Source organism: Pseudomonas sp. PSPC2-3 (assembly GCF_049898265.1).
Lineage (GTDB): Bacteria > Pseudomonadota > Gammaproteobacteria > Pseudomonadales > Pseudomonadaceae > Aquipseudomonas > Aquipseudomonas veronii.
This window is the reverse complement of the sequence record NZ_JAFCXJ010000006.1, coordinates 171,757-227,862: the sequence shown is the minus strand read 5'-3', so window position 1 is coordinate 227,862 and position 56,106 is coordinate 171,757. Positions and strand designations below refer to the sequence as shown.

The following is a 56,106-nucleotide window of genomic DNA, read 5'->3' as shown; positions in this document are numbered from 1 at the left end:
TACAGCGTGGCCTGGGCCGACGATGAAATCGAAGAGATGCTGGAAAACTGCGACAAGATCATCTTCAACTCCATCAGCCAACTGCAGCGTTTTGCCGAACGTAGCGAAGGCAAGACCCGCGGCCTGCGCGTCAACCCGCAGGTGAGCAGTTCGGATTACCTGCTGGCCGACCCGGCGCGTCCGTTCAGCCGCCTGGGCGAATGGGACCCGGTGAAGATCGAAGGCGTGATCGAGCAGATCTCCGGCTTCATGTTCCACAACAACTGCGAAAACGACGACTTCAGCCTGTTCGACAAGATGCTCGGCACCATCGAAGAACGCTTCGGCGCGCTGCTGCACAAGGTCGAGTGGGTCAGCCTCGGCGGCGGTATCCATTTCACCGGTGAAGACTATGCTGTGGACGCATTCTGTGCGCGCTTGAAGGCGTTCTCCGAGAAGTACGGCGTGCAGGTGTACCTGGAACCCGGCGAAGCGGCGATCACCAACAGCGCCTCGCTGGAAGTCACCGTGCTCGACACGCTGTACAACGGCAAACACCTGGCCGTGGTCGACAGTTCCATCGAAGCCCACCTGCTGGACCTGCTGATCTACCGCCTCAATGCCAAGCTGGCGCCGAGCACGGGCGAACACACCTACATGGTGTGCGGCAAATCCTGCCTGGCCGGGGACATTTTCGGCGAGTATCAATTTGATCGTCCGTTGGCCATCGGCGATCGGCTGTCGTTCATCGACACCGCGGGCTACACCATGGTCAAGAAAAACTGGTTCAACGGCCTGAAAATGCCGTCCATCGTAGTGAAACAACTCGACGGTACAGTCGAGGTGGTTCGTGAATTTGGTTACGACGACTACCTGTCCAGCCTTTCGTAAGCTGGCGGATAAAGGAGAGATAAAGCAATTGAAAAAGAACGTTCTTATCATTGGTGCAGGAGGTGTCGCCAAGGTGGTGGCCCACAAGTGTGCGCAGCACAACGACGAACTCGGTCGTATTGCTATTGCGTCGCGCAACATCTCCAAATGCCAGGCCATCATCGACAGCGTCAAGGCCAAGGGTAGCCTCAAAGTACCCGCCGACATCCAAGCCTTCGCGCTGAACGCCCTGGACGTGGAAGCGACCAAGGCCCTGATCCGCGAGACACAATCGCAGATCGTCATCAACGTCGGCTCCGCCTTCCTCAACATGTCGGTGCTGCGTGCCTGCATCGATACCGGCGTGGCTTACCTCGACACCGCCATCCACGAAGAGCCGGGCAAGATCTGCGAGACCCCGCCGTGGTACGGCAACTACGAATGGAACCACCTGGAAGAGTGCAAACAGAAGAACATCACCGCCATCCTTGGCGTGGGCTTCGACCCGGGTGTCGTCAACGCGTATGCCGCGCTGGCGCAGCAACAGCATTTCGACCGCATTGATTCGATCGACATTCTCGACGTCAATGCCGGCTCCCATGGCAAATACTTCGCCACCAATTTCGACCCGGAAATCAACTTCCGCGAATTCACCGGACAGGTGTGGAGCTGGCAGAACAGCCAGTGGACCAGCAACACCATGTTCGAAGTCAAACGCACCGACGACCTGCCTGTGGTCGGTTCGCAGAACCTGTACCTGACCGGCCACGATGAAGTTCACTCGCTGTCGAAAAACCTCGACGTGCCCAACGTGCGTTTCTGGATGAGCTTCGGCGAGCATTACATCAACGTGTTCACCGTGCTGAACAGCCTCGGCCTGCTCTCCGAAAAGCCGGTCACCACCGCCGAAGGCCTGCAAGTGGTGCCGTTGAAAGTGGTCAAGGCCGTGCTGCCCGACCCGTCTTCGCTCGCCCCCGGCTACACCGGCAAGACCTGCATCGGCGACCTGGTCAAAGGCACCAAGGATGGCCAGCCGCGCGAGGTGTTCATCTACAACGTGGCCGATCATGAAGAAGCCTACGCCGAGACCGACAGCCAGGGCATCTCCTACACCGCCGGCGTGCCGCCGGTCGCCGCTGCGCTACTGGTAGCGCGTGGTGAGTGGGATGTGAAGCGCATGGCCAACGTCGAGGAACTGCCGGCTGAGCCGTTCCTGAAAGCGCTGGACGTGATGGGCTTGCCGACTCGGATCAAAGACGAGCACGGCGATCGGGCCTGGGATGCGATTGCCTGACAGGCGATAGCAGACCGAACCAAAATGTGGGAGGGGGCTTGCCCCCGATAGCGGTAGATCAGTCACAGCTGTATTGACTGACACACTGTAATCGGGGGCAAGCCCCCTCCCACATTTGGATTCGTGATGCTTCCTGCACACACGGGAGCGGCTTCAAAACACCGACCACCCAATCCGCTCACTCAACAATTCCAACGCCTTGATCCCCGCCAGCGAATTCCCCGCCGCGTTCAACTCCGGCGACCACACGCACACCGTGAACTGCCCCGGCACCACCGCGACAATACCGCCGCCGACCCCGCTCTTGCCCGGCAAACCCACGCGATAGGCAAAGTTCCCCGCCTCGTCATATAGCCCGCTGGTGGCCATGATCGAGTTGACCTGCTTGGTCTGGCGCGCAGTCAGGATCTGCTCGCCGTTGTGGGCACTCACCCCCTCGTTGGCCAGGAAACTGAACGCCCTGGCCAGGTCCAGGCAGCTCATCTGCAACGCGCAGTAGTTGAAGTAGCTGTGGAGCACCGCGTCGACGTCGTTATGGAAGTTGCCGAACGACTTCATCAGGTAGGCCATGGCCGCGTTGCGCGCGCCGTGTTGCGCTTCCGATTCGGCGACGACGCTGTTGACCAGGATCTGCGGGTTGCCCGACAGGCGCCGCACAAAGTCGCGCATCGACAGAATCGGCACGGCAAAGCGTGACTGGTTGATATCGCAGATCACCAGCGCGCCGGCATTGATAAAGGGGTTGCGCGGGCGGCCGCGTTCGAATTCCAGCTGCACCAGGGAGTTGAACGGTTGCCCCGAGGGCTCGTGGCCGAGGCGCTCCCAGATGGTTTCGCCGCCGTGGTCGATGGCTTGCACCAGGCTGAACACCTTGGAAATACTCTGCACCGAGAACAGGGTATCGGCATCTCCGGCGCAGTAGGCTGCGCCGTCGTTGCCGTACACGGCGATCCCCAGTTGATCGGCGGGCACGTCGGCCAGCGCGGGAATGTAGTCGGCGACGTTGCCGAGGCCGATCAGTGGACGAACTTCGTCGAGAATCGACTCCAACAGCGCCTGCATGTCTTGTCCTGTCATCGTTCTTTGAATCAGTGGTAAGCGGGGCGCGGAGGATACTTCAATGCGCTCGGTAGTCCCACTGGCGGGAGGCGGTGTATGGCTTAGAAATACGTCACATCCGACACCTGCTCATCCAGCACATCCCGCGCCAGCGCCCACGCCTGGTCATTGGACGCCACCATCAGCAGCGGATAACCCCAGGCATTGCCAAACGTCGCGGCGAACGGCTTGAGTGCCCGGCGCTTGGCCGCGCAGGGCTCCACCTGGATCATGCCTTTGACATACGCACGCAGGGCCTGCCGGTGTGTCTTCATCCAGTGCGAGGCGTGCTCGCGCTCTTCGTAGGAGTGCGCGTGATTCAGTTCGTCCAAGGCTTTTTCATACAGCAACACAAAAGATTGCTGACGTGCCAGCAGGCCTTCGAACATCACGAAGCTGTCCTGCGACCCGCCTTCATTCGGCGCATCAAAAACGATCTTCACCACGGGAAATGCTGAACTGTCGAGTCGCATGGCAGAGTTCCTTAATGAGAGGGAGTCTCACTATAAGGCTGACGAAGCTGGACGGCATTGCACAGAATAGCCAGAATGTTTCGCAATTCAGCCAAGCTGCGAGCTCACCATGAAACGCCATCGCCTGGACCTGCATGATCCGTTGTTAGCCAAGGATGCCGATCTGGTCCAGCGTGCGGTGGTGGCCGTGAGCGCGACCAGTACGTCCGAGCGTTGGGAGCACGTTCAGCACACCCACCGCAAAGGCCAGTTGATGTACACACTGCGCGGGGTGATTCATTGCGAAATCGAGGCCGGCATCTGGATTGTGCCGCGCCAGTGTGCGCTGTGGATTCCCGGCGGCATGCCCCACGCCGCGCGTGGCGCCGGCGAAGCTGAGTTGTATTGCCTGCTGATCGACCCGGAGGCTGCCGGCGGCCTGCCCTCGCAATGCTGCACCCTGTCGGTATCCGGCCTGTTGCATGAGTTGATCAGCAAGGCGGTGAGCTTCCCGCAGTTGTACGACGTGAACAGTGCGCAGGGGCGTTTGATCGACACGCTTTTGGACGAGCTGGCCCAGGCGCCCATCGAAGGCCTGCACCTGCCGATGCCCCAGGACCCGAGGCTGCGTCGCCTGGCCGACAGCCTGCTGGCCAACCCCGGCGACAAGGCCACGCTCGGCCAGTGGGCGGCGCGCATCGGCATGAGCGAGCGCAGCATGACGCGCTTGTTGCTGGAGGAGTCAGGCCTGAGCTTCGGCCGCTGGCGTCGGCAGTTGCATGTGATCCTGTCGTTGCAACGACTGGCCAGGGGCGAAAGTGTGCAGCGGGTCGCCCTGGACTTGGGCTATGAAAATGCCAGCGGTTTTATCACCATGTTCCGCAAGGCCGTGGGCCAGCCGCCAGCGCGTTACCTGGCGGGCCGCGTCGGGGTGTCGACGTCAACCGAGGCCCCGGCGGCCATCGCATTGCACTCGCTCCAGGCGCCCGATCAGCGCTGAACCGGAATGCGGATATCACCGTCCCGGCACTGGGTTTTCACGCTCTTGGGGCAGCCGGCAAAACGCAGTTCCTTGCTCAGGCACACGCGCACTTCGGACAGCACCTTGCCCTTGCAGATCACCGCCACGCCATGGTTGCCCATGGCCGGGTTACTCTCGCGAAAGAGCGCCTCGATCTCCCGTGCCTCCAGGTAACCCGGCACGTTGAACGGCTGCAATTGCTGCGGGATCTGCACCGTGGCCAAGGCCGCATCGGTGGCTTGCAGGTAACGCGTGGCTTCCAGGCCGCTGCAGGTGCCATGTTTGGACCATTCATGCTTGAGCAATGCCTGCGTGGGGAATATCAACGCGCCTTTGGCCAACTCATCCGCCGACAGCCGCGACTGCGTATCGCACGACGCCGGCCAGCCACCCCGCGCGTATTGCGGCCATAGCCCATGCAATACAAACCCGTAGCCTTTGCCGCTGCATTGCTCGTTGTTCGGGTGCGCCAGGCAGAACGTCGGCGACCACGACAGCGACAGCACATAAAAATCAAAGTCCCCCGCCGGCCGTTGCTCACGTGGCGCCGCCTGCGTCGCCATGCTTGCCAGTACCCACCCCACGGCCAGCCAGGCTGCCTTGTATTTCATCCGTCTGTTCCTTGAAAAAAATAAGCCCGCATTGTGAGTGCAGGCCAGGGTCCGGCGAAAGTGGTGAATGCAACGCCGGCGCCAGGAAAACTACTCAGGATGATAGGGATTGCGTTGCAGCACCTTGTCCAGAATCCGGTCGGTCTTCAATGCCTCGATCGCCAGCGAGGGGTGCTCGGCTTCGCCGCGAATATGGGCGTTCATGCCCAGCACATGGTGCCACTGGATATGCGTGTGGCAAGGCACCTCCAGCACTTCGTCGACCGCCCCTTCAAGCCGCAACGGCTGGTCGTCGAACACCGCAAACGTGATCCGCCCCAGGGTGCCGATCAGCTCGACGCGATCTTCACGGCGGTCCGCGACAAAGTTCCAGCAGCCCATGCCCAGCGCGCCGGAGCTGAAAGTCCAGCAGGCGGTCACCGCGTCTTCCGCCGCATACTGTCCGGCCTGTCGCGCGGTAAACCCGGCAACCTCGACAATGTCGCCGGCCAGGTACTGGAACAGATCAAAGCCGTGGCTGGCCAGGTCGGCAAAGTAGCCGCCGCCGGCAATGGCCGGGTCGGTGCGCCAATTGGCGGCACTGGTGTCTTCGACGGCTGGCGGCTTGCACAGGGACCAGGTCAGGTGACGCAGTTGGCCGATGCGTCCATCGCGCAACCAGTCGCGCACTTGCTGGAAGCGCGGCAGCGAGCGGCGATAGTAGGACACAAACAAATGCAGCCCGGCACGTTCGAAAGTGCGCTGCATCAATGCGCCCTGCTCGGCATTCAGCGCCATGGGTTTTTCGACACAACAGTGCTTGCCGGCGGCCGCGACCATCAGGCTGTATTCGAGGTGGCTGTCGGGCGGTGTAGCGATGTACACCGCGTCCACCTCAGGGTCGTTGATCAGTGCCTGGGCGTCGGTATAGAAACGACCAATGCCGTGGCGTGCCGCATAATCGCGCACAGCCTCTTCGCGGCGCCCCATCACGGCCACCAGGGCCGAACCTGGCGCTTTGTAGAAAGCAGGTCCACTCTTTAACTCAGTGACGCTGCCACAGCCGATCATGCCCCAACGTACCGTCTTCATCTGCTCCCCTCGTGCGTTGTCGTCAATCGACCAGTATCTATATCCTCACGCAGATGCGCCACCACCACCCAGCATGACATTTGCATTACACTTTTATGACAGACATCTCGCTGCGGGGCACAGACGATGAAAATACGCGCAACGGTGATTTGCGAACACGAGGGGCATATCCTCTTCGTGCGCAAAGCCAGATCTAAATGGGCGTTGCCGGGCGGTAAGGTCGAACGCGACGAGCGCCCGGTAGGCGCCGCCGAACGGGAGCTGGAAGAAGAAACCGGGTTGAACGTCGACGGACTGCTGTACCTGCAGGAATTGAAGGCGCGCGACACGCTGCACCATGTGTTCGAGGCGTCGGTGGTGAACATCGCGCAAGCACGGCCGTGCAACGAAATCATCGATTGCCGCTGGCACGCCTACAGTGCGATGGACGAGCTGGACACTACCGATACCACCCGGCACATCGTCAAATCCTTTCTGCGACGCCTGTAGTTCCGCGCTCTGTCCGGCGGCCTGTGCAGATTCTGCGTCGGGGCGCTTCACTCGAATGTGCTCAGGCAGGTTATCGACTTGCTCGCCACCGAAATCGGTAATCTCATCCAGCGAGTTGGATGGAACAGTGTGATGCTCGAGTTTGCCGAGAACATCGACGAGTTGCTGTACCAAGCCAAGCACAATGGTCGGATGCGCGCGGAGCTTGTTGATGCCGACAACAAATCCCAGGCAAAAAAAATCCCAAGTAGCTGATGGAAACTTGGGATTTAAAAAATGCATAAACCGTGGGAGGTGAACGCCCGGCTATAGTACCGATTGCCTAATCCCGTAACAAGATGGTTTTAATCCTTTCGTCGGAATAAAACAATCGTAAGTCCTTCAATAACCACACATTTATCAAGGTAGGGAGGTATATAAGTGCCACTTTTTGGTGCAAATACCATCGCGACTTTGAAGTACTATTCCCCTTTATAAAGAAGGGTTATCAATCGATCTCGGCGTCAGACTTTTCGATGACTGTCCGCTCAACTGTTTGCACGTATTGCTAAGTTCAATCCTGTTTGCCGACGCGGCACTGGCCACGCGCTCCACTTGCCTGCAGAGAGCCAGGTACTCGACGGTCTGTTCACGCTGGCGGTCGACTTTGGCATTGAGTTGTACGAAATAGATCCCCAGCAACACCGCAACGCACAACACCGCGACTGCGAAGTAGCGCAAGCTGTCGGGCGACCGGGGCTCCGGAGGGGTCATCATTTTAGTGCGCCCTGCTCTTCCGGCAGCGAACGTCGGCGATCAGGAACAGCGCGGCGACATCATCCGACGTCGCCCCGGGAAAAAGCGTTTGCATACCAGCCTCCTCAATGACGGGGGCAATTGTATGCAAATAGAAACACTGAGATTGTCGTGGATTTGTAAACCGCGCTGCTCGACCAGCAAGAAGCGCCTTATTTGCGCGCCACTTTGTAGCGCACGCAATCCTGATAGAAACTCTGGCGAATCGCCTCGGGCTTGAGCCGTGAACGGCTGTCATAGGTCTGCTCGGTGATGCCCATGGCCATCATCCGCATCCATGACTTGTTGAACTTGATGGTCTGGATCTTCTGCCGCGCGGCATACAGTGAAACGCCCGACAGCTTGAGTTCCTGTGCCCTGGCGGCCGTGCCCGCGCCCCAACTGCACATGTACTTGTCGCCCTCGCGCAACTCCCGCGCCTGTACGGCAGCCGCGCCGCCGGCCAGGGAACAGGCGATCAGCATGATTCCTACATTGCGCATTTGCTTCCTCACCTAACCAGCTGAAAATAAAAGCGATTCTGGCGAGAATTTTGTTACAAAGGGGCCACTAAATTGCCTTATCGCACGGATTGAAGGATCGCCACAACGCGGGCTCAACTCGCCGGCCGATATCTGGAAACCGGGCGGCAAGACGAGTGGTTTTATTTGCGCGAACGATGACGGGCGGTCTCGCAATCGGTCGGATCGACTTTTTGGGTAGCCCTTTCAATTGCTTTTTCGCGGGATTTTCCCTGGGTGTGTCAGCCCCTTCTGATTTTTCCAGCCGTTCGTCCAGCGTCTTTTTTCCGCGGCAGACTCCGACGTCTTACCCTTTGCCGAGACGTCACGGATGACTAACGCTTCCCACATTGCCTTTATCACACCTGAGCTGGATGGCATGCATCAACGCCGGGCCGAGTATCCCCAGCAGGTCAACGCCGGGTATGGCGCACTGGATTCGCTGAGGCTGACCGATGCCGCACTGGACGGGCTCCTGCCGTTCGAATGGACGCGGTGCTATCACCCCCGTGCGGTGGATGTGGACTGCGGATTGGGGGTTTGCTGGAGCCACTCGCTGGCGCATCGGCTGACGCTGACAGACGCCTCGGCGGTGTGGATCGACCATGAGCACCGATCGACCGCCCTGCCCTTACCGACCGAGGCGCGACCGACAACCGGCAATCGCCAGGCCGACGCCGCGATCTACCTGGGGGCGCCGCCGGATGAGCTGGTGCTGTGCCAGGCATCGCGCTTCTACCACTTCTGCCACGGTGTGCTGACCGCGATCAGCGATGCCTACGGCAACCGGCTGCGAATTGTCCGCGATGTGTTGGGGAACATTGAACGCCTGGATAACAGTGTCGGTCGCTCGCTGTTTTTCCGTTATGAGCGCGGCCACTTGGTGGCCCTCGATTACCAGGTTCAGCGGCCCGCGGGCGGTGCGGCAGGGGATTGGATGACCGAACAGACCGTGGTTTCCTACACCTATGACGACATTGGAAGACTGGTTTCGGCGACCAATGCCGTAGGGGAAAGCGAGACCTATCGGTACGACGAGCAACACTTGATCCTTGAACGCCAGTTAGCCGGCGGCGCGCGCTTCTTTTGGGCTTGGGAACGAGCTGGCAAGGCGGCGCGATGTGTCCGGCATTGGGCGAGTTTCTTGCAGATGGACACGCGGTATGCCTGGGGGGACGACGGTAGCGTGACCCTTCACAACGCCGATGGGAGTCAGGAAACCTATGTTCATGCCCCGCAGGCACGGCGGGTGCAGCGGGTGGGTCCGGATGGCGCCAAGCATTTCAGATCCTATGACGACAAGGGCCGTCTCACAGTCGAGCAAGACCCCCTCGGCGCGGTAACGGCGTATCAGTACGACGACGCTGGATGCTTGGTCGCTTTTTTTCCGGGGGAAGATGAGCCAATGTCCTACGAGTATGACAATGGACTCTTAAGAGTTGTACGTCGTGGCCAGGCAGTTTGGAACTACGCACATAACGACCAAGGCAATGTCATTCGTCAGACCGACCCCGATGGCAACGTTACCGACTATAGCTACAACCAGTATGGCCAACTGATCGGGGTATGGTTTCCCGACCATAGCTGCCTGCGGCGGTGGTGGAATGAGCGTGGGCAGTTGCTTGAAGAACACTGGCCAAACGGCAGTGTGAAGCGCTATCGCTATGACGATCTCGGTCGGAGGGTGGCGCAGGAGGACAAGCATGGGGTGGCGACCCAGTACCAGTGGGACGGTGTCGGACGATTGGTTCGTGTGGTCATGCCCGGCGGTAGCACGCGGGAATACAGCTACAACCCCTACGGAAGAATCACCGCCGAACGCGATGAACTGGGGCACGTCACTCGCTACGAATACACCGACGGTCTGCCCCTGATCAGCCGCCGCATCAATGCGGACGGCACCCAGGTCAACTACCGCTACGACCACGTGCGATTGTTGCTCGCCGAAATCGAAAACGAAGTCGGCGAAATCTACCGCTTCGACTATCACCCCAACGGCCGGCTCCAGCAGGAAATCGACTTCGACGGCCGACGCACCGCCTATGCCTACGACCTCAACGGTCACCTGCTGGAAAAAACCGCACACGGCACCGACGGCAGTCAGCTCGTCAGCCGTTACCGGCGAGACCACGCCGGCCGGTTGGTCAGGAAAACCCTGCCCGATGGCGGCATTGTTGAATATACCTACGACCGCCAGGGCAACCTCCTCAGCGTCGACGACGGCTACCGCCCGCTTACCTACGAATACGACCCGCAAAACCGCCTGATCGCCGAACACCAGGGCTGGGGCACACTCCGTTATGGCTACGACGCCTGCGGCCGACTCAAATACCTGCGCCTGCCGGACAACAACCAGCTAGGGTTCAACCATGACAAGGGCGGCCACCTTGCGACCGTTGAACTCAATGGCGCGCTGTTGACGTCTCACCTGTTCGACGCCGGCCGAGAACACCAACGCGCCCAAGGCAAACTGCTCAGCAGTTACCAATACGATGAGCATGCACGCCTGTTCAACCATGGCATCTGCGATATCGAAGGCACTCGCTACCGCCGCCAGTACAGCTACGACAAAGCCGGCAACCTCAGGTACTTGCTCGACACCCGCAAAGGCGAGCACCGCTACCACTACGACACGCTAAACCGTCTGGTCCGAGCTGATCATTCCCAGGCCCCACAGGAACGCTTCGCCTACACGCCGGCGGGTAACCGTCTGACGCTCCAGGATGACCGCCACTACGACTACGACGCCTTTGGCAATCTCATCCGCGAACGGCGTGGCCAGGCCCACTCTGTCGTTACCGAATACCGCTACGACTGCCAGCAGCGCCTGATCGGCCTCACCCGCCCCAACGGCCAAACTGTCCACTACCGCTACGACCCGTTTGGTCGCCGCATCAGCAAAACCGTCGCCGGCACGACCACCGAGTTTTTCTGGCAAGGCGACAGACTGATCGCCGAGCACCACGCGCAACGGCATCGCAGCTACGTCTACGAACCCGACAGTGTCCGCCCACTGGCCCTGCTGGAAGGCTTCGGCCCACAGCACACCACGCCTTTCCACTACCAACTGGATCACCTTGGCACCGCGCAGGAACTCACCACGCCCGACGGCGAAATCGTGTGGTCCGCGCACTACCGCGCCGATGGCCGGATCACGCGATTGGACGTCGAAAAAATCGAAAACCCGCTGCGCTTCCAAGGTCAATACTTCGACCGGGAAAGCGGGCTGCACTACCATCGCCACCGCTACTACGATCCGGATAACGGTCGCTGCCTGACGGGTGGGCAGGATCAACGCCTATCGGTAAGCGCCCAAATCCACGGGGCGGGTCTGCAGGCGGGTGAACGCTCGCGGCGCGATCAGGCGATCAACTCCACGCCACCACCAACAACCCGGCGCCCAACAACAGGCACAACGGCGAATAAAAATACGTATCCCACCGTGCAAACCGCGAACCACCGACCTTTTTGAAAAAACCCACCAGCTCCGAATCGCCGATTGCCCTGGCAAACATGATCACGGCAATCGCGCTGATGCCCCATTGCAATGCGCCATGGGACACCGGCGAAAAATACAGCCCGGCCCGCAGGCAAACGAGCAAGGCAATTGCCACCAGGCCCATCGCCACCAGCAAGGTGCCCAATGCCGAAGGCTTGAACGCCAGGCGGGGGCCGCTGGCGAATTCGCCGGGAAGTTGAGGAATGGCGGCGAGGCTGCCGAGCTTGCCACCGGCGGCCCAGTACAAATGCACCATGCTGACAAAGGTGAAAATACCGACGATCCATCGTGCGACGATAAAGCTCATGGCGGCCTCTCCCGGAATTTGTGCGAAGTAGGATAGTCCCCCTGAGATTTTTTGCAGGCATTTCGTCGGCGGCCGATGGTAAAGTGCCACCCCATGAAAATCACCCGTGCCGACCGCTCGCTCATTGCCTGGATGCTCTACTGCAGCGTCCTGTTCAATGTGTTCGCGTGCAGCATTGGTCATGGGCAGATGGTGGGCATGCAGCTCAACGGCATCGGCGGGCAGTTCTGTACCGTCGACCCACGCACCCAGGCGCCCAAGCCGTCCACCCCCGCCGATGAAAGCCTGCCGACGCTGTCCAAGGCGTTTGGTTGCCCGCTGTGCTCGACCGGCGGCATGGGCCCGGCGCTGAACTCCAGCCTCAACGTCGCGGTGTTGCCGCAACCCCACGCACCGCCGCCGGCTATCGTACTGGCGGCTGACATTCCTGCCCGCTTCACCTGGCCCACGGCCCACCCACGGGCGCCTCCCGCCCTCGCCTGATCCTCGCGCTTTCTGATCTGCACTGACACCGTTTCCGTAAGGAAGTACGGGCGACTGTGCGTTGTTTTCAAGCAGGTTTTTCAGGATTCAAGCATGAAACATTTACCTCTGTTGGCAGGCCTGTTCGGCTGCCTGCCAGTCTGTGCCTGGGCGCTCGAACTGGCCCCGACCACCATCGATGGCGAACCCTCCCACGAACCCGGCCTGGCCCTGGACCAGTCCAGCGGCGTGGCATCGCGACTGGGGTTGAGCGTGCGCGAAACGCCCGCCTCGGTGGCGATCGCCAACCGCAATGACATCGAGCGCCATGGCGCCAAGACGTTCCGGGATGCAGCCAATACCTTGCCCGGTGTCAACGCCAGCGCACCGCCGGGGTTTGGGGGTTTTGTCTCGTATCGTGGGTTTACCAGCAGCCAGATCACCCAGATGTTCAACGGCATCAACGTCGCCACCGGCCTGGCCCGGCCGGTGGATGCGTGGATCTATGATCGGGTGGAACTGGTCGGCGGCCCCTCGTCCTTGATCAACGGCGCTGGCTCCGTGGGCGGTTCGCTGAACTACGTGACCAAGCTGGCCACCCGCGAAGAACAGGCCGCCGAAGGCCAACTGACCTACGGCAGCTACGACACCGCCGGCATGGCATTCGGCCTGAACCACGCGCTGACCGACCCCAGCGCCGACGTGCAGCATTACGCACGCCTGGACGTCAGCCGCAACACCAACCACAGCTACATCGACCGCGACCAGCGCGACGCCTGGAGCGTAGCGTTTTCCCTGCTCAGCGACCTTACCCCCAACCTGTCCCATACCCTGGCCCTGGAATACCAGGACGAACATGAAGACAGCCCGTACTGGGGCACGCCGGTGCTGAACCCCAAGGCCGGCGAGCTGAAGATCGATAAACACAACCGTTTCAACAATTACAACGTCGCCGACGGTCGTTACGAACAGCGCACGCTCTGGGCGCGTTCGATCATCGACTACCGGATCAACGACAGCACCACGCTGAAAAACACCCTGTATCACCTGGACAGCCAGCGCGATTACCGCAACCTGGAGACCTACCAGTACAACGCCGACAACAGCGCGGTGAACCGCTCGACCGCGTACCAGGTGCGTCATCAGGGTGAGCAGAATGGCAACCAGTTCGAGCTGCGCCACGACGACCGCATCTTCGGTCTCGCCACCACCTGGTCCGGCGGCTTCGAATACAAGGTCAACAGCACGACCAACAGCCCGCTGAGAGCCGCAGGCAACAGCACGGTCGATCCTGACCATTACGACCCGGGGTACTTTTACGACATCCCAGGCACCCGACCGGGCTTTATCAGCGACAAGACCAACGAGGTCACCACCAAAGCGCTGTTCGTGGAAAATCGCCTGGGCCTGACCGATAAACTGACATTGCTGACGGGCCTGCGCTACGACGCCATCGACCTGGATGTCACCAACCATGGCGCGATAACCGCCAGCAGTCCACGGCACTTCACGCGCAGTTGGGAGCCGGTGACCGGGCGCGCGGGCCTGACCTACCAGTTCATCCCGACGGCCAACGTGTACGTGCAATACAGCACGGCCGCCGAACAGCCGAGTACCACCACCCAGGTATTCGACGTATCGACCGGCAAACAGTGGGAGGTGGGCAGTAAATTCGATTACCTGGACGGTCGCGGTTCGGCCACCGTCGCGGCTTACAAAATCGAGCGCAAGGACTTTGCCGTCACCGACCCGCTGGACCCCACCAACAGCATCCCGGTAGGCGCACAGTCGTCCAAGGGCATTGAGTTGGCCAGTTCGTTGCGCATCACGCCGCGACTACTCGCCGAAGGCAACTTCGCCTGGGTGGACGCCGAGTACGACGAGTTCAACGAAAAAATCGCCAGCGGCGCGGTGGTCTCACGCAAGGGCAATACGCCGACCAATGTGCCCAAGCGCGTCGGCAACCTGTGGCTGACCTATGATTTTTCCGAGGATTGGCAAGGCGGCGTGGATGCGCGGTATGTGGCCCAGGTGTATGCGGATAACGCCAACACTCAGACAGTGCCGGCCTACACCCTGTTCGGCACATTCCTGCGCTACAAGGTGGACGCCCACACCTCGGTGACCGGCCGCGTGCGCAACCTGACCAACGAGGTGTATGCCGAATTTGCCCATGTGTCGCCGGCGTATTACCTGGGGTCGCCGCGCACGTTTGAAGTGGCGGTGCAAACCCGCTTCTGAGGCTGGAATGCTAGCCAATGTGAAAGCGGGCACACGCTGACAAGCCCGCTTCCACATTCTTGCCCCGCGTTCTACCGCAGGATGGGACGCTATTTCAGGCTGGCTTCAACCTTCTGTGCCACATCCTCCGTCAACCAGGCCTTCCACACATCAGGATGCGCCTTGAGAAACGCCAGCGCGACGTCCCGTGGCGCGGTGTGATTCTCGCTCATGGTCGCCAAGGCTTTGTTCAGCGGCTCGATCGGGAACTCGACTTTCTCGAAGAACCCGACAATCTGCGGATGTTCTTTCTGGAACGGCGTGGACACGCCGATACTCAACTTGGACGCCAAAGACCGTGTCGGCTTCGGATCGGGATTGTCCGCATCCGTCAGCGTCTTCCACGCCTCGGCATCGAACGCCGGCTCTTCCAGCTGGATCAATTTGTAGCGCCCCATCAAGGGCGTCGGCGACCAGTAATAGAACAGCACTGGCTTACCGCGACGAATCGAGGAAGTTATCTCGGCATCCAACGCCGCCCCCGAGCCACTGCGGAAGTTCACATAGCTGTCGTCCAGGCCGTAGGCCTTGAGTTTCTGTTTGTTGACCACTTCCGAGGTCCAGCCAATGGGACTGTTGAGAAAGCGCCCTTTGCCTGGGGATTCGGGGTCCTTGAACACGTCCTTGTAACGCGCCAGGTCCGCGACACTTTTGAGGTCTGGTGCCAGGGGCTTAAGGCCTTTGGCGGGGTCGCCCTTGACCACGTACTCCGGCACCCACCAGCCTTCGGTGGCGCCCTTGACCGTATCGCCCACCCCGGCCACCTTGCCTTCGGCCTCGGCCTTGACCCACACCGGACTGCGGCCTGCCCATTCTTCGCCGATCACCTGGATGTCATTCTTCGCCAGGGCGGTTTCCAGGGTGATGGTGGTGCCGGGCAAGGTGTCGGTGGGCAGGTCATAGCCCTTCTCGACGATATAGCGCAGCACTTCGGTGATCAGACTGCCGCTTTCCCAGTTCAGGTCGGCGAAATGCACAGGCGCCTGTGCAGCCGAAACCGGCAACGAAGCCACCGACAGACTCAGGCTCGCCAGGGACGCCGCCAACAGGGATCTCAATCCTTTCATGCCTTTGCACCTCACGTGTTCGCTGCAATAACGGACGGCTTGGCCGCCACTGCGCGAAGCCTCTGAATAGTTAAGTCAACTCAACTGTAGTAGAGGTTCCGGGAGATAAAGGCTGTTTGCTGTACGAGCGGGTTATTCGCTGGCCTTGAAGGTCACCAGTTCACCCTTGCGCCACTTGGCGGCCTTGCCGGTCACGGCCTTGAGGGTTTTGGTCAAGCCTTCCTGCAATTGTTCGTTGGCGGCAAACACCAGCATCACGCTGTGACCTTCCTTGAACACAATGCCCTGGCCTTCGGCCGAGGAAACAAAGGCATAGTCGCCCAAGCCATACACCGTCAACTTGATATCGCGGAACTTCAATTCAAACTTGCCACCTTCGCGACTGGGCAATACCGCGGCACGAAAATGATCACCGACCTTGAGTTCAAGGCGTTGTTTGTCATCCACGACCAATGCCGATTCAGTATCGATCTCGGCGATATAGATACCTTCCGGTGTCTGTTCAGTGATGTAAACAAAACGGGATTGAAACTGCTTGACCAACTTTGCGCGCAAATCACCCAGCACGAATAACGCGTGCATATCCAGATTACTGACTGCCAAGGAAACGCCCCCAGATCAAAAAAAGCACCGTCCGCCGGAACGGGCAGCACAAAAAAGCGGCCATACCGGCACGCTGACACAACGCATTGATTAAAAACCCTGAAAAAAGCCCCTGCGGTGCCGTAAGACTAATACAGGCATACACGACGAGCCTTATGCAGGCCATCGATCTTCACAGCAAATCACAGGTTTAACAGCCCGAGAAGACGGGTCGACCAGCTTCAGAGAATAACCCAATTAAAAAGCGCAGTTTCCGACAACCTGCACAAAACAAAACATCTGGAATGGAACCGAGTACCGATCGCCGACGACAATATTAAAACAGCAACACGGGTCAAAACCACCCGTTCCGCTGCTGGCGGGCCAACCAGATCGATCGACAGGAGCTGACCATGCAACGACGTCAACACAACGCTACGTCTTCCAGCACTCACTCATCCTATCAAGACGAGCGCCAATACTACTGCTTGCACAGCCATGATGGGTACTCAAACTCCGTGCTTTATCAAGTTGTACCAGCCGGACGCAACTTCTTTCATATTCTGGAAGTCACCAGCGGCAGGATCAAAGGCTTTCGCAGCAACCATATCCGCGCCTGCGAACTGGCAAAAACCCTCGAGGCCGCCCTGCACGCCCCGCACGGCGGGATCGTTTCGTCACCTGGATGACTTTACCGCGCCGTCGCCCCTCAACAACTGCCATACTGGCCCGTCCATTGAAGTTTGCCCCGTGCGGGTCAGGTTTCATCAGTGCAGTTACCTTGAAGGGAAGGTTATACGTGACGGAATTTGATATTGGCGAATTTTTTATCCATGGCGAAGCCAAGGAAGTAGACGGAGAATTCCAAGCAGTTATCGTAATGCGTGCCAAGCCTCCCTTGACCACGATCACAATGCACCAAGTGGAAAAAGATCGTTGGTTCAAGACCGCGGACGCCGCCGCCGTCGCGGCAAAAGAAGCCGCCAGGGCCCTCAAGACAGCGGTGGACTCAGGGGCGTTGACCTCCTGAGAATCCGATAGAACTCTACTGCGCGACAAGCCTCCGATGCATACCCCCCCAAAAACCGGCATGGAGAACGATATGGATGCGCCAGTACCAACCCTTGAAACCCTGTTTGATCAACTGGGCCTGGATTCCACCCCGAAGGACATCGACGCGTTTATCGCTGCCCATCCTTTGGCCGACGACGTCAAGCTGATCGACGCGCCCTTCTGGACGCCCCAGCAGGCTCAGTTTCTCAAGGAAGAACTTCGGGAAGACGCTGAATGGGCGATGGCCGTGGATGAACTGAACCAGCGTCTGCACCAAGCGCAATAACGCCCCTCAATGCAAGCTGTCTGACTGTTCCATGCGCAACAGCGCTTGCCAGGCGGCCCTGCACTCCTCGGCTTCATCACGGCTGGCGAAGACGGTGCCACGCTGCTCACCGTTGAGCAGCACGACCCAACAAGCCTTCTGACCCAGCGCACGCAGGGTTTCGGGTACGCCACTGCCAATCATCACAGCGACATCGACTTTGTTTTGCATGGAGCTTCTCCGCAACAATCGTTAGCTAACTAACAACGGCGGCCATGCTACGTTTTTCCTACCCTCAGAAAAAGCTATCCCCTGGATAGCTCTATTGCGCAAACAGCAACAATCTCTAGTGCCTGGCCTTCGTGCCTTCGGGTTTATAACCCAGGCGCAACCCGCCCCAATGCCTGCCCTTGACCATGATCGGCACCGACAAGTCGTGCATCAACTCACCGGTATCGCGGGTGTAGGTCTGCAACAGTACCGCTTGCTGATGGCTGCCACAGCGAATCCCGGTACGGTCATCGAACTTGCGCTTGGTGCGATTCTGTAACGCATCCACCTGTACATCGCCGGTCAAGGGTTGGGAAAACGCCTTGTTGTGTGTCGGCACATACCCCTGTTGCGTACAGGCGATGGCAAATACCAAACCTTCGTGTCGCGGCAGCAGCGCCTCTTGAATCGCCGGCAAAACCTGATCGGTGTAGCTGTCAAAACGCGTGTGGTACTTGCTGGGGTGGGTGTTGGGGATCGCCGCGTAGTTGCGGTCGAACAGATCCTCCAGGCTGACGCGGTTTTGCAGTACATCAGCCTCGAACTGTTCGGCGATGCGGCTCGCGCCTTCGCGGGCGAGGTCGTAGACGCGCTGGTGATAGTCATCCAGCCCGACGGCGGCCAAGCGTTCGCTGATGGTTTCGGCCTGCCCTTCCATTTGCACGGCGGCATCGGCCAGTTGACGGGTTTGCTCGTCGCTCACCGTCAGGTCGCTGCGCATTTGCTCCACGGCATGGAACAGGCTGTCGAGTTGCGCCCGATTGGTCTCGGTGCCTTGGGCGATTTCGTTGACCTGCCCTTCGACATCCGCGGCCAGGCTGGCGATGTTCTGTAACTGCTCACCGGCGTGTTCCACCTGCTCCACGCCGGTGTGCAGGTCCGCCGACAGTTGGCGAATCTGCTCCACCACCTGGCCGGTACGTTGCTGGATATCGGCCACCATCACCCCGACTTCCTCGGTAGCGGTAGCGGTACGGCCGGCCAGCCCGCGGACTTCATCGGCCACCACGGCAAACCCGCGCCCATGCTCGCCAGCACGCGCGGCTTCGATGGCGGCGTTCAAGGCCAGCAGGTTGGTCTGGCTGGCGATGGACTGGATCACCAGGGTCACCCGCTGGATTTCCTCGCTGCGCTGGCTCAGGGCTTCAATCATCTCGCGGCTGGCATTCGCGCGCTGGCTGAGTTGGTGCATGCGGGTGATCGACTGGGCCAGCACTTCGCGGCCCTCGGTACTGCGCTGATGCGCCTGGCTGGCGGCGCCCAGCGCCTGGTGACTGAGTTGGGAGGTAACTTGTTCGGTGCCGATCATCACTTCGGCGCTGTTGACGATCTGCTGGGCAGCGCTCAACTGCGACTGCAGGCGCGCAGCCAGTTGCTTGACCGAATAGGCCACGCCGGCCGCCGACAATGCGTTATGGCTGGTGGTATAGGACAGGTCGCGGGTCAGGTCGCCAATCGCATCGACCGCTTCGGACGGCGCCGCGCTGGGCGTGCGTTTTTTCAGACGGGGCAGCCAGATCACCAGCAAGGCCAGTGTCAGGCAGAGATAAATCGGCAGGCTGGCAAACGCAAGGCCGAGCAGGACCAGCACCACGGCGGTGCTCTGCAAAAGCGGCGTCAGCCAGCCGGGCAACCCGCGCACCACCGCGTGCGGTGGCACTGCTGCGCCCATCAGAGATCCGTCTCCAGCCATCTTCGTCACCCCACTGCTTGTCATTATTGTCTCTGCATTAAACGCCACTATCAGGCCATTATCTATGGGCCTTTAGTGGGGGAGCTTGCAACAGATCAATATAGCGGGCGTAACGGATATTTTCCCTGGGGAGCGCAGTACTCGCCCCCCAGCTTCAGCGCATCAGGCTTGACGCTGGTGCTTGTCGATCTGCTCGTGGCGCTCTTGCGCTTCGATGCAGTACTTGGTGGTCGGGCTGATCAGCAGGCGCTTGAGGCCGATAGGCTCGCCGCTGTCATCGCACCAGCCAAAGGAATCTTCCTTGATGCGCTCCAGTGCGCGCTCCAGTTGCGGCAGCATGCGCTGGTCGCGATCAATGGCATTCACCAACCAGGTGCGCTCTTCTTCCACGGAGGCGGCATCCGCCGGGTCGGCCGGGGTGTCCAGGCTCTCAATGGCGATGCGGTTCTGTTCAATGCGCTCGTGGTGTTCCACTTTCATGTCTTGCAGCAACTGCTCGAAAAAAGCGTGCTGTTCGGCATTCATGTAGTCATCCGCCGGCATGGCCAGCAACTTTTCCTTTGTCATTGATTTCTCTATAAAAAATACGTGCATTAAGGCGAATAAGGGAGCGTTCCGGTCAACCTCTGCAGGTCTCGGAAAGGCGCCATCCATTCCAAGCGCCACCCGGCACTCAATTTACGAGGGGCGGCAGTCTAAGGCCGACTTGAGGGCGCAGCAACTGAAAAGACAGGCATTTTTTCCAAGATAACCCCCAAAGGCACCAGGACGGGCTTGGCGAATGGTCATCGGAGTGCGTTTATAGCAAGAAATTCAGTGTTGTGGAGCTATATAGAAGACAAACGGTTGGATCTGACGAATACAGGCCTGAATGTGGGAGGGGGCAGGCCCCTCCCACATTTTGCACTGCGTCAGCGTTTTAGCTTGCGCTTGTTGCGATATTGGTCGATCACCACCGCCGCCACGATAATCAGGCCCTTGATGATGTCCTGGATATACGCGTCGACCCCGACAAAGGTAAACCCGCTGGCCATCACCCCAAGGATCAGCGCGCCGATCACGGTGCCGGTGATGCGCCCTACTCCGCCGGCCAGGCTGGTGCCGCCGATCACCGCGGCGGCAATCGCATCCAGTTCGTAGGACATGCCCATGCCGGCCTGGCCGGTGGCGGCACGCGCCGAGGCCACCACACCGGCCAGGCCCGCCAGGAGCCCGGCGATGCTGTAGACGATGATCAGGTGGCGCTTGACGTTGATCCCCGAGGTGCGCGCCGCCTGCATATTGCCGCCGATGGCGTAGGTGTACTTACCGTACTTGGTGTAGCGCAGGGCGATATGGAAGATCACCGCCACCACCAGAAAGATGATCACCGGCATCGCGCCATGCCCGATGGCCGTGTAGGAATCCGAGAGCATGCTCACTGGCTGGCCTTCGGTGTAGTAACGCGCCAGGCCACGGGCCGACACCATCATCCCCAGCGTTGCGATAAACGGCGGGATACCGGTCACCGCGATAATGCTGCCGTTGATCGCGCCCGCCAGCAGCCCCACGCCGAGCCCCGCCACCACCGGAATCCACACCGGCAGGTCGGTCAGGGACGGAAACACCGCACGGGAAAAATCAGATGTTTGCGCAAGACTGGCAGCGATCATCGCCGATAATGCCAAGACCGAGCCGGAAGACAAGTCGATCCCGGTGGTGATGATCACCTGGGTCACACCGATGGCCAGCAGGCCGATGATCGACACTTGCAGGATCATCAGCACCAGGCGCTGGGAGTTCATCAGGAAGCTCTGGTCTCGCACGATCCAGCCAAACAGCTCAAACACCAGGCCGATGCCGATCAACACCAGGAAGATGCTCAGCTCGGTGGGCAAGCGCCGACGGTGCTTGACCGCTGCCGTGGCAGGCTTGTTGTCTGTTATTGCGTTCATAGCCAATCACCTTTTTATTCTATGGCGCGGGCCAACCGCAGGCCCGCACGGCTGTTCGTCAGTGGACCGCGGTCATGCCGGAGGCCAGCTGCATGACTTTTTCCTGGGTCGCGTCTGCACGGTCCAGGGTGCCCATCAGTTCGCCTTCATGCATCACCATCACCCGGTCGCTCATACCCAGCACTTCAGGCAGCTCCGAGGAAATCATGATCACCGCCATGCCCTCGCTGGCGAGGAACGCAATCAAACGGTAGATCTCGGCCTTGGCGCCGACATCGATGCCACGGGTCGGTTCGTCGAGGATCAGCAGGCGCGGGTTGGTCATCAGCCAGCGCGCCAGCAGGGCTTTCTGCTGATTGCCGCCGGACAAGGTGTCGATGCATTGCTCCAGGGACGGGGTTTTCACCCGCAGCTTCTTGCACATGTCTTCGCACAGCGCACGCAGGGCTTTCTGCTGGATAAACCCGTTGCCCGAGTAATGCGGCAACACCGCCATTTCCATGTTTTCCAGGACCGACAGGCACGGGAACAGCCCGCTGAGCTTGCGGTCTTCGGTCAACAGCGCAAAGCCTTTGTCGATGGCCATGTGTGGGTCGGTGATACGCAGCGCCTTGCCATCGAGGGTTATCTGCCCGCAAGTGCTTGGGCTGATGCCGAAAAGGGTTTCCGCCACGTTGGTGCGGCCCGAGCCCATCAGCCCGGCGATGCCGAGGATCTCGCCGGCATGCAGGTCGAACGAGACGTTGTTGAACACGCCGTCCAGGCCCAGGTCGCGCACCGACAGCAGCAACTCGCCGATGGGCGTTTCGCGCACCGGGAACAACTGGCTCAGTTCACGGCCGACCATCATCGAGATCAGGCTGTCGCTGTTCATGCTGTCGGCGCGCTGCAGGCCGATGTACTGGCCGTCGCGAAACACCGCCACTTCATCGGCGATGGCGAACACTTCATTCATCTTGTGCGTGATGTAGACGATGCCTTTGCCCTGGGCCTTGAGGTCGGCAATGATCGAAAACAGGTGGGCAACTTCCTTCTCGGTGATGGCGGACGTCGGCTCATCCATGATCAGGATGTCGGAATCGTAGGACACCGCCTTGGCAATCTCGACCATCTGCCGCTCGGCGATGCTCAGGTTGCCCACCTGCTCCTCGGGGTCGAGGTTGATGCGCAGGCGGGCGAGCAATTGGGCGGTGCAGCGGTGCATTTCGCGGTGGTTGACCATGCGCAGGCTGTTGAGCTGCTCGCGGCCGATCCAGATATTCTCGGCGATGCTCATGTGCGGCATCAGGTTGAGTTCCTGGTGGATCATCGCGATCCCGGCCTTTTGCGCGGCCAGCGGCGTCTCAAACACAATCGGCTTGCCGCGCAGGCGGATTTCCCCGGCGTCGGGCTGGTAGATGCCGGCGATGATTTTCATCAGGGTCGACTTGCCCGCGCCGTTCTCGCCCATCAGCGCCAGCACCGAGCCTGGGCGCACACGCAGTTGTACATCGGCCAGGGCCACCACACCGGGAAAGCCTTTGCTGATGTTGAGGATTTCCAGCAGATACGGTTCTTCCAGCAGCGACGGCTGGATACCGGGCGGCTGCGAGACAGTGGCTTGAGCAAGCATAGGGCGGTACTCCATCGACAGGGCGGGCACGACCGCCCTGCCGGCTTATTGTTGTGATGTAAGGGCTACTTGAAGTCTTTGACGTTGTCCGGGGTGATCAGCTTGAACGGGATGACAATGTTCTGCTCGATCGCTTCCTTCTTCGCCATCTTGCGCGCCGCCTCCACCGAGCCGACTGCCTGGCCCTTGGCATCCTGGAACACCGACACGGTCATTTCGCCCTTGGTGATCGCATTCAAGCCGTCCGGCGTGCCGTCGACCCCTGCAATCAAGACGCTGCCCGGCTTGGTGCCGGCCGACTTCAACGCCATGGCCGCGCCAATCGCCATTTCGTCGTTGTTGGCCAGCACGGCATTGAATTCGCGGCCCTGGGTCAACCAGTCGTTGACCAGGGTCATCCCGCGGTCACGCAGCCAGATGCCGGTCTGTTCCTGCTCGATCTTGATCTGCGGGTACTTGGCCAGGACTTCTTTGATGCCCTTGGTCCGGTTGGTGGTGGAGTTGTTCGCCAGGTCACCGAGCAGGATCACCACCTTGCCCTTGCCCCCCAGTTTTTCGGCGATGTACTGCATTTGCAGCCTACCGGCCTCTTCATCATCGGAGGTCACGGCCGCCACGCCTTTGGGCAGGTCTTTCTGATCAGGTCGGCGGTTGACATAGACCAGCGGAATACCCGCCTCGAGCGCTGACTTGCTGATCCGCGCCGTGGACGCCGTGTCCACCGGGTTGACGATGATCGCGTCGACCTTCTGGCTGATGAAGTTCTCGACCTGGCTCAATTGCTTGACCACGTCGGCGCGCGCGTCTTCGAACTGCAGTTGCACGCCATCGCCCTTGGGGTAGGCCTTGGCTTGCTTGTCCATGTACTCACGCACATTGGTCAGGTAGGTGTCATCGAACTGCGACATGCTCACGCCGATCTTCAGATCGGCAGCCATGGCAAAACCGCTGGCCAGCAGCAGGGACAACGCCAGCGCGGTAAAACGGATCGGGGTCTTCATGAACGGTCTGTCTCCACTTTCTTGTTGGTTTTTTGGACGTTGCGTTTTTCAGAGCGAGGATGACGGCAGGCGGACGAGCGGTGCTCCCGGAATGCAGCACACCAGGGCGCCTTGGTTTTCGACGCACAGCACGTTGAGGAAGGAGAAGTAAAACGGCCGGGTGCGGGGCAGACCGCGTGGCGCAAGGGCTGGGCGTAAAACTCGCAGTACAGCGTTGAAGATTTTCATCTGACGGTACCTGGTTGTTTTTGATCTTGTTTTTGTTGAGTCGTCGGGATCGAGTCCGGAACGTACTTTATGCAACCTGGAAAAGACTTTATTGGAAAATAATTTCTATATCAACCTGTTTTAGAATTTTATTCTATTTTTGTCGAAACCACCTGCTGGCGCTCGGCGCTCAGGCGTGCGGCGTCCAATATCCTTGTGGTTTCCAGCGCCTCGTAGGCGTCCACCGGCAGCGGCCCCTGCCCTTGCACGGCGGCCTGCCACTGGCGATAGAACTGGGTCCAGCAACCTTTTTCCGACGGCACACGCTCGCGCTCGGGGCCTTGTTCGAACCAGCCCCAGCGGCGGTGCTCCTCGGCCCCCCAGTGCTCGCCCTCGGTTTTGGGCGACTTGCCGGCCATCAGTGCGTCTTCCTGGCCGTCCAACCCGTCGACGGTGTAGCAACCCAGGGTGCCGCTGACCCGCAAGCGCGGTGCCGGGCTGTTCTGCAAGGCGTTGCCCCACAGGTGGGAAATCACCCCGTTGGCGTGGGTCAGGGAGACAAAGAAGCCGTGGTCGATGCTGGGGTGTTCGGCGCTGTAGTGCAGTTGCGCGAAAACCCGATCCACCGGGCCGAACAGTTGCAGCGCCTGATCCACCAGATGGCTGCCCAGGTCGCGCAGCCAGCCGCCGCCGCTGGCATTGCCCACCGATTGCGGGCTGAAACGCTCGACGCGGGATTCAAACCGGGTGACAGCGCCGAGGGCGCCGGCGTCGATCAGTTTGCGCAAGGTCAGGAAATCCGAATCCCAGCGCCGGTTCTGGTAGACGCTGAGCAACACGCCCTGGCGTTCAGCCGCGGTGATCAGCACCCGGGCCTGCTCGGCGTTGGCGGCGAAAGGTTTATCGCTGACCACGGCGACGCCGTGCTCGATAGCCTCCAGCACCAGCGCCGGGCGACCTTTAAGTGTGGTGGAAATCACCAGGGCGTCAACGCCGGCCTCGACGATCTGGCCGATGCTGTCAAAGGCTTTAACCCCTGGAAGATCAGTGCTCAATTGCTGACGGCGCTCGGGTGAACGAGTCACCACACCAACAAAAGTAGCGCCGGGCAGGGTTGCAATCAGTGGCGCATGAAAGAAGCGCCCTCCGTGGCCATAGCCGACTAGTCCAATTCGCATACATTCACTCCTTCATTGAAGTGCACACCCAATCCAACTGTGGGAGGGGGCTTGCCCCCGATGGCGGTGGATCAGATCCAGATTCATTAGCTGACCCACTGCTATCGGGGGCAAGCCCCCTCCCACATTGACCGCGTGTCAGCCGTAGAAGCGCGGACGCTCAGGCAGGCTGACTTGGACAATTTGCCCACTGCCTTGGGCCTCGATACACGCATCCGCCGCGACCGCCGCTGCAAACCCATCCCACGCCGACGGCCCGCCCACTTGCCCGGCGCGCACGCTGTCGATGAACGCCTGCAACTCGACGTCATAGGCGCCGATAAAGCGGTCTTTCCAGTCCATCAGAATCGCATTGGACAGTTTGGCTTCGCTGCGCAATTGCACCTGCGACGGTTCCGGCAGCTTGGCGATACCGGTCTCCCCCACCACTTCGCACTGAATGTCGTAGCCGTACTGGCAGTTCACAAACACTTCCACATCGATGCGCGTGCCCTTGGCGGTTTCCAGCAGCACGATCTGCGGATCGCGCAGATGGGCCAGGGCCTTGCTGGTCTTGCGCGGGAACACCACTTGCACCGACACATAGTCGTCGTCGAGCAGCCAACGCAACACGTCCAGCTCGTGGATCAGGGTGTCGGTGATCGCCATGTCGGTCTTGTAGTTCTCGCCCACCCGCGGGTTGCGGTGCGCGCAGTGCAGCATCAGCGGCTCGCCGATCCGGCCGCTGTCGATCACCGCTTTGAGGGCGCGATAACCTTCGTCATAGGGGCGCATGAAGCCCACTTGCACCAGGCGCTTGCCGTGCGCCACTTCGGCCTCGACGATCCTGCGACAGCCTTCGGCGGTGACCGCCAGGGGTTTTTCGCAGAACACCGGTTTGCCCGCCTCGATGGCGGCGAGCACGAATGCCTCATGGCTCGGGCCCCAGGAAGTGACAAGAATGGCTTCGACCTGAGGCGAACGGATCAGCGCATGGCCGTCCGGATACACCTCGGCGTCCAGTTTCAGATCCGCCACCACCTTGGCGGCCTGCTCCAGGTCGATGTCGGTCACCGCCACCACCTGGCTGTTGAGCAAGGTCTGGCTGCAACGACGAATATGGTCCCGGCCGATAGCGCCCGTACCGATAACACCCAGCTTCAACGACATACATTCACTCCTCTTGTTATTAGTACTGCCGGGCCTTGGCCAGCTGTTCATTGAGTTTTTTCGCCGCCGCGTTGGTGCGTTCGCTGGTGGAGACCTGCGCCACACCCACCCGCCACCACGACAGGTAGCCGTGGATCATGGTCTTGGGCAGCACCTTGATATCGATCAGCGTCGACACCGTTTGTGTGCGCGCATCGGCCAGCGCCGCTTCGAGCTGTTCGACGCTACTGACCTTGTAAGTCTTGCAACCGTAGGCCGCCGCACTCATGGCGAAATCCACCGGCACCAGGCCGCCGTCGAGCTTGCCGCTCTCGGGGTTGCGGTAGCGGAACTCGGTGCCGAAGCTGTCCATGCCGTTGCCGATCTGCAGGTTGTTGATGCAACCGAAAGCCATGTTGTCCAGCAGCACCACGTTGATCTTGCGGCGCTCCTGGATCGAGGTGGCCAGCTCCGAGTGCAGCATCATGTAGGAGCCATCACCGACCAGCGCATAGACCTCGCGCGTCGGCTCGGCGAGTTTCACGCCGAGGGCGGCGTTGATCTCGTAGCCCATGCACGAATAACCGTACTCGACGTGGTAAGTGTTGACGCCCTTGCTGCGCCAGCTGCGCTGCAGGTCGCCGGGCAGGCTGCCGGCGGCGGCGACGATGATCGCGTCGTCGGCCAGCGCCTGGTTGAGCACGCCGAGGACCCGGCTTTGGGTCAGGCACGAACCGGTCAGCTCGATAAATTCGCGCAGCACGCCGCGGTCGAGGTGGTCGTCGACCTCGGGGACGAAGTCGTCACCGGCGTATTCCAACTGATGCACCCGGTCGACTTCAGCATCCAGTTGCGCCCTGGCATCGCGCACCTGCTCGCCCCAACCGGCGCGATAATCGCCCAGCGCTGCGGCCAATGCCTCAAGGGCGACTCGTGCATCCGCCAGCACTTGCACGCCATCGAGTTTCAACGCATCGCCGGGGCTGATGTTGAGGTTGAGGAACCGCACCTCGGCGTGCTTGAACAACGACTTCGACGACGTGGTGAAATCGGTGTAGCGCGTGCCGATCCCGATGATCAGGTCGGCCTCGGCGGCCAACAGGTTCGCGGCCAGGCAGCCGGTTTCGCCGATCCCGCCGACGTTCAGCGGATGGCTGGACAGCACCGCGCTCTTGCCCGCCTGGGTTTCGGCGAAGGGCATCTCGAAGCGTTCGGCAAATGCCTGCAGGGCCGCATTCGCCCCGGAGTACTTGACCCCGCCGCCGCAGATGATCAACGGCTTGCGCTTGCCCTCGAAGGCCGCCACAGCATCGCCGATCATCGCCTCGGTGGGCGGGCGCCGGTCGAGGCGATGGACACGTTTTTGCAGGAAGTAATCCGGGTAATCCCAGGCCTCGGCTTGCACGTCCTGCGGCAGCGCCAGGGTGACGGCACCGGTTTCGGCCGGGTCGGTGAGCACGCGCATGGCGTGGATCGCCGCGCTCATCAATTGCTCGGGGCGGTTGATGCGGTCCCAGTATTTGCTCACCGAACGGAAGGCGTCGTTGGTGCTGATGCTCAGGTCATGGAACTGCTCGATCTGTTGCAGCACCGGGTCGGGCTGGCGGCTGGCGTAGACATCGCCAGGCAATAGCAGCAACGGAATGCGGTTGGCCGTGGCAGTCGCGGCAGCGGTCAGCATATTCGCCGCCCCCGGGCCGACCGATGCGGTACACGCGTAGATCTTGCGGCGCAGGTGCTGTTTGGCAAACCCGATGGCGGCGTGGGCCATGCCTTGCTCGTTGCGGCCCTGATGCACCACCAGGTCGCCGCTGTCCTGCTCCAGCGCCTGGCCCAGACCGAGCACGTTGCCGTGGCCGAAAATCGTGAACACCCCGGCCACGAACTTGCTCTGCACACCATCGACTTCGATGTATTGGTTATCCAGAAATTTCACCAGGGCCTGGGCCATGGTCAAACGAGTGGTGGTCATGTCGCGCCCCTTAAAGGTCCAGCAGCCAGCTGTGCTGCGGGTCGTTATGAAAATGCCAGGCGCGCTTGGGGCCGGCCATTACGTTGAGGTAGTAGGACTCGTAGCCATACGGCACGCTCACCGGGTGGTACCCCTTGGGCACCACCACCAGGTCGCTGTTTTCCACGGCCATGGCCTCATCGATGCTGCGATCGTCGGTGTACACCCGCTGGAACACGAAGCCCTGGGGCGGGTTGACCTGGTGGTAATAGGTCTCTTCGAGAAAGCTCTGGTGCGGCAGGTCGTCGGTGTCGTGCTTGTGCGGCGGGTAGCTCGACGAATGCCCGGACGGCGTGCGGACTTCCACCACCAGCAGGGAGTGGGCGGGCTCGCTGTCGGGCAGGATGTCGCACACGTAACGGGTGTTGGCGCCTTTGCCGCGCACGCTGCGCTTGCACTGTTCGGGGCGGATCAAGCGCGGCGCGAAACCCGTCACGCCAGGCGCGGCGCAGACCGCGAGCTGCACGTCGCTCAATGCCGTCACCTGGGCGTCGGTGCCCGGCGGCAGGTAAGCGGCAAAGGGCGATTTGTCTTCAAACACCGACTGACGATCGCCGAGGTTCTGCCAGTTGAACCCCTCGCCTTCGATCGTCACCCGGCCGCTGAGCAGCACCAGGCACAGCTCCTGATCGCCGGCGGTGACTGGCAGGGTTTCGCCCAGGCTCAGGCGGTAGGCGGCAAAGCCGACATAGTCCAGGCGGCCCGCTTCGAGGGCGACCATGGTTTGCCCGCGCTTATTGCTCTTGACCAGCAAGCTCATTGCCCCGTCCTCTCGTTCAGCAGCGCACGCAAGGTGTCATAACCTTTTTTCGCATAGATATAGCTCGGCGCGACAGCCGGGTCCTGCTCGGCTTCGACCACCAGCCAGCCTCGGTAATGCGCGGCCAGCAGCACGTCGAGCAACGCGGCAAAGTCGATATCGCCGTCACCCGGCACGGTGAAGGTGCCGTTGACGATGCAGTCGGGGAAGCTCCACATCTGGTTGCGCGCCAGTTGCACCACCGCTTTGCGCACGTCCTTGAAATGCACATGGCACACGCGGTCGATGTGCTTGCGCAGTACGTCGAGGGGTTCGCCGCCACCCATGTAGCAATGGCCCGAATCGAACAGCAGGCCGACTTCGGGGCCGGTGCGGCGCATCAGTTGATCAATGTCCTCCGGCGATTCGACATAGGCGCCCATATGGTGGTGGTAGGCCAGGCGCACGCCCTGGGACAGAGTAAAGCGCGCCAGTTCGGTGAGCTTGTCGGCATAGTCCTGCCAGGCCTGCTCACTGTGGAAACGCGGGCGTTCGATCAGGCGGATGCGGGAGCCCTGGATCGAATCGGCCACTTCGCCGTAGACCAACACCGTGGCGCCATTGTGTTTGAGCAACTCGACGTGAGCGGCGATGGCTTCGATTTCCTCCGCCACCGACCGCTGGGCCAGACGGCTGGAGTACCAACCGGAGACCAGCGCCAGGTCGTAGGGGCGCAACACATCGGCGACGCCCTTGGCGTCCTTGGGGAATTTGCCGTTGAGTTCAAAACCCTCGTAGCCGATCTGCTTGCCTTCGCTCAACGCCGTGCTCAGGGGCGTTTCGCCGCCCAGGGCCGGCAGGTCGTCGTTGCTCCAGGAGATCGGGTTGATGCCAATTCGGATTGCGGGCATGGCTGCACCTTTATTATTTTCAGGTATCACTGAGATCTGCATTATGTGGGAGGGAGCTTGCTCCCGATGGCGGTGGTGCAGTTACAGAAGTGTTGCCTGACACACTGCCTTCGGGAGCAAGCTCCCTCCCACATTGGATTACATTTCAAATTAAGAACTGCGTTCAGCCTCTGGCACTGCACCAGGCACTGATCAATTGCTCGAAAGTGGCCCGGACTTGGCGGATCAGGGTCTCGTCATCAATCTCCCCCGCCATCCACGCGCGACTCGGCTCCTGGAAAATCGTGCGTCCCACGGCAAAACCACGGCAGGTGCGACTCTGGCTGGCTTGGCGGAAGCCCTCGGCCAGGCACTCGGCCGAGGCATTCAGGCCCAGCAGCACCACACCGCGGCAGTACGGGTCGCGTTCCTCGATCAGTTCGTCGAGTTTTGTCCAGTCCTCGGCCGACTGTGCCTCGATTTTCCACCACGCCGGGTAGATCCCCAGGTTGTACAGGCGCTTGAGGCTGCGGTAGAGCACATCGGGGTAGGTCGAGGGGTGATCCTTGGGCGGGATGACTTCCAGCAACAGTTCATGCCCGCTGACCAGCGAAGCCTCGTACACCGCCTTGAGTTGCGCTTCCTGTTCCAGACGCAGCAGCGGTTCGTCATCGGGGTGGTATTGCACCAGGCATTTGATGATTTGCTCCTGGGGCCAGGCGATCAGGTTGCTGCCGATCGAGCGGCCGTGTTCGAACGCCAGGGGCCGCGAGTTCTGCACCTCCACCGGGCGTGCGATCCACCAGCCGCGACCGCTGGCGGCGTTGAGTGCGTCCTGGCCGAAGCGCTGGTCGGCGAGCAAACCGACATCGGCCTCGATGCCCTGCCCGCGCAGAGTCTTCTCCACGCGTTCGACGGCCTGGATAAACAGCTGCTTGATCGTGCTGATGCGGCTCGGGTCCTGGCCGCCGCGTTGCGCCAGGTCGACCAATTGCCAGCGGTGGTCGAAGGCGAACACGAACAGTTGCTTCCAGGCCTTGCGTGGCACCGTGACCCGATGCAGGCGCTGCAGGGTCACGTCTTGATCGGGGCGGGTGATCGGCACCGGGCTGTTGAACAGGTAATCCAGTTCGGCCGGCGTCGGCATGGCCGGTGCGCAGGCGTGGCGCGACACCACCAGGCCGCCGCAGGCATTGGCCAACTGGCTGCATCGCGCGTCGCTGGCATCGTTCAGCCAGCCGCTGAGAAAGCCCGCCATGAACGCATCGCCGGCGCCCAGCACGTTAAGCACTTCAACGCGCACGCCGGGGTAGATCGCACCCTCTTCCAAACGGGCCGGGATCGCGCCGTGGATCACCGTGCAGCCCTGCGGGCCGAGCTTGACCACCAGGGTCGCCGGGGTCAGTTCACGGACGGTGCGCAGGGCGCCGAGCAAATCTTCACTGCCGCCGGCGATCAGGAACTCTTCTTCAGTACCGACGATCAGATCGAAGCGCGGCAGGATACTCTGCACGTGCTGGCTGACGCTCTGGTCGGCGACAAACCGGGTTTCGCCATCGGCCTTGCCCGCCAGGCCCCACAGCACCGGGCGGTAGTCGATGTCGAGCACGCGCTGGACGTTGTGTTTGGCCGCGTAATCCAGGGCCTGGACGCTGGCCTTGTACACAGCGTCGGTGGAGAAATGCGTGCCGGTGATCAACAGGGCCTTGCTCGAGGCGATAAAGGCTTCGCTGATGTCTTCGGCGCGCAGGGCCATGTCGGCGCAGTTTTCGCGGTAGAACACCAGGGGGAAGGTTTCGCGGTCCTTGAGGCCCAGCAGCACCAGCGCCGTAAGGCGTTGCGGGTCGACCTTGATGCCGCTGACATCGCAGCCTTCACGGGCCAGGGATTCCGTCAGGAACCGGCCCATATGGTCGTCCCCTACCCGGCTCAACATCGCCGACTTGAGGCCCAGGCGCGCGGTGCCGAAGGCGATGTTGGCGGAAGAACCGCCGAGGTACTTGGCAAAGCTGGACACATCCTCAAGCCGCGCACCGACTTGCTGCGCATAGAGGTCGACGCCCAGGCGCCCGAGGCAAATCAGATCCAATTGACGCCCACTGGCAAAACGAGTCTGGCCCATGCTGGCTCCTGTTATTTTTATCAGCCTGCGTTGTGCCGCCGTGGCGACGGCACACGCTCTTGGTGGGAGCAGACTAGAACGTTCAGCGAGCCCAATCAATATTTATTCCATAATTATTTTTGGTAGAATATTTTTTCCAATACGTCAGCATAGGGGCACGCCAGCGACAGTGCATCGTTTCAGCCGCCCACTCGCTGGCGCATGCCGGGGTATTTTTTTGCGCCTACCCTGTAGACTTGCGCCCACTATCAGCGCACCAGATGAACCCGCCAGAAGGATTGCCCATGTCCCGCACCGATCAGCCGGCCACGCCCGAGACCGCTTCCCAAGACACTCTCGCCAGCCCTGCGATCAATGCCGAACGCCTGTTGCAGCTGATCACCGACGAATACGAAAGCCTGCCACGCCAGCTCAAGCGCATCGCCAGCTACATGAGCCAGCAGAGCGACCGGATCATGGTCGACCGCATCAGCGACATCGCCCGCGAATGCGAAGTGCATCCGTCGGCCATCGTGCGGTTCTCCCAGCGTTTCGGCTTCAGCGGGTTCAGTGAGATGCAGGCGCTGTTTCGCGAGGCGTACACCCACAAGACCACGCCGGTGCAGAACTATCAGCAGCGCATCCGCAGCATGATCGCCAACAAGTCGCAGAAGGCCAGCGGCGGCGACCTGGCGCGCGAGTGTGTCAATGCCACGCTTTCGGGCATCGAGCGCCTGGGCCTGGAACTGGATGACGCGGCGTTCGAAAAAGCCGTCGACCTGGTGGTCAACGCCGACAACATCTACGTGGTTGGCGTGCGCCGTTCGTTTGCGGTGGCCGATTACCTGGTCTACAACCTGCAACACACCAACAAGCGCATCCACCTGATCTCAGGCCTGGGCGGCAGCTACCGCGAGCAGATGCGCAGCGTGCGCGCCAATGACCTGGTGATCGCCATCAGTTTCACGCCCTACGGCAAAGAAACCCAGCACTGCCTGCGTATCGCCCAGCACCACCAGGCCAAGACCCTGATCATTACCGACAGCAACCTGTCGCCCCTGGCCAAGCGCGCGAACGCAGTGCTGTTGGTCAATGAAGGCTCGTCGTTTGCCTTCCGTTCCTTGAGCGCCACGTTGTGCCTGTGCCAGGCGCTGTTCATTGCGGTGGCGTATCGCCTGGAGTTGAAGGTGGATGAGATTCATGAGCAGGTGGGCTTCGACGACTGACTCGCCAGGGATCTGCAGGCGCGGGCTTGTTCGCGCAGAGCGTTAACGATGACGCCCGAGCGCCGCGTCCCCGGGCGCAGGCCGGTCATTGCACAAGGGGACTGACGACTTGGGCTTGATCAAGCCTCAAACCTACTCGGAAATATCAAAATTCACCCTCACCGCAAACGGCGTCTCCTCGTTCCTCTGCACCATGCAATCCACACTGCCCACTGTACGCCCGGTCTCAGGCAAGGCAGTAAATTCAAGGCTGCCACTGATGGAATGGGCAAAACCGAAAGAGTTGATTCGGCCAAATTGAACTTGCACTTCCTTGCTGGTGGCCAGGTCAAACGCCATACCCTTCGCCTCTTCTCTCACCACAATCAGCACCAGATTCTGAACCCGTGAAAGATCGTCATATTGGCGACCGATTACCTGCCAGTAAGTAAACGTGCTTACAACCTTCCTGAGACTCACTTCCGTCGCGTCGAACTCAGGCGCCGGCATCGGCCCGCCGGGTACTGACCCGCGCATATAGCCGGTGCCGGTGATCTGCGGTGTGCACATTCGCGAACTCAAGCCGATCAGGTTAATCACGCCCTGCGTGATTTCAACGTCCTTGCTGCCATGCTTGGCCGAAAAACTGAACGTGCCGACCAGCCGGTCCTGTGAGTCAAGGGACAGACTGAGACTCCCTGTGAACGCTACGTAGGGTGCACTGCCGAGGTTTTCGTGCGCCCAATAAGTGCCCGTGGCCTGACTTCCAAGGGAATACGTTCGCTCCTCGCCATCGTCCAGGACGTCCGAAACAACAAAATCGAAGCCGAGCCGCTCGTTGATATCGGGGCCGATTTTTTCGGTCGCACTGATGTACAACTTGTTATCCAGGAAATACATCATCATCTGATCGGCGTCCCCTTGAAAGGAATGCTCGGGAGGACTGACCTGAGGGTTATTGATCTTGGCGGTAAAACTTCCTGTTGTCTGGTTCATGGCTACGCCCCTTGAACATGATTGGTCGACTCACGCTATTTGCTTCGAGCGAGGGCGTAAACTGTCAAATCTCACAGGTTTAAAAACCACGGTTTTAATAACGATAAATAACCGACCTGCGGGGGCTGGCGCGCCAGGCGGTGTTTATGAAAACTGTGTCAGTTTTGCCAACATGAAGTTTTATTTAGGAAGCGTTCAGCCATTTCTTGGCAAAATGCCCACACTTCTAGTGTGAATCGCTCACCAGGTAATCCTATGACCCGCATTTTGACCATCGAGGATGATGCCGTAACGGCCCGCGAGATCGTCGCCGAGCTGAGTAGCCATGGACTGGACGTAGATTGGGTGGACAACGGCCGCGAAGGCCTGGTCCGCGCCGTGAGTGGTGATTACGATCTGATCACCCTCGACCGTATGTTGCCGGAACTCGATGGCCTGGCCATCGTCACCACCCTGCGCACCATCGGCGTGTCGACGCCGATCCTGATGATCAGCGCGCTCTCCGATGTCGACGAGCGGGTGCGCGGCCTGCGCGCCGGTGGGGATGACTACCTGACCAAGCCGTTCGCCTCCGATGAAATGGCCGCCCGCGTCGAAGTGCTGCTGCGGCGCAAAAGCACGGTCAAGGAATTCGAAACCGCGCTGCGCGTGGCCGACCTCGAGCTGAACCTGATCAGCCGTGAAGCCAGCCGCGCCGAGCAGCCGCTGAGCCTGCTGCCCACCGAATACAAACTGCTGGAATTCCTGATGCGCAACACCGGGCAGATCCTGTCGCGGATGATGATCTTCGAGGAAGTCTGGGGTTATCACTTCGACCCCGGGACCAACCTGATCGATGTCCACATCGGTCGCCTGCGCAAGAAGATCGATCCACCGGGCCTCACGCCGCTGATCCGCACGGTACGAGGTTCCGGGTATGTCATTGCTGAACCCCTCTAAGGGCTGGCGTTCCTCCAGCAGCCGCTTGCTGGCGCTGTACAGTTCGCTGTTCGTGGCTTGGAGCTGCATCCTCATGGGGGTGCTGTATTACGAGGTGTCCGGTTACCTCAGCGACCTCTCGCGCCATTCGCTGATGCAGCGCCAGCACCTGTTCCAGCGGTTCGACGGCGAAGAACTGTTGGAAGCCCTGACCACCAGCATGACCTTCGACATGAAGGGCGTGGACGCCTATGGCCTGTTCGATGAGCAATTTCGCCCATTGAACGGACCGATCCAGGCGATACCGCCCGACTTGCCCCTGGACGGCAAGATCCACGCCCTGGCCAATTGCGTCGACTCCGACGACCCGAAACTGCCCAAAGACAGCTGCGACGCCGTGGTCACCCACACCGCCGATGGCCGCTGGCTGGTGCTGGTGCGCGCCAACGGTTCGCTGTTCGGCGTAACCCGGATCATCTGGCACGCGCTGCTGTGGGCGGTGTCGCTGACCATCATCCCCGGCGCCGCCGGCTGGCATTTGCTGCGCCGCCGCCCATTGCGACGGATTCGCGGGATCCAGGCCAGCGCCGAGGCCATCGTCGCCGGCGACCTCACCCATCGCCTGCCGCTGTCGAACCGGCGTGACGAACTGGACATGCTCGCCGCCATCGTCAACGCCATGCTCGACCGCATCGAGAAGCTGATGAACGAGGTCAAAGGCGTGTGCGACAACATCGCCCACGACCTGCGCACCCCGCTCACCCGCTTGCGCGCGCAGCTCTATCGCATCAAGCAACAAGCCGAACACGACTCGGCCCACGCGGTGCAGCTGGACGACGCCATCGCGGAAACCGACACGCTGATGGCGCGCTTTCGCGGGTTGTTGCGGATCTCGGAACTGGAAGACCACCAACGCCGCTCGGGCTTTCTGGTGATGGACCCACTGCCGCTGCTGCGCGAACTGCACGACTTCTACCTGCCCCTGGCCGAGGAAGGCGAACTGCAACTGGTGCTCGACACCCCGCCATCCCTGCCCTGGATCACCGGCGACCGGGCCTTGCTGTTCGAGGCCCTGGCCAACCTGCTGAGCAACTCGATCAAGTTCACCCCAGCGGGCGGCGAAGTGATTTTGCGCGCGGTCAACGATGCGGGCAGCACGCGTATCGAAGTCCACGACTCCGGCCCCGGCATCCCAACAGCGGAACGCAAGGCGGTGTTCCAGCGGTTCTATCGCGTGGATGAAAGCGACCAGCAAGGTGGGTTTGGGCTGGGCTTGTCGATTGTCGCGGCGATCATCAATCTGCACGGTTTCAAGCTGGACGTCGGCACCAGCCAACGCGGCGGTGCGCGGTTGGTGCTGGAGTGTCGCCAGCAACTGATGCCCAAATAAACCAGACACGACACCGATCGAAACGGTGGGAGGGGGCTTGCTCCCTCCCACATTGGGTGTCGGTTGCCCGATCGATCAGGTCAAGCCGGGAAGTTGCCGCGCAGCGCCTCAAGCCCACCGCGGTACACGCCGGCAAACAAAGCCTCCACCGCCTCGTCGGTGGTGTCCGGCACCGGGGTGAACACGCCCGACCACGTCACCTTCGCCGACGACTCCGTCAGGGCTTCGACCCGCAACGTCGCCAGGTAGGCACTCACCGGAAACGGCGACTCCTCGATGCTGTAGCTGTAAGTGCGGGCCACGTTATCAAAGGTCTGCAAGCGCTCCACCACCACGCCGCCATCGGCGGTCTTCAGGTGACGCAGGCGCCCGCCGTCGCCCGGCTTGCTCTCGACGATCAATGGCAGCCAGTCCGGCAGCGCGTCAAAACCGCCGACCAATTGCCACACCTGATCGGCCGAAACCGGAACTTCAATGACAGAAGAAGCTGTAGGCACAATCAATACTCCAGACAATAAACAATTCAGATCGCCAGATCTGTCGCACCGACAGTTGCTGGCGACCGGGGTTGAACAATGTACGCCAGCCGATTCGTCACTTCACCCCCTATTCGTGGCGCGATGGATGCTCGAGATTGACGCCATGCCGTACCGGACCACTGAAATCATCTGCGTGCCTGGACGGCCCGCAGGGCGCAAAAACACCGATGCTAACGCACAGCCACTCGTTCTGTACCTGTTAGAAATGACAGTTGTAACGCCCCCATCTCCAGCGTTTACTGGTACGCAACGGCGCCTGTCCATACGGCACCGACAGGTAAACACTCCAGGGAGGGACTCATCATGCCGCGTTATTTCAAAACCTCGATCACTGCGCTGACACTGCTCGGCGCCTCGCTGCTGTACGGCTATGGTGTAACCGCCAGTGCCGCCACATACGTCGACTCGGGCAGTGCGGCCGGGGCGCAATGTTCAACCAGTAGCGTCAACGATAGCGCACAAGCCGTGGGCAATTGTTCATCCGCTACGGTCAGCGCCAACAGCAATCCTTGGTACGCCGCATCGCTGAGCGGCCCTCAACAGGTCTTGCCGCCGCTGGTGAACGGGCAACCGTGCAGCGTCGAGGCAATCGCTAACAGTGGCTGGATGCTGGGAAGTTGCGCCAACGCCGCCAATCTCAGTTTTGCCGTATTCTGGAATGCAGCGACGCCCAGTGGCCTGCCGACGGCGACGGCCCCCTTGCCTGGCACCTTGCTGTTTCCCCTGCTGCGACCCGCCGATGTCCAGACCGTGCCCACCGCCCTGAACCTGCTAGGCGCGGCCCTGGCTCAAAGCATCAGCGCCACGTTACAGGCAACCGTGGTGCTGTATACCCCGGGCAATGCCACGCCCCAACGCGTTTCCAGCTATGGCGACAACTGTGCCGGGATCGACGTGAACAACACCTTGATCAACGGCTATCCCAGTGTCGTCATGAACTGTCCGGGGGCCAATGCCACGCCCAAACCCACCGTCGCCACCTGGAACGGCAGCAGCTACGTGTTGACCGCGCTGGCCAGCCCCTCCGGCGCCAGCTATTGCTGGGCGGTGGGCATGAACGATCAGCTTCAGGTGGTCGGTACCTGCGTGTTCAGCGGCGCTACCGGCGATGTGCCGCAAACGGCATTCTGGGGAACACCCAGCAGCGCGCCCCTGCTGCTGACCATGCCCCTCAATGCGCAGAATTACGCGGTGTCGATCAACAACCCCGGGCATATACTCGCGTATGGCAGGGACCCGTCGGGTTTCGAGAAAGCACTCTTTTGGCCAGACCCCACCAACTCGTTCAGCGTGCAGTCGATCCAGCCGCTGCCTGGCAGCGCCCAGACCAACGCGGTGGGTTTGGCGGATAACGACACCGTCGCCTTGAACAGTTTCGATGCCAACCAATACCCCAGCGGCGCCTACTGGGACGGCGTCAACGGCACCGTGGAGATCAACCCTCTTTTGGACGGACGGATGAGCCGGCTGGAGGGCATTACCCGCTCCGGGGCGATCGTGTATGGCACAGCAACCGATTCCACGCTCAACTACAGGGCCGTAGGCGCAACCTTGCCATGACGAGGAAAAGCGGTTTTCCTTGCAGCCTTAGGTGCGGCTCAATCCAACCGCCCCCATGCGGCGGCAGCTCATCACTGCAGGGTCTCCCGCAACCGATACCACAGCATCCCCAACGCCAACAACGGCGAGCGCAAGACCTTGCCGCCCGGAAAGGTCATGTGCGGCACCTGGCTGAACACCTCCAAGCCCTGACTGTGCCCGGCATGAATGGCTTCAGCCAGCAGCCGCGCACACCAATGGGTCACATTCAGCCCATGCCCGGAATAACCCTGGGCGTAGAACACATTCGGGTACTGCTTCAACCGCCCGACCTGGGGGAAGCGATTGGCGGTGATGCCGATCTTGCCGCCCCACTGGAACTCGATCGCGGTATTGGCCAGTTGCGGGAATACCTGGAGCATCTTCGGTCGCATATACGCGGCGATGTCCTGCGGATCACGCCCCGAATAATGGCAGGCGCCGCCGAACAACAGGCGTCGGTCGGCGGTCAGTCGGTAGTAGTCCAAGCCGACTTTCTGGTCGCACAGCGCCAGGTTCTGCGGGATCAATTGCTCGGCCAGCCCTTCCGTTAACGGTTCGGTGGCGATGATGTAGCTGCCGGCAGGCAGTACCTTGCCGCTCAAGCGCGGCTCCAACGCCTCCAAGTGTGCATTGCAGGCCAGCACCAGGTTGCTGGCACGCACCGTGCCGCCGGCGCAGCGTACCTGCACGGTGTCGCCGTGGAGCAGTTCCAACGCTGGGGTGTGCTCGAAAATCCGCACCCCCAGGGACTCGGCGACCCGCGCCTCGCCCAACACCAGATTCAATGGGTGCAGGTGCCCGGACCCCATGTCCACCAGGCCGCCGGCATAGACCTGCGAGCCGACGACCTGGTGCATATCCTGCGGACCCACCACACGGACCTCATGGTTGTAGCCCTGCGCCAATAGGCGCTCCTGCTCGCCCTTGAACGCGGCGAACTGCGCCGCGGTATTGGCCAGTTCGCAAAAGCCCCAGCGCAGGTCGCAGTCGATACCCTGCGTGCGAACGCGTTCGCCCACCAACGTGACCGAATCAATCCCGGCCCGCTCCAGATAACGCACGCCCTCCTCGCCCACATACTTGGCAAAGCCCGACACGTCGTGGCCGATGCCGCGAATCAATTGCCCGCCGTTGCGCCCGCTGGCGCCCCAACCGATGCGCCGCGCCTCCAGCAGGATCACCGACAGCCCGCGCTGGGCCAGTTCGATGGCGGTATTGACCCCGGTGAACCCACCGCCGATCACACACACATCCGCGCTCAAGTCGGCGGCCAAGGCCGGACGCTCGGGCATGGCATTGGCCGAGGCCCGGTAATAGGACCGGGCGTGGTCGTTCGATTGGATCATTTGTCGGTCTTCACTTTGCTCCAGGCGCGGGTCATCAGGCGCATGGTCGCCGGGGTCGGCGTGGTGGAAATATAGAGTTTGTCGAGCACGGCCTGGGACGGGTACACCTCAGGGTTGTTCACCAGTTCCGGGTCCATGAAGGCATTGGCTGCCGGGTTGGCGTTGGCATAGCCGACCGAGGCGCTGACTTTGGCGATGACTTCAGGGTCGAGCAGGTAGTTGATAAACGCGTGGGCTGCTTTCGGGTTGCTCGCATCGGCGGGGATCGCCAGCAGGTCAAACCACAGGTTGGAGCCTTCCTTGGGAATCGAATAGGCAATGTTCACCCCGTTCTTGGCTTCCTTGGCGCGGTTGGCGGCCTGGAACACGTCGCCGGAATAACCGAACGCCACGCAGATATCGCCGTTGGCCAAATCCGAGATGTACTTGGAGGAATGGAAGTAGGTGATGTAAGGCCGCAACGTCAACAGCTTGGCTTGCGCCTGTTTGTAGTCTTCAGGGTTCTCGCTGCGCGGGTCCTTGCCCATGTAGTTGAGGATCGCCGGGAACAACTCATCCGCCGAGTCGAGGAAGGCCACGCCGCACTGGTTGAGCTTCTTGAGGTTCTCCGGCTCGAACAGCACCGCCCACGAATCGATATGGTCGATGCCGAGCACCTGCTTGACCTTGTCGACGTTGTAGCCGATGCCGTTGGTGCCCCACAGGTACGGCACCGAGTGCGCGTTGCCCGGGTCGTTTTTCTCCAGCAGCTTGAGCAGCTTGGGGTCGAGGTTCTTGAAATTGGGCAACTGCGCGCGGTCGAGCTTGAGGAACGCGCCGGCCTTGACCTGGCGCGCCAGGAAGTGGTTGGACGGCACCACCACATCATACCCGGTGCGCCCCGCCAGCAGCTTGCCCTCCAGGGTTTCGTTGGAGTCGAACACGTCGTAGATCACCTTGATCCCCGTCTTGGCCTGGAAGTCGGCCAAGGTGGTTTCGCCGATGTAGTCGGTCCAGTTGTAGACACTGACCGTCGGCTCCGCCTGCGCGGCGCTGCTGAATGCTGCCACCAGGGCCAGCGGGAGAAGTTTTTTCATCAGACGCATATCGACACCCCTTTATGATTGTTTAGACGCTCAACAGCAGGAACTCACGCTCCCAGGAACTGATCACCCGCTTGAAATTCTCATGCTCGGCGCGTTTGACCGCGACGTAGCCGCGCACGAACTTGTCGCCCAGGTATTGCTTGACCGTCGCGCACTCCTCCATACGCACCAGCGCATCCTCGAGCGTGATCGGCAGGCGCAGGTTGCGCCGCTCATAGGCGCGGCCTTCCACCGGCGCGCTCGGCTCGATCTTTTCGATCATGCCCAGGTAGCCACACAACAGGCTGGCGGCGATCGCCAGGTACGGGTTGGCATCCGCGCCGGGCAGGCGGTTTTCCACGCGCATGGCGTCGGGGTTCGATGTCGGCACGCGCAGGCCGACAGTGCGATTTTCTTCGCCCCATTCCACGTTGACCGGCGCCGAGGTGTCCGGCAGGAAGCGGCGGAACGAATTCACGTTGGGCGCAAACATCGGCAGCAGCTTGGGGATGTACTTCTGCAGGCCGCCGATGTGGTGCAGGAACAGCGTGCTCATCTGGCCGTCGGCGTCGACGAACACCGGCTTGCCCGTGGCGATGTCGACCACGCTCTGGTGCAGGTGCATCGCGCTGCCCGGCTCGTCGGCCACCGGCTTGGCCATGAAGGTCGCGGCCACATTGTGCTTGAGCGCGGCTTCGCGCAGGGTGCGTTTGAACACGGTGATCTGGTCGGCAAGATCCAGGGCGTCACCGTGGCGGAAGTTGATTTCCATCTGCGCCGGGCCGTCTTCGTGGATCAGTGTGTCGAGGTCCAGGCCCTGGGCTTCGCACCAGTCGTAGACGTCTTCGAACAGCGGGTCGAACTCGTTGGCGGCGTCGATGGAGAACGACTGGCGACCGGTTTCGGCCCGCCCGGAGCGGCCGACCGGGGTTTTCAGCGGCAGGTCCGGGTCATCGCAGCGCTGGGTCAGGTAGAACTCCATTTCCGGCGCGACAATCGGCTGCCAGCCCTGCTCGGCGTAGAGCTGCAGCACCTTTTTCAGCACGTTGCGCGGCGACAGTTCGATGGGGTTACCCTGCTTGTCGAAGGTGTCGTGGATCACGATGGCGGTCGGTTCAATCGCCCATGGCACCACGTAGGTGGCGTGGGCCACCGGGCGGCAGACCATGTCGATGTCGGCCGGGTCGAGCAGGTCGTAGTAGACATCGTCGTCGACAAAGTCCCCGGTTACCGTTTGCAGCAACACACTTTCCGGCAGGCGCATGCCTCGCTCATGCAGGAACTTGTTGGTGGGCGCAATCTTGCCGCGTGCGATGCCAGTCAAATCACTGATCACGCATTCGACCTCGGTAATCTTGTGTTCTTTCAGCCAGGCGGACAGCTGATCGAAGGGGGCGTTCATAAGGACCTCGTCATGGGTGGGAGACTGCACCGGCTTGTACTTCCGGCGCATTGAGGTCTATCTTGGGCTCGCCGCGCCACGGCATCTATCCACTTTGCTCCGAACACAACGCACCAATAGAGTGCGAGCAGGTTCCCCCCATGACACAGGCAACCGCTTTGCGCGTACAGGCCTTCACCACCGGTGATGTGGCCGCTCAATGCCGTGCGACACCCGGCTGGGTGCAGCACTACCAGCAGATGTCCCCCGGGCATTTTGCCGGGCAGATCCGCTACCTCGACCTGCACGGCGTGGAGGTCTACGAGGAGAGCATGAACACCCGGGTGGAGCAGCATTTCAACGCGCCGCCGGGGGCTCTGGCGTTCTGTTTCGACGGCAGCGACAACGCGCTGTACCTGCTCAATGGCGAGAGCCGCAACACCTGGATCACCCCGGAGAACTACCGTGAAGTGGCGGTGGTATTCGGACCGCAGTTCGTGCAGCGCCATCGGTTGGATGTGGCGAAACTCGAAGGGTTGTTCATGGCGCCGCTGACCTGCCAGCAGAATGCGTTATTCAGCCGCTGGCTCAGTGGCACGCTCACACGGTTGTCCGGTACCACCGACCCGATCAGCCGCGACGCCCTCACCCAACAGTTGCTCGACGATTGCCTGTTCATTCTCGACAACGCCTGCATATGCCTGGACCGCCAGTCATTGCAGCGCCGCAGCGAAGAGCGCCGGCTGATGACGCGCATCGGCGAATGGGCGGTCGATGCACCGGATGACACCGTCAACCTGCTGGAGCTGGCGCAGATCGCCGGCGTGCCGTTGCGCCAGTTGCAACAAGGCTTCAAGACCTACACCGGAATGAGCCCGGCGCAGTGGTTGCGTTTGCGCCGCTTGAACGGGGCGCGGCAGGAGTTGTTGAGTTCAGCCGCGGCCACAGTGGCGCAAGTGGCGATGAACTGGTCGTTCTGGCATTTGGGGCGGTTTTCCAATAGCTACCGGGCGTTGTTCAAGGAGCTGCCGAGCGAAACCCTCAAGCGCGCCGTTTGAAACGCACTCTAAATGGTGGGAGGGAGCTTGCCCCCGATGGCAATGGGTCAGTCACCAGGAATATTGACTGAGACACCGCTATCGGGGGCAAGTCGAATCGTCGCACCGCCCCTCCCACATTGGATTGCATCAAGGCTGGACGTTGAGGAAGGTTGCCATCAACGGGTTGACCCGCTCCGCTGCCTCCAACTTTTGAAATGCACTCTAAATGGTGGGAGGGGGCTTGCCCCCGATGGCAATGGGTCAGTCACCAGGAATATTGACTGAGACACCGCTATCGGGGGCAAGTCGAATCGTCGCACCGCCCCTCCCACATTGGACTGCATCAAGACTGGGCGTTGAGGAAGGTTGCCATCAACTGGTTGACCCGCTCCGCCGCCTCCAACTTTTGAAATGCACTCTAAATGGTGGGAGGGGGCTTGCCCCCGATGGCAATGGGTCAGTCACTAGGAATATTGACTGAGACACCGCTATCGGGGGCAAGTCGAATCGTCGCACCGCCCCTCCCACATTGGATCGCATCAAGGCTGGGCGTTGAGGAAGGTTGCCATCAACGGGTTGACCCGCTCCGCCGCCTCCAACTTTTGAAATGCCCTCCCACATTGGACTGCATCAAGGCTGGGAGTTGAGGAAGGTTGCCATCAACTGGTTGACCCGCTCCGCCGCCTCCAACTGCACCATATGCCCCTGCCCCGGCAGGATTTCCACCTGAGCCTCAAGCCCCTCGGCATGTCGGGCCGGGATGATTGCGTCGTCGCTGCCCCAGATCACCAGGCTTGGCTGCTGCCCGACAATATTGCGCAGATCCAGGCGCTGCCGCCCGCCCTCGAACAGCTGGGCATTGAGCTGGCGCAACGCTTGATCCACGCCTTCGAGGCGCTTGAACTTGAGCATGTCCTCCAGCATCTGCCGCGTGACCAGCGCCGGGTCGCTGAACAGTTGAATCAAGTGCGGCTTGAGCGCGTTGCGGTTAGTCGCGTCGGTGAAGCCGTGCAAGTAGTCCGCGTTGATCTCTTCGCCGAGCCCGGCGCTGGCGATCAGGGTCAGCGAGGCGACCCGCGCGGGGGCCTGGCGCGCCACGGTCAGGCTGACCAGGCCACCCATTGAGTGGCCGGCCAGGTGGACGCGGTCGAGCGCGAGATGATCGAGCAACGCCAGCAGCGCCTGGCTCAACTCGTCGGCATCGCCGCTGCGCAGCTGCTTGCCCGACTCGCCATGGCCCGGCAGGTCCAGGGCGATCACCCGGCGTTGCGCCGCCAGCCCCGGGTGGTTGAACAGCCAGTTGTTCAAGTCGCCGCCAAACCCGTGGACCAACACCAACGGCGTGCCGCCCTCACCGAGATCGAGATAACGCAACAGCCGCCCGCCCACCTCGACTTTCTGCGCGCTGGGCCCGGATGCTTGCGCCTCGGCCGCACTCGACACGAAGCTGGCCTGGAAACCCTCGATTACCGCATCAATCTCGGCTTCCGTGGCCTCGCCCTCCACCACGATCCCGAGCAGCCCGCCCACCGGCAAGGTCTCGTCGCTCAGCGCCAGCACGCGGCGCAGCACGCCACTGAATGGCGCCTCGACGCTGCTGGAGATCTTGTCGGTCTCCACGTCGAGCACTTCCTCGCCCTTCTCCACCCGGTCGCCCGGCTGTTTGAGCCAGACATCCACGCGGCCTTCGGTCATCGACAAGCCCCACTTGGGCATGGTCAAGATATGGATCATGCGGCAGTCCTCTTATCGGCGATCTTCAACACCGCGGCTTCGATCTTCGCTGCGTTGGGGATGTACAGATCCTCCAGCGCATCGGAGAACGGCACCGGCGTGTGCGGCGCGGTGACCATTTCGATCGGCGCGCGCAAGAACGAAAACCCGCGCTGCGCGACCAGCGCGCTGATATCGGTGGCGATCGAGCAGCGCGGGTTGGACTCGTCGATCACCACCAGGCGGCCGGTCTTCTCCACGCTTTCCAGGATGCTGTCTTCGTCCAGCGGGCTGGTGGTGCGCAGGTCGAGTACTTCGCAGTCGATGCCTTGGCGCGCCAGGTTGGCAGCGGCTTCCAGGGCGATATGCACCATGCGCCCGTAGGTGACCAGGGTCACGTCATTGCCTTCGCGCACGTAATTGGCTTCGCCGAAAGGCACGGTGTACAGCTCTTCCGGCACTTCGCCCTGCAGGCTGTAGAGCATCTTGTGTTCGAGGAAGATCACCGGGTCGTTGTCGCGGATCGCCTGGATCAGCATGCCCTTGGCGTCATAGGGCGTGGCCGGGCACACCACTTTGAGGCCGGGGATGTGCGTCCACATCGAGGTGAGCATCTGCGAATGCTGCGCGGCGGCGCGCAGGCCGGCGCCGTACATGGCGCGCACCACCAGCGGCGTGGTGGTCTTGCCGCCGAACATGTAGCGGAACTTGGCGGCCTGGTTGAGCAACTGGTCGAGGCAGCAGCCGAGAAAGTCGACGAACATCAACTCGCACACCGGGCGCATGCCACGGGTGGCCGCGCCGACCGCCATGCCGACGTAACCGATTTCGGACAACGGCGCATCCAAGACGCGGTCGGGAAACTCCGGGTACAGGCCCTTGGTCACGCCGAGCACGCCGCCCCAGGCATCCTGCTCGCCGGGGGAGCCGGTGCCGCCGGACACGTCCTGGCCGATGATGAACACACTCTGGTCGCGACGCATTTCCTGGGCCAGGGCTTCGTTGATTGCCTGCTGATAACTGATTTTGCGAGCCATGATCAATTCTCCACGGATTATTTTTGTAGTGGGTGGCGATTAGCGGTAAGCGACGTAGACATCACTGAGCAGGTCTGCGGCCTGGGGCTTGGGATCGGACTTGGCCAGGCGCACGGCGTCTTCGATCAGTTGCGCGACCTCCGCGTCGATGCGCTCGAACTGCGCCGCATCGAGCCAGCCTTCGGCGCTGCAGCGTTGGCGAAACAGCACCAGGCAATCGTGGGATTCGCGCAGGTTCTTCACTTCGTCGGGGCCGCGATAAGTTTGCGCGTCGCCTTCGAAGTGGCCGTAGAAACGGCTCAACTTGACCTCCACCAGCGTCGGCCCCTGGCCGCTGCGCGCACGTTCCACGGCCACCCCCAGGGCCGCGTGGACGGCGAAGAAATCATTGCCGTCGACGATCACCCCCGGCATGCCGAAGCCCACGGCGCGCTCGGCGATGTCTTTGCACGCTACCGACCAGCCCGAGCCGGTGGCTTCGGCGTAGCCGTTGTTTTCAGCCACGAACAGACACGGCAGTTTCATGATTGCGGCCAGGTTCATGGCCTCGAACACCGCACCCTCGTTGGAGCCGCCGTCGCCGAAAAACGCCACGGCCACGCCCTGGCTGCCCTTGAGCTTGGAGGCCAGCGCCGCCCCGGCCGCCAAGGGCGCGCCGGCACCGACGATGCCGTTGGCGCCGAGCATGCCTTTCTCTTGGTCGGCAATGTGCATGGAACCGCCCTTGCCGCCGCACACCCCGGTTTTCTTGCCGTAGATCTCGGCCATCATGCCGAACACGTCCACGCCCTTGGCGATGCAGTGGCCGTGGCCACGGTGGTTGGAGGCGATGCAATCTTCATCGTTGAGGTGGGCCATGACCCCGGCGGCGCTGGCTTCCTGGCCGGCATACAGGTGGACGAAACCTGGGATCTCGCCAGTGGCGAATTCCACGTGCAGGCGTTCCTCGAAATCGCGGATGGTACGCATCACAGTGTAGGCATGGAGCAGTTGATCAGTGGACAGGTGAGTGGACATCTTGTTGTTCTCCAGGTTGTCTCGACACACAAAAGGCTGGCTGCAGCCAGTTGCAAGACCTTCAGCACAGCCTGTGCCAACGCCTCGAAAAACCTCGCACAGGCTTGATCCAGAGCAGTGCCATACGGTTGTGCGGTGGCGGCCGCCAACCACAGAATGAGACGCGCCATTGCAACCTGCCCGTGGCGTGCGCGGCCGGATGAGACGCTGCGTCTCACACCGGGCAGTTGGTCAGGCCGCCCTTGTCCCCCTGCGCGCATGCGCGCTTAATGGCGGGCATAACAACAAAAGATCGAGAACCGGAGGCCTTATGCTCGCCGCGAACTCCAAAGACCATGTCGACTGCGTCAGTCGCGTGGTCCGCAATGCCGATCGCCTGCCCCAGGCTCCGGTGCCGTCGCTGATTTTCGATTCATGGCGCCGTTCCATGGAGCAACACCACCTCGACCCTGGCTCGCTGCAAGGGCCACGCATTCTCAGTGAACCGCTGCTCAAGGAATGCCGTGAGCGCGCCGAACTGTTCATGCACATTGCCAGCGAAGAAGTCGGCCAACTCCACCACCGCGTGCGCCATGCCGACTACTGCGTGATGCTCACCGACGCCCAGGGCCAGACCATCGACCACCGCGTGGACACGGCGATTCGCACCGATTGCCGCAAGGCCGGCCTGTACCTGGGCACCTGCTGGTCGGAAGCCGAAGAAGGCACCTGCGGCGTGGCCACGGTGCTGACCAGCAAGGCTGCCGTGACGGTGCATAAGCGCGATCACTTTCGCGCGGCATTTATCGGGCTGACCTGCTCCGCCGCGCCGATCTTCGACCCCCAGGGCAACCTGCTAGGGGTGATGGACGCCTCGGCGCTCAAATCCCCGGATGACCGGCGCAGCCAGCATCTGGTAAGACAGATGGTGGCGCAGAGCGCACAAGCCATCGAAAATGCCTTCTTCATGCACAGCGCCCGTCAGCACTGGGTGCTCCAGGCCCACAGCACGCCAGGCTATGTCGACAGCCAGCCCGACCTGCTGCTGGCCTGGGACCAGGATGGGCGCCTGCATGCGTTGAACAGCAAGGCGCGCCAGGCCCTGCGTCGGCGCTTTGGCCAGGTGCCGGCGCATATCGGCGAGGTCTTCGACCTGGATGCGTTGCGCGCGGTCACCGATCAATCGGCGCAACAGCTGCACTGGCTGGGCGAGCCCGGCGCATTGCATGTGCGGGTCAGCGCGCCGCGGCGTAAGCCGGCGCGTCCAGCGAAGGCCGTAAACAATCAGGTCGACCCCCGGGTGGAAGAACACCTGCGCCTGGCCTTGCGGGTCAAGGACCGCAACCTGCCGGTGCTGGTGCAGGGTGAAACCGGCGCCGGCAAGGAAGTCTTCGCGCGCCAACTGCATGAGCGCAGCGCTCGTCGCAACGGGCCCTTCATGGCGGTGAACTGCGCGGCGATCCCGGAAAACCTCATCGAAAGCGAGCTGTTTGGTTATGTCGCCGGGGCCTTTACCGGCGCGTCGAACAAGGGCATGCCCGGGCTGTTGTTGCAGGCCGATGGCGGAACGCTGTTCCTCGATGAAATCGGCGATATGCCGCTGGCCCTGCAGACGCGCTTGCTGCGGGTATTGGCCGAAGGTGAAGTGGCACCGCTGGGTGCGGCAAAAACCCGTGCGGTGGATATCCAGGTGATCTGCGCCAGCCACCGCGACCTGGCGGTGCTGGTCAGCGAGGGGCGCTTTCGCGAAGACCTGTACTTTCGCCTGGGCTGCGCACGGTTCTGCCTGCCACCCTTGCGCGAGCGCAGCGACAAACTGGCCTTGATCAATCGGCTGCTGGAACAGGAGGCGCACAGCGGCGCAATCTCCGTGGGCATCGGCCCCGCCGCGCTGGAGGTACTGCTCGGCTATGCCTGGCCGGGCAATGTGCGGCAACTGCGCCATGTGCTGGCGTACGCCTGTGCGGTGTGCGACGGCGGCACCATCCAGTTGGCTGACCTGCCCGTGGAGGTGCGCGGCGAGCAGATCGAGGCCGACGTGGAAGAACGTGTCAGCCCGGAACGCCAGGTGGTGCTGGATGCACTGATCCGGCATCGCTGGAAGCCGTCGCCGACGGCCCAGGCGCTGGGGATTTCGCGGGCGACCCTGTATCGCCGGGTCAACCAACTGGGCATCGACATGCCGGGCAAACATATCTGACCCAGCACCGTCAAACATGTGGGAGCGGGCTTGCCCGCGATGGCGGTGCATCAGCCACCGATGCCGTGACTGAACCGCCGCCTTCGCGGGCAAGCCCACTCCCACCTTTGAACCGCGTTATCGGTACACAATCCCACCATCGATCAACGGCGACTGGCCGGTCATGTAGTCCGCATCCGGCCCCGCCAGGTAAGACACCAGCCCGGCCACATCCTCAGGCGTTTCCGCACGGCCCAGGGCAATCCCGTCCACATACTTCTTATAGGTCGCACCGACTTCGGCGCCGGTAATCTCGGCCATGCGCTTGTCGATCTCGACCCACATATCGGTGCCGACCACGCCCGGGCAATAAGCATTGACCGTAATCCCGGCGCTGGCCAGTTCCTTGGCCGCCGCCTGGGTCAGGGCGCGCACGGCGAACTTGGTCGCCGAGTACACGCCCAGCAGCGCAAAACCTTCATGCCCGGCGATCGAGCAGGCGTTGATGATCTTGCCCTTCTGCTTGAGCGCCTTGAACTTCTTGCCGGCGGCCTGGATGCCCCACAACACGCCCTGCACATTGATGCCCAGGGTGCGCTCGACCTGCTCGGGGCTGACGTCCAGCAGTGAGTCGATCTGCGCCACCCCGGCGTTGTTGACGATGATGTCGAAACCACCGAGGGTCTGGTATGCGTGTTCGACGGCGGCCACCACCTGTTCGCGCTTGGACACGTCGGCGATGAACACCGAGGCCTTGCGCCCTGCCGCGACGATTTCAGCAGCCACGGCTTCGAGCTTGGCGCCATTGATGTCCACCAGCGCGATATCGGCACCGTCCCGTGCCAGGCGCAGGGCGATGGCGCGGCCGATGCCCTGCCCGGCGCCAGTCACCAGCGCAACTTTTCCAGCGATGAGGTTTCCAGCGGTACTCATGACGACCTCCTGCAACGATGAGAGAAGCCTCGTCTATCGCAGATGCACGCCAGGGCTGTCGAGGCGCACATGAATCGGCGTGCGCGCTGAGACCGGATGTCTCAATGCGCGAATCCTTGTAAATGCGCGCACTTATGCCTAGCTTATGCGCCCCCCGTCCTGCGCTTTAAGGCCTTGCCCCATGGTTCTGCGTTTTCGCCCCGTCGTCACGTCACGTTTCGCCCTCGGCCTGCTGCTCAGCGGTGGCATCGGCAGCAGCCTGGCTGCGGAAATTGAACTGCCGGCGGTACAGGTCCAGGGCCAGGATGAGTCCGGTTATCGCAGTGAAACCGCCTCGGTCGGCGGTTTCAATGAAGCGCCGCTGCTGGACACTCCCGCCTCGATCAGCGTGATCAACGCCGCCCTGATCAAGGACCAGCAAGCCCGCCTGCTCAGCGAAGTGCTGCGCAACGACGCCTCGGTGGGCGACAGCTACGCGCCGATCGGCTACTACGAAAACTTCGTGGTGCGCGGCTTCTCGCTGAACGCGGCGAGCAGCTACAAGATCAACGGCCGCACCATCACCGGCGAGCAGAACGTCGCCCTGGAAAACAAACAGCAGGTGGAAGTACTCAAGGGTCTGGCCGGCCTGCAAAGTGGGATCTCCGAGCCCAGCGGCGTGATCAACTATGTGACCAAGCGCCCGCAAGACGTGCGTTCGGTGACGGTGTCCACCGACGACCGCGGCAGCGGTTATATCGCCACCGACGTCGGCGGCTGGTTCGGCAGCGAGCGGCAGTTCGGCCTGCGCGCCAACGTGGCCCATGAAGACCTCAATTCCTACGTGGAACACGCCAACGGCCAGCGCGACTTCCTGTCCCTGGCGTTCGACTGGAACATCAACCCCGACGCGGTGCTGCAACTGGATGCCGAATACCAGAACAAACAACAGCGCTCGGTGCCGGGCTACCAACTGCTGGGCGGCAGTGAAGTGCCCCACGATGCATCGCCGAAACAGCTGCTGGGCCATCAAAGCGGTTCCAAGCAGGTCGGTATCGATTCGCTGAACCTCAACGGCAAGTTCGAATACCGCTTCAGCGACCAGTGGAAAGGCAGTGTCAGCGCGGCGCGCAGCAAGGTGGTGATCGATGACTACAGTTCGTTCGCCTGGGGCTGTTTCTACGTGAACACGTGCAACGCCAACACGTTCAGCCCCGAGGGTGACTACGACATCTACGACTACCGCAGCCCCGACGACACCCGCCGCGACGATGAAGTGCAGGCGGCCATGACCGGGCTGTTCGACACCGCCGGCCTGGGCCATGAATTGACCTTCGGCACCAGCGCGTTTCGCCGGGTGATCGACAAGCGCAAGGCGGTCAACGAGTACATCGGCAGCGGCAATATCAATCAGGACGCGCCGACGTTTGCGCCGACCAACGTACCGCTGAACGACAGCCATCGCACCCTCGACAGCCGCCAGTACGGCGTGTTCGTCACCGACCGCATCCGCTTCAACGAGCAGTGGCAAACCCTCCTCGGCGGTCGCGAAGTGCGCCTCGATGAACAAGCCTTTGACAGCAATGGTGACCAGGCGCGCCACACTCAGCAATATGTGTTCCTGCCCCAGGCCTCGCTGATCTATAAGCCGATTGAAAACATCTCGCTGTACACCAGCTACAGCAAGGGCCTGTCCCTGGGCGGCACGGCGCCGTGGTTCGCGAACAACGCGGACGAGACCCTGGCCCCGACCGTGTCGCGACAAATAGAAGCCGGCGTGAAATACGACTGGCGCCGCATCAGCTTCGCCGCGGCCGTGTTCCAGACGCGCCAGGCCTACCAGTACGCCAAGCCAGATGGCGCCGGGAGTTTCACCTACGTGCAACAAGGCGAACAGAAGAACACCGGGCTAGAACTGTCGGCGAATGGTTGGGCCACCGACCGCCTGCAGATCGCCACCAGCGTCGCGGCGATTCGGGCGCGGGTCAGCGGCAGCGGCACGCCGGACTACGAAGGCCACCAGGCGATCAACGTGCCCAAGCTGCGCGCCAGTGTCTACGCCGACTATGCGCTGCCGTGGGTCAACGGCCTGGCGGTCCTGGGCGGCGTGCAATACAGCGCCAAGAAGTACGCCAACCGCAGCGGCAACGTCGAGGTCGGGGACTATGCGGTGGTCAACGTCGGCAGCCGTTACACCACCAAAGTCGATGGCTATGAAACGGTGTTTCGCCTGAGCGTCGACAACCTGTTCGACAAACGCTATTGGCGCGACGCGGGCGAGTACATGGGCGATGACTACCTGTTCCAGGGCGCGCCGCTGACAGCGCGCCTGAGTGCCTCGGTCAACTTCTGACCGCCCACGGCCCCTGGCTTACTTGGGCATTTTGCGAAAGCCCACCGCCAGGCGGTTCCAGCTGTTGATGGTGGCGATGGCTACGCTCAGATCGACCTGTTCCTGGGGGCTGAACTCGGCGGCGAGTGCGTTGTAGTCTTCGTCTGCGGCGCGGGTCTGGCTGACCAGGGTCAGGCTTTCGGCCCAGGCCAGGGCGGCGCGTTCACGCGGGGTGAAGAACGGCGTTTCGCGCCAGGCCGACAATGTGTACAGGCGGCGTTCGGTCTCACCGCCCTTGCGCGCATCGGCGGTGTGCATATCGAGGCAGAAGGCGCAGCCATTGATCTGCGACACGCGCAGGCGCACCAGTTCCAGCAGGGGCAGTTCGATGGACAGTTTGCCCACTGCGGTTTCCAGGGCGAGCATGGCTTTCATGGCGTCTGGGGAAGCGGTGTAGAAATCGGTACGGGGTTGCATGGTAGAGCTCCTGAACACTGGAAATTGGTGGCCAGATTAGTCAGCGCAGCACTCAGGAGAAATAGCCAATTCCGGCAAAGATCAGGTAGCCAATGTGCCCACGGGCTCAGCCCCTCAGCGCGGCAGCGGAATCACGCGCAAAGGCCGCACCGATTTGTAGGAAAAGCTCGAGTAGATCTCTTTGACGCACGGCAATGTCTGCAACACCTCCCGCGCGAATTCGCCGAACGACTCCAGGTCCTTGGCCACCACTTCCAGCAGGAAGTCATAGCGCCCCGAGACGTTATGGCAGGCGACGATTTCCGGAATGTCGAGCAAGCGCTGCTCGAACGCCCGCGCAATTTCCTGGGTATGGCTCTCCATCATGATGCTGACAAACGCCGTCACCCCATAGCCCAACGCCTTGGGCGACAGGATCGCCTGGTAACCGCTGATCACCCCGCTCTCTTCCAGGTTCCTGACCCGCCGCCAACACGGGGAGGTGGTCAGGGACACGCGCTCGGCGAGCTCGGCCACGGTCAAGCGGGCGTTGCCTTGCAGTGCGTTTAAAAGCGCCTTGTCAGTGCGATCCAGACTGAGGGGCATAACGTGCCTCTAATCATTATTTTTAGGAAGGTTTCATCCCATTGCGCGGGATTTGTCAGCAAATATTGCAAAGTTCAGCTGTGGTTATGAGCATAGCATTGTAGGAAATAAGGAGTGTCCGACATGAACAATAAACACAATGCATTCGGCTTTTCCACCCGTGCCATCCACCACGGTTACGACCCCAAGGACCACCACGGCGCCCTCGTACCGCCGATCTATCTCAGCGCCACGTTCGCCTTCCCCACCGCAGAATACGGCGCCGCGTGTTTTGCCGGTGAAGAAAGCGGGCACTTCTACACACGCATTTCCAACCCGACCCTGGCCCTGCTGGAAGCGCGCATGGCGACCCTGGAAAACGGCGAGGCCGCCGTCGCCTTCAGTTCCGGTATGGGCGCGATTGCCGCCACCTTCTGGACCCTGCTGCGCCCCGGCGACGAGGTAATCGTCAGCCAGACACTCTACGGCTGCACTTTCGCCCTGCTGCACCATGGCATCGCGGAGTTCGGCATCAAGGTGCGCCATGTCGACCTCACCGACCTGGATGCACTGCACGCCGCGCTGTCCCCGGCCACGCGCATGATCTACTGCGAAACCCCGGCCAACCCCAACCTGCAACTGGTCGATATTGCCGCCGTCGCTACGCTGGCGCACCAGCAGCCCAACGTCATCGTGGTGGTCGATAACACTTACTGCACGCCGTACCTGCAACGGCCCCTGGAGTTGGGCGCCGATGTGGTCGTGCATTCGGCCACCAAGTACCTCAGCGGGCATGGCGACATCACCGCCGGCATTGCGGTGAGCAACCACGCACTGGCGCAGCGCATTCGTCTGCAAGGGCTCAAAGACCTGACCGGTGCGGTCATGTCCCCGCAGGACGCATCGCTGCTGATGCGCGGACTCAAGACCCTGGCCCTGCGCATGGACCGCCATTGCAGCAACGCCCAGGCAGTGGCCGAAGCCTTGCAGGCCCACCCCGCCGTCGAGCGCGTGACGTACCCGGGGTTGCGCTCATTTCCCCAGTACGAACTGGCGGCGCGGCAGATGCGGATGCCCGGCGGGATGATTGCCTTCGAGCTCAAAGGTGGGATCGCGACCGGCCGGCGCTTCATGAACGCACTCAAGCTGTTCAGCCGCGCGGTCAGCCTGGGCGATGCCGAGTCTCTGGCCCAACACCCGGCGAGCATGACCCACTCCACCTACACCCCAGAGGAGCGGGCAGCCCACGGGATCAGCGAGGGGTTGGTGCGTCTGTCGGTCGGGCTGGAGGACATCGCCGACCTGCTGGCGGATGTGCAGCAGGCTTTGACCAAGTGTCTGCGGGCTGCGCCGCGTGCGACACAAGTGGTCGAGCATGCGATGAAATAGCGCTCAGTCCACGGCCACCGTGGCCTCGCCGCAGGCCCCTGTCTGCGGCACCAGGTGAATATCCACGCGACGGTTCGCGGCGCGCCCGACGTCGGTTTCATTGCTGGCAATCGGCTGACTGGCCGCGAAACCCTGGACGGCAAAGCAACTGTCGGCGATGTCGCCCATGCGCTGCATCCAGTCGCGCACGGCAGAGGCGCGGGCATGGGACAGCGCCAGGTTCTGTTCGACGGAACCGGTCGCGTCCGTATGCCCGGCGACCACGATCAGCCAGCCGGGTTGGGCTTTGATGTCGACCAGGGCATTGATCAGCACCTTGGCCGAGCCTGGCTTGAGCGTGGCACTGCCGGCATCGAACAGCGACAGGCTGTCCAGTCGAACGGGATCGGGCATAAGGGGTTCAGTGCCTGGACCGGCCAACCACATGCGCCAACCGATCCCTGCGAGCAAGGCAACGATCAGCGCCCCGAGCAGCCCCCACAGCGCGATGCGTGGCCGGCGCGCCACCACTGCGGGTGGCGGCAGGATCACCACGGGGCTCACCAGCGCCGGCGCCGGCAACCTGAGCGGCGCGAGCATCGTGCCGTC

At 61.6% G+C, this 56,106-nt stretch carries 51 protein-coding genes and 1 pseudogene (2 of these 52 cut by a window edge); 19 read left to right on the top strand and 33 right to left on the bottom strand.

The genetic code is table 11. From position 1 onward, the window contains the following. Positions 1-870, top strand: the 3' portion of a protein-coding gene (locus ACP7E3_RS15585; protein ID WP_017846533.1) for a carboxynorspermidine decarboxylase. The gene continues 228 nt to the left of window position 1, outside the view; only the last 870 of its 1,098 coding nucleotides appear in the window; its start codon lies beyond the left edge, outside the window; it ends in the stop codon at positions 868-870. Positions 871-898: 28 nt separating this feature from the next. Then, positions 899-2,143, top strand: a complete 1,245-nt coding sequence (locus tag ACP7E3_RS15580) for a saccharopine dehydrogenase family protein (protein WP_017846534.1) — start codon at positions 899-901, stop codon at positions 2,141-2,143. A gap of 153 nt (positions 2,144-2,296) precedes the next feature. On the opposite strand, the gene glsB is transcribed toward ACP7E3_RS15580, so the two are convergent. Together glsB and ACP7E3_RS15570 are read right to left on the bottom strand one after the other, a co-directional pair. Then, complete coding sequence (gene glsB / locus ACP7E3_RS15575) at positions 2,297-3,205, bottom strand: glutaminase B (protein ID WP_079444045.1); 909 nt, start codon at positions 3,203-3,205, stop codon at positions 2,297-2,299. A 98-nt stretch (positions 3,206-3,303) separates the two neighbouring features. After that, positions 3,304-3,714, bottom strand: a complete 411-nt coding sequence (locus ACP7E3_RS15570) for a hypothetical protein (protein WP_017846536.1) — start codon at positions 3,712-3,714, stop codon at positions 3,304-3,306. Positions 3,715-3,823: 109 nt separating this feature from the next. Here ACP7E3_RS15570 and ACP7E3_RS15565 point away from each other — a divergent pair, with 109 nt between their 5' ends. Further along, positions 3,824-4,693 (top strand): AraC family transcriptional regulator, encoded by an 870-nt coding sequence (locus ACP7E3_RS15565; RefSeq protein WP_426123616.1) that lies wholly within the window; start codon positions 3,824-3,826, stop codon positions 4,691-4,693. On the opposite strand, the gene ACP7E3_RS15560 is transcribed toward ACP7E3_RS15565, so the two are convergent. Next, positions 4,684-5,325: a ribonuclease T2 family protein gene (locus ACP7E3_RS15560; protein ID WP_046383691.1), complete on the bottom strand. Its 642-nt coding sequence runs from the start codon at positions 5,323-5,325 to the stop codon at positions 4,684-4,686. The genes ACP7E3_RS15565 and ACP7E3_RS15560 overlap by 10 nt on opposite strands. A 90-nt stretch (positions 5,326-5,415) precedes the next feature. Then, positions 5,416-6,396 (bottom strand): Gfo/Idh/MocA family protein, encoded by a 981-nt coding sequence (locus ACP7E3_RS15555; RefSeq protein ID WP_057004684.1) that lies wholly within the window; start codon positions 6,394-6,396, stop codon positions 5,416-5,418. A gap of 126 nt (positions 6,397-6,522) precedes the next feature. Between ACP7E3_RS15555 and ACP7E3_RS15550 the strand changes: the two genes are divergently transcribed. After that, a complete protein-coding gene (locus tag ACP7E3_RS15550) occupies positions 6,523-6,885 on the top strand; it encodes an NUDIX hydrolase (protein ID WP_046383693.1) in 363 nt (120 codons plus the stop codon). A 78-nt stretch (positions 6,886-6,963) separates the two neighbouring features. After that, positions 6,964-7,140: a hypothetical protein gene (locus ACP7E3_RS15545; protein WP_156422910.1), complete on the top strand. Its 177-nt coding sequence runs from the start codon at positions 6,964-6,966 to the stop codon at positions 7,138-7,140. 692 nt (positions 7,141-7,832) lie between these two features. Here the strand turns inward: ACP7E3_RS15545 and ACP7E3_RS15540 are convergent. Continuing rightward, a complete protein-coding gene (locus ACP7E3_RS15540) occupies positions 7,833-8,162 on the bottom strand; it encodes a hypothetical protein (RefSeq protein ID WP_026139966.1) in 330 nt (109 codons plus the stop codon). 460 nt (positions 8,163-8,622) lie between these two features. Between ACP7E3_RS15540 and ACP7E3_RS15535 the strand changes: the two are divergent. After that, positions 8,623-11,460 (top strand): annotated as a pseudogene (locus ACP7E3_RS15535) (DUF6531 domain-containing protein); the annotation flags it as partial. Between the two features lie 88 nt (positions 11,461-11,548). On the opposite strand, the gene ACP7E3_RS15530 reads toward ACP7E3_RS15535, so the two are convergent. Further along, the gene (locus ACP7E3_RS15530; protein ID WP_046383694.1) at positions 11,549-11,986 is read right to left on the bottom strand and encodes a DUF3995 domain-containing protein; all 438 of its coding nucleotides are present in this window, start codon (positions 11,984-11,986) and stop codon (positions 11,549-11,551) included. A 93-nt stretch (positions 11,987-12,079) separates the two neighbouring features. Between ACP7E3_RS15530 and ACP7E3_RS15525 the strand changes: the two genes are divergently transcribed. Both ACP7E3_RS15525 and ACP7E3_RS15520 read left to right on the top strand, forming a co-directional pair. Beyond that, positions 12,080-12,469, top strand: coding sequence for a DUF2946 domain-containing protein (locus tag ACP7E3_RS15525; RefSeq protein ID WP_046383695.1), 390 nt, complete (start codon positions 12,080-12,082; stop codon positions 12,467-12,469). 93 nt (positions 12,470-12,562) lie between these two features. Continuing rightward, positions 12,563-14,689: a TonB-dependent receptor gene (locus tag ACP7E3_RS15520; protein WP_128192571.1), complete on the top strand. Its 2,127-nt coding sequence runs from the start codon at positions 12,563-12,565 to the stop codon at positions 14,687-14,689. Between the two features lie 89 nt (positions 14,690-14,778). Here the strand turns inward: ACP7E3_RS15520 and ACP7E3_RS15515 are convergent, their stop codons facing one another. Together ACP7E3_RS15515 and ACP7E3_RS15510 are read right to left on the bottom strand one after the other, a co-directional pair. Beyond that, positions 14,779-15,795, bottom strand: coding sequence for an ABC transporter substrate-binding protein (locus tag ACP7E3_RS15515; protein ID WP_046383697.1), 1,017 nt, complete (start codon positions 15,793-15,795; stop codon positions 14,779-14,781). Positions 15,796-15,927: 132 nt separating this feature from the next. Next, positions 15,928-16,377: a hypothetical protein gene (locus tag ACP7E3_RS15510; protein WP_017846547.1), complete on the bottom strand. Its 450-nt coding sequence runs from the start codon at positions 16,375-16,377 to the stop codon at positions 15,928-15,930. A gap of 413 nt (positions 16,378-16,790) precedes the next feature. Between ACP7E3_RS15510 and ACP7E3_RS15505 the strand changes: the two genes are divergently transcribed. The 3 genes from ACP7E3_RS15505 to ACP7E3_RS15495 all read left to right on the top strand — a co-directional run bounded on the left by ACP7E3_RS15505 (position 16,791) and on the right by ACP7E3_RS15495 (position 17,716). Further along, positions 16,791-17,066 carry a hypothetical protein gene (locus ACP7E3_RS15505; RefSeq protein ID WP_081610137.1) on the top strand — a complete coding sequence of 92 codons (276 nt, stop codon included), beginning with the start codon at positions 16,791-16,793 and terminating at the stop codon, positions 17,064-17,066. Positions 17,067-17,176: 110 nt separating this feature from the next. After that, a complete protein-coding gene (locus ACP7E3_RS15500; RefSeq protein WP_017846549.1) occupies positions 17,177-17,407 on the top strand; it encodes a hypothetical protein in 231 nt (76 codons plus the stop codon). A gap of 72 nt (positions 17,408-17,479) precedes the next feature. Next, positions 17,480-17,716 carry a DUF2789 domain-containing protein gene (locus ACP7E3_RS15495; RefSeq protein WP_017846550.1) on the top strand — a complete coding sequence of 79 codons (237 nt, stop codon included), beginning with the start codon at positions 17,480-17,482 and terminating at the stop codon, positions 17,714-17,716. A gap of 6 nt (positions 17,717-17,722) precedes the next feature. Here ACP7E3_RS15495 and ACP7E3_RS15490 read toward each other — a convergent pair whose 3' ends face one another. The 13 genes from ACP7E3_RS15490 to ACP7E3_RS15430 form a co-directional block, all read right to left on the bottom strand. Continuing rightward, positions 17,723-17,926 (bottom strand): hypothetical protein, encoded by a 204-nt coding sequence (locus tag ACP7E3_RS15490; protein ID WP_017846551.1) that lies wholly within the window; start codon positions 17,924-17,926, stop codon positions 17,723-17,725. A gap of 115 nt (positions 17,927-18,041) precedes the next feature. Further along, complete coding sequence (locus ACP7E3_RS15485; RefSeq protein WP_371928173.1) at positions 18,042-19,274, bottom strand: methyl-accepting chemotaxis protein; 1,233 nt, start codon at positions 19,272-19,274, stop codon at positions 18,042-18,044. 546 nt (positions 19,275-19,820) lie between these two features. Further along, complete coding sequence (locus tag ACP7E3_RS15480; RefSeq protein WP_010564800.1) at positions 19,821-20,225, bottom strand: TraR/DksA family transcriptional regulator; 405 nt, start codon at positions 20,223-20,225, stop codon at positions 19,821-19,823. 344 nt (positions 20,226-20,569) lie between these two features. Next, positions 20,570-21,592 (bottom strand): ABC transporter permease, encoded by a 1,023-nt coding sequence (locus ACP7E3_RS15475; protein WP_017846553.1) that lies wholly within the window; start codon positions 21,590-21,592, stop codon positions 20,570-20,572. Positions 21,593-21,650: 58 nt separating this feature from the next. Continuing rightward, positions 21,651-23,204: a sugar ABC transporter ATP-binding protein gene (locus tag ACP7E3_RS15470; RefSeq protein ID WP_169865791.1), complete on the bottom strand. Its 1,554-nt coding sequence runs from the start codon at positions 23,202-23,204 to the stop codon at positions 21,651-21,653. Positions 23,205-23,269: 65 nt separating this feature from the next. Further along, a complete protein-coding gene (locus tag ACP7E3_RS15465) occupies positions 23,270-24,205 on the bottom strand; it encodes a sugar ABC transporter substrate-binding protein (protein WP_017846555.1) in 936 nt (311 codons plus the stop codon). 48 nt (positions 24,206-24,253) lie between these two features. Further along, positions 24,254-24,433, bottom strand: coding sequence for a hypothetical protein (locus tag ACP7E3_RS15460; protein ID WP_079444050.1), 180 nt, complete (start codon positions 24,431-24,433; stop codon positions 24,254-24,256). A 128-nt stretch (positions 24,434-24,561) separates the two neighbouring features. After that, positions 24,562-25,590: a Gfo/Idh/MocA family protein gene (locus tag ACP7E3_RS15455; protein ID WP_057004688.1), complete on the bottom strand. Its 1,029-nt coding sequence runs from the start codon at positions 25,588-25,590 to the stop codon at positions 24,562-24,564. A 138-nt stretch (positions 25,591-25,728) separates the two neighbouring features. Next, a complete protein-coding gene (locus ACP7E3_RS15450; RefSeq protein ID WP_017846557.1) occupies positions 25,729-26,739 on the bottom strand; it encodes a Gfo/Idh/MocA family protein in 1,011 nt (336 codons plus the stop codon). Between the two features lie 19 nt (positions 26,740-26,758). Further along, on the bottom strand, positions 26,759-28,690 hold the full coding sequence (gene iolD, locus ACP7E3_RS15445) for a 3D-(3,5/4)-trihydroxycyclohexane-1,2-dione acylhydrolase (decyclizing) (protein WP_046383702.1): 1,932 nt from the start codon (positions 28,688-28,690) through the stop codon (positions 26,759-26,761). Positions 28,691-28,700: 10 nt separating this feature from the next. Then, positions 28,701-29,489, bottom strand: a complete 789-nt coding sequence (iolB, locus tag ACP7E3_RS15440) for a 5-deoxy-glucuronate isomerase (RefSeq protein ID WP_126589139.1) — start codon at positions 29,487-29,489, stop codon at positions 28,701-28,703. Beyond that, entirely contained in the window at positions 29,486-30,379 is an 894-nt protein-coding gene (gene iolE / locus ACP7E3_RS15435; RefSeq protein ID WP_046489005.1) for a myo-inosose-2 dehydratase, read from the bottom strand. Before iolE ends, iolB begins: the two co-directional genes overlap by 4 nt. Positions 30,380-30,542: 163 nt before the next feature. Next, a complete protein-coding gene (locus ACP7E3_RS15430; RefSeq protein WP_201021131.1) occupies positions 30,543-32,480 on the bottom strand; it encodes a bifunctional 5-dehydro-2-deoxygluconokinase/5-dehydro-2-deoxyphosphogluconate aldolase in 1,938 nt (645 codons plus the stop codon). A gap of 284 nt (positions 32,481-32,764) precedes the next feature. Between ACP7E3_RS15430 and ACP7E3_RS15425 the strand changes: the two genes are divergently transcribed. After that, positions 32,765-33,685, top strand: a complete 921-nt coding sequence (locus ACP7E3_RS15425; RefSeq protein ID WP_017846562.1) for a MurR/RpiR family transcriptional regulator — start codon at positions 32,765-32,767, stop codon at positions 33,683-33,685. 132 nt (positions 33,686-33,817) lie between these two features. Here ACP7E3_RS15425 and ACP7E3_RS15420 read toward each other — a convergent pair whose 3' ends face one another. Beyond that, the gene (locus tag ACP7E3_RS15420; RefSeq protein ID WP_057004692.1) at positions 33,818-34,660 is read right to left on the bottom strand and encodes a hypothetical protein; all 843 of its coding nucleotides are present in this window, start codon (positions 34,658-34,660) and stop codon (positions 33,818-33,820) included. Between the two features lie 255 nt (positions 34,661-34,915). Here ACP7E3_RS15420 and ACP7E3_RS15415 point away from each other — a divergent pair, with 255 nt between their 5' ends. Together ACP7E3_RS15415 and ACP7E3_RS15410 are read left to right on the top strand one after the other, a co-directional pair. Beyond that, positions 34,916-35,599 (top strand): response regulator transcription factor, encoded by a 684-nt coding sequence (locus ACP7E3_RS15415; protein ID WP_003219726.1) that lies wholly within the window; start codon positions 34,916-34,918, stop codon positions 35,597-35,599. Beyond that, positions 35,577-36,968: a sensor histidine kinase gene (locus ACP7E3_RS15410; protein WP_079444054.1), complete on the top strand. Its 1,392-nt coding sequence runs from the start codon at positions 35,577-35,579 to the stop codon at positions 36,966-36,968. The genes ACP7E3_RS15415 and ACP7E3_RS15410 overlap by 23 nt, the downstream gene beginning before the upstream one ends. An 80-nt stretch (positions 36,969-37,048) precedes the next feature. Here the strand turns inward: ACP7E3_RS15410 and ACP7E3_RS15405 are convergent, their stop codons facing one another. Then, on the bottom strand, positions 37,049-37,465 hold the full coding sequence (locus ACP7E3_RS15405) for an SRPBCC family protein (protein WP_198717828.1): 417 nt from the start codon (positions 37,463-37,465) through the stop codon (positions 37,049-37,051). A gap of 345 nt (positions 37,466-37,810) precedes the next feature. Here ACP7E3_RS15405 and ACP7E3_RS15400 point away from each other — a divergent pair, with 345 nt between their 5' ends. Continuing rightward, positions 37,811-39,067: a hypothetical protein gene (locus ACP7E3_RS15400; RefSeq protein ID WP_426123605.1), complete on the top strand. Its 1,257-nt coding sequence runs from the start codon at positions 37,811-37,813 to the stop codon at positions 39,065-39,067. 71 nt (positions 39,068-39,138) lie between these two features. Here the strand turns inward: ACP7E3_RS15400 and ACP7E3_RS15395 are convergent, their stop codons facing one another. The 3 genes from ACP7E3_RS15395 to ACP7E3_RS15385 are packed head-to-tail and all read right to left on the bottom strand — an operon-like array spanning position 39,139 to position 42,900. After that, the gene (locus ACP7E3_RS15395; RefSeq protein WP_301556107.1) at positions 39,139-40,434 is read right to left on the bottom strand and encodes an NAD(P)/FAD-dependent oxidoreductase; all 1,296 of its coding nucleotides are present in this window, start codon (positions 40,432-40,434) and stop codon (positions 39,139-39,141) included. Further along, a complete protein-coding gene (locus ACP7E3_RS15390) occupies positions 40,431-41,519 on the bottom strand; it encodes a polyamine ABC transporter substrate-binding protein (protein WP_079444059.1) in 1,089 nt (362 codons plus the stop codon). Before ACP7E3_RS15390 ends, ACP7E3_RS15395 begins: the two co-directional genes overlap by 4 nt. A 22-nt stretch (positions 41,520-41,541) precedes the next feature. Continuing rightward, positions 41,542-42,900 carry a glutamine synthetase family protein gene (locus ACP7E3_RS15385; RefSeq protein WP_046383711.1) on the bottom strand — a complete coding sequence of 453 codons (1,359 nt, stop codon included), beginning with the start codon at positions 42,898-42,900 and terminating at the stop codon, positions 41,542-41,544. A gap of 140 nt (positions 42,901-43,040) precedes the next feature. On the opposite strand from ACP7E3_RS15385, the gene ACP7E3_RS15380 reads away from it, so the two are divergent. After that, positions 43,041-43,937 carry a helix-turn-helix domain-containing protein gene (locus ACP7E3_RS15380; protein ID WP_169865802.1) on the top strand — a complete coding sequence of 299 codons (897 nt, stop codon included), beginning with the start codon at positions 43,041-43,043 and terminating at the stop codon, positions 43,935-43,937. 612 nt (positions 43,938-44,549) lie between these two features. On the opposite strand, the gene ACP7E3_RS15375 is transcribed toward ACP7E3_RS15380, so the two are convergent. Genes ACP7E3_RS15375 through ACP7E3_RS15365 form a run of 3 tightly spaced genes read right to left on the bottom strand, consistent with a single transcriptional unit; the run spans position 44,550 to position 47,686 of the window. After that, positions 44,550-45,653, bottom strand: coding sequence for an acetoin dehydrogenase dihydrolipoyllysine-residue acetyltransferase subunit (locus ACP7E3_RS15375; protein WP_017846571.1), 1,104 nt, complete (start codon positions 45,651-45,653; stop codon positions 44,550-44,552). Beyond that, positions 45,650-46,669 (bottom strand): alpha-ketoacid dehydrogenase subunit beta, encoded by a 1,020-nt coding sequence (locus ACP7E3_RS15370; RefSeq protein ID WP_046383714.1) that lies wholly within the window; start codon positions 46,667-46,669, stop codon positions 45,650-45,652. Before ACP7E3_RS15370 ends, ACP7E3_RS15375 begins: the two co-directional genes overlap by 4 nt. A gap of 39 nt (positions 46,670-46,708) precedes the next feature. Beyond that, positions 46,709-47,686 (bottom strand): thiamine pyrophosphate-dependent dehydrogenase E1 component subunit alpha, encoded by a 978-nt coding sequence (locus ACP7E3_RS15365; RefSeq protein WP_046383715.1) that lies wholly within the window; start codon positions 47,684-47,686, stop codon positions 46,709-46,711. 310 nt (positions 47,687-47,996) lie between these two features. Here ACP7E3_RS15365 and ACP7E3_RS15360 point away from each other — a divergent pair, with 310 nt between their 5' ends. Then, positions 47,997-49,865: a sigma-54-dependent Fis family transcriptional regulator gene (locus ACP7E3_RS15360; protein WP_128192677.1), complete on the top strand. Its 1,869-nt coding sequence runs from the start codon at positions 47,997-47,999 to the stop codon at positions 49,863-49,865. 117 nt (positions 49,866-49,982) lie between these two features. Here ACP7E3_RS15360 and ACP7E3_RS15355 read toward each other — a convergent pair whose 3' ends face one another. Further along, entirely contained in the window at positions 49,983-50,777 is a 795-nt protein-coding gene (locus ACP7E3_RS15355; RefSeq protein WP_017846575.1) for an acetoin reductase, read from the bottom strand. A gap of 181 nt (positions 50,778-50,958) precedes the next feature. Here ACP7E3_RS15355 and ACP7E3_RS15350 point away from each other — a divergent pair, with 181 nt between their 5' ends. Beyond that, the gene (locus ACP7E3_RS15350) at positions 50,959-53,109 is read left to right on the top strand and encodes a TonB-dependent siderophore receptor (RefSeq protein ID WP_232565727.1); all 2,151 of its coding nucleotides are present in this window, start codon (positions 50,959-50,961) and stop codon (positions 53,107-53,109) included. An 18-nt stretch (positions 53,110-53,127) separates the two neighbouring features. Here ACP7E3_RS15350 and ACP7E3_RS15345 read toward each other — a convergent pair whose 3' ends face one another. Together ACP7E3_RS15345 and ACP7E3_RS15340 are read right to left on the bottom strand one after the other, a co-directional pair. Next, the gene (locus ACP7E3_RS15345) at positions 53,128-53,565 is read right to left on the bottom strand and encodes a carboxymuconolactone decarboxylase family protein (protein WP_046383718.1); all 438 of its coding nucleotides are present in this window, start codon (positions 53,563-53,565) and stop codon (positions 53,128-53,130) included. Between the two features lie 114 nt (positions 53,566-53,679). Then, positions 53,680-54,150, bottom strand: a complete 471-nt coding sequence (locus ACP7E3_RS15340; protein WP_017846578.1) for an Lrp/AsnC family transcriptional regulator — start codon at positions 54,148-54,150, stop codon at positions 53,680-53,682. A gap of 123 nt (positions 54,151-54,273) precedes the next feature. On the opposite strand from ACP7E3_RS15340, the gene ACP7E3_RS15335 reads away from it, so the two are divergent. Further along, positions 54,274-55,518, top strand: coding sequence for a methionine gamma-lyase (locus ACP7E3_RS15335; protein WP_017846579.1), 1,245 nt, complete (start codon positions 54,274-54,276; stop codon positions 55,516-55,518). 3 nt (positions 55,519-55,521) lie between these two features. On the opposite strand, the gene ACP7E3_RS15330 is transcribed toward ACP7E3_RS15335, so the two are convergent. After that, positions 55,522-56,106, bottom strand: the 3' portion of a protein-coding gene (locus ACP7E3_RS15330) for an OmpA family protein (protein ID WP_426123599.1). The gene runs 528 nt beyond the window's last position; the window shows 585 of its 1,113 coding nt (coding positions 529-1,113); its start codon lies off the right edge, out of view — the gene reads right to left on this strand; its stop codon occupies positions 55,522-55,524.

What these genes read in the sequence shown, in the direction of transcription:
- glsB (WP_079444045.1), bottom strand. Translation starts at nt 3,205, where the DNA reads ATGCAGGCGCTGTTGGAGTCGATTCTCGACGAAGTTCGTCCACTGATC.
- ACP7E3_RS15570 (WP_017846536.1), bottom strand. Translation starts at nt 3,714, where the DNA reads ATGCGACTCGACAGTTCAGCATTTCCCGTGGTGAAGATCGTTTTTGAT.
- ACP7E3_RS15565 (WP_426123616.1), top strand. Translation starts at nt 3,824, where the DNA reads ATGAAACGCCATCGCCTGGACCTGCATGATCCGTTGTTAGCCAAGGAT.
- ACP7E3_RS15560 (WP_046383691.1), bottom strand. Translation starts at nt 5,325, where the DNA reads ATGAAATACAAGGCAGCCTGGCTGGCCGTGGGGTGGGTACTGGCAAGC.
- ACP7E3_RS15555 (WP_057004684.1), bottom strand. Translation starts at nt 6,396, where the DNA reads ATGAAGACGGTACGTTGGGGCATGATCGGCTGTGGCAGCGTCACTGAG.
- ACP7E3_RS15550 (WP_046383693.1), top strand. Translation starts at nt 6,523, where the DNA reads ATGAAAATACGCGCAACGGTGATTTGCGAACACGAGGGGCATATCCTC.
- ACP7E3_RS15540 (WP_026139966.1), bottom strand. Translation starts at nt 8,162, where the DNA reads ATGCGCAATGTAGGAATCATGCTGATCGCCTGTTCCCTGGCCGGCGGC.
- ACP7E3_RS15530 (WP_046383694.1), bottom strand. Translation starts at nt 11,986, where the DNA reads ATGAGCTTTATCGTCGCACGATGGATCGTCGGTATTTTCACCTTTGTC.
- ACP7E3_RS15525 (WP_046383695.1), top strand. Translation starts at nt 12,080, where the DNA reads ATGAAAATCACCCGTGCCGACCGCTCGCTCATTGCCTGGATGCTCTAC.
- ACP7E3_RS15520 (WP_128192571.1), top strand. Translation starts at nt 12,563, where the DNA reads ATGAAACATTTACCTCTGTTGGCAGGCCTGTTCGGCTGCCTGCCAGTC.
- ACP7E3_RS15515 (WP_046383697.1), bottom strand. Translation starts at nt 15,795, where the DNA reads ATGAAAGGATTGAGATCCCTGTTGGCGGCGTCCCTGGCGAGCCTGAGT.
- ACP7E3_RS15510 (WP_017846547.1), bottom strand. Translation starts at nt 16,377, where the DNA reads ATGCACGCGTTATTCGTGCTGGGTGATTTGCGCGCAAAGTTGGTCAAG.
- ACP7E3_RS15505 (WP_081610137.1), top strand. Translation starts at nt 16,791, where the DNA reads ATGCAACGACGTCAACACAACGCTACGTCTTCCAGCACTCACTCATCC.
- ACP7E3_RS15495 (WP_017846550.1), top strand. Translation starts at nt 17,480, where the DNA reads ATGGATGCGCCAGTACCAACCCTTGAAACCCTGTTTGATCAACTGGGC.
- ACP7E3_RS15490 (WP_017846551.1), bottom strand. Translation starts at nt 17,926, where the DNA reads ATGCAAAACAAAGTCGATGTCGCTGTGATGATTGGCAGTGGCGTACCC.
- ACP7E3_RS15485 (WP_371928173.1), bottom strand. Translation starts at nt 19,274, where the DNA reads ATGATCGGCACCGAACAAGTTACCTCCCAACTCAGTCACCAGGCGCTG.
- ACP7E3_RS15480 (WP_010564800.1), bottom strand. Translation starts at nt 20,225, where the DNA reads ATGACAAAGGAAAAGTTGCTGGCCATGCCGGCGGATGACTACATGAAT.
- ACP7E3_RS15475 (WP_017846553.1), bottom strand. Translation starts at nt 21,592, where the DNA reads ATGAACGCAATAACAGACAACAAGCCTGCCACGGCAGCGGTCAAGCAC.
- ACP7E3_RS15470 (WP_169865791.1), bottom strand. Translation starts at nt 23,204, where the DNA reads ATGCTTGCTCAAGCCACTGTCTCGCAGCCGCCCGGTATCCAGCCGTCG.
- ACP7E3_RS15465 (WP_017846555.1), bottom strand. Translation starts at nt 24,205, where the DNA reads ATGAAGACCCCGATCCGTTTTACCGCGCTGGCGTTGTCCCTGCTGCTG.
- ACP7E3_RS15460 (WP_079444050.1), bottom strand. Translation starts at nt 24,433, where the DNA reads ATGAAAATCTTCAACGCTGTACTGCGAGTTTTACGCCCAGCCCTTGCG.
- ACP7E3_RS15455 (WP_057004688.1), bottom strand. Translation starts at nt 25,590, where the DNA reads ATGCGAATTGGACTAGTCGGCTATGGCCACGGAGGGCGCTTCTTTCAT.
- ACP7E3_RS15450 (WP_017846557.1), bottom strand. Translation starts at nt 26,739, where the DNA reads ATGTCGTTGAAGCTGGGTGTTATCGGTACGGGCGCTATCGGCCGGGAC.
- iolD (WP_046383702.1), bottom strand. Translation starts at nt 28,690, where the DNA reads ATGACCACCACTCGTTTGACCATGGCCCAGGCCCTGGTGAAATTTCTG.
- iolB (WP_126589139.1), bottom strand. Translation starts at nt 29,489, where the DNA reads ATGAGCTTGCTGGTCAAGAGCAATAAGCGCGGGCAAACCATGGTCGCC.
- iolE (WP_046489005.1), bottom strand. Translation starts at nt 30,379, where the DNA reads ATGCCCGCAATCCGAATTGGCATCAACCCGATCTCCTGGAGCAACGAC.
- ACP7E3_RS15430 (WP_201021131.1), bottom strand. Translation starts at nt 32,480, where the DNA reads ATGGGCCAGACTCGTTTTGCCAGTGGGCGTCAATTGGATCTGATTTGC.
- ACP7E3_RS15425 (WP_017846562.1), top strand. Translation starts at nt 32,765, where the DNA reads ATGTCCCGCACCGATCAGCCGGCCACGCCCGAGACCGCTTCCCAAGAC.
- ACP7E3_RS15420 (WP_057004692.1), bottom strand. Translation starts at nt 34,660, where the DNA reads ATGAACCAGACAACAGGAAGTTTTACCGCCAAGATCAATAACCCTCAG.
- ACP7E3_RS15415 (WP_003219726.1), top strand. Translation starts at nt 34,916, where the DNA reads ATGACCCGCATTTTGACCATCGAGGATGATGCCGTAACGGCCCGCGAG.
- ACP7E3_RS15410 (WP_079444054.1), top strand. Translation starts at nt 35,577, where the DNA reads ATGTCATTGCTGAACCCCTCTAAGGGCTGGCGTTCCTCCAGCAGCCGC.
- ACP7E3_RS15400 (WP_426123605.1), top strand. Translation starts at nt 37,811, where the DNA reads ATGCCGCGTTATTTCAAAACCTCGATCACTGCGCTGACACTGCTCGGC.
- ACP7E3_RS15395 (WP_301556107.1), bottom strand. Translation starts at nt 40,434, where the DNA reads ATGATCCAATCGAACGACCACGCCCGGTCCTATTACCGGGCCTCGGCC.
- ACP7E3_RS15390 (WP_079444059.1), bottom strand. Translation starts at nt 41,519, where the DNA reads ATGCGTCTGATGAAAAAACTTCTCCCGCTGGCCCTGGTGGCAGCATTC.
- ACP7E3_RS15385 (WP_046383711.1), bottom strand. Translation starts at nt 42,900, where the DNA reads ATGAACGCCCCCTTCGATCAGCTGTCCGCCTGGCTGAAAGAACACAAG.
- ACP7E3_RS15380 (WP_169865802.1), top strand. Translation starts at nt 43,041, where the DNA reads ATGACACAGGCAACCGCTTTGCGCGTACAGGCCTTCACCACCGGTGAT.
- ACP7E3_RS15375 (WP_017846571.1), bottom strand. Translation starts at nt 45,653, where the DNA reads ATGATCCATATCTTGACCATGCCCAAGTGGGGCTTGTCGATGACCGAA.
- ACP7E3_RS15370 (WP_046383714.1), bottom strand. Translation starts at nt 46,669, where the DNA reads ATGGCTCGCAAAATCAGTTATCAGCAGGCAATCAACGAAGCCCTGGCC.
- ACP7E3_RS15365 (WP_046383715.1), bottom strand. Translation starts at nt 47,686, where the DNA reads ATGTCCACTCACCTGTCCACTGATCAACTGCTCCATGCCTACACTGTG.
- ACP7E3_RS15360 (WP_128192677.1), top strand. Translation starts at nt 47,997, where the DNA reads ATGCTCGCCGCGAACTCCAAAGACCATGTCGACTGCGTCAGTCGCGTG.
- ACP7E3_RS15355 (WP_017846575.1), bottom strand. Translation starts at nt 50,777, where the DNA reads ATGAGTACCGCTGGAAACCTCATCGCTGGAAAAGTTGCGCTGGTGACT.
- ACP7E3_RS15350 (WP_232565727.1), top strand. Translation starts at nt 50,959, where the DNA reads ATGGTTCTGCGTTTTCGCCCCGTCGTCACGTCACGTTTCGCCCTCGGC.
- ACP7E3_RS15345 (WP_046383718.1), bottom strand. Translation starts at nt 53,565, where the DNA reads ATGCAACCCCGTACCGATTTCTACACCGCTTCCCCAGACGCCATGAAA.
- ACP7E3_RS15340 (WP_017846578.1), bottom strand. Translation starts at nt 54,150, where the DNA reads ATGCCCCTCAGTCTGGATCGCACTGACAAGGCGCTTTTAAACGCACTG.
- ACP7E3_RS15335 (WP_017846579.1), top strand. Translation starts at nt 54,274, where the DNA reads ATGAACAATAAACACAATGCATTCGGCTTTTCCACCCGTGCCATCCAC.